This window comes from Metabacillus litoralis, from assembly GCF_003667825.1.
Lineage (GTDB): Bacteria > Bacillota > Bacilli > Bacillales > Bacillaceae > Metabacillus > Metabacillus litoralis_B.
Genome location: NZ_CP033043.1, coordinates 182,672 through 240,342, shown reverse-complemented (window position 1 = coordinate 240,342; position 57,671 = coordinate 182,672). Strand labels below are relative to the sequence as shown.

Below are 57,671 nucleotides of genomic sequence, written 5' to 3'. Positions count from 1 at the left end.
GCAAATAAATCCGGTACTACAGTTGCCCCTAATCCTAATGAAAGGGAGCATGCGATAACAAGCATATTATGCTGATCACTAAAATCAACAGCACCTAGCATTTTGATACCTGATGAAATCACCATCCCAAACATGACAACCGTAGCGCCTCCTAATACAGGAGAAGGAATTATGGTTGCAATGGCAGCAATTTTCGGAACAAGTCCTAACCCTATTAAGATCATCCCGGCAGCCACCACTACATTTTTCGTTTTTACCTTCGATAATTGAACAAGACCTACATTTTGAGCAAATGTATTGTAGGGAAAGGCATTAAAGATTCCACCTAACGTAATCGCCAATCCTTCAGCACGATACCCTCTAACAAAATCCTTTTCCTTTAATTCCTGGTCACAAATTTTACTTAGAGCCAGAAACACACCAGTTGATTCGATAACAATCACTAAACATACGATCATCATTGTTAAAATCGGTCCAACCTCAAATGATGGAGCTCCAAAATAGAACAACTCAGGAAGGTGCAACCACGATGCTTCCGCAACATCTGTAAAATCAACTTTCCCCATCATTGAAGCAACAAGAGTTCCAGCAACGATCCCTATCAGTACAGATAACGCTTGAGCAAAGCCTTTCAGAAAGCGATTTAAAAATAAAATCAATGATAAAACTCCGAAGGATAATAACAAATTAGTCGAGCTACCAAAATCAGGACTCCCATTGCCTCCTGCCATATTTCGAATTCCTGTCGGTACTAATGAAAGACCAATTATTGTAACAACACTCCCTGTTACAACCGGAGGAAATAATTTAATTAACTTCCCAAAAAACGAGGCAAACAGTAAAATAAACAAACCACCCGCTATAATCGAGCCATAAATAGCAGAAACACCATATTGAGAGCCAATCGCTATCATCGGTGTAACAGCAACGAAGGAGCTACCCAGCACAACTGGTAAACCAATTCCAAAATATTTATTTTTCCAAGCTTGTAGTAATGTTGCTATCCCACATGTAAGCAAGTCTATCGCAACCAAATACGCTAATTGTTCAGACGATAAATTCAACGCCCTTCCTACAATTAACGGAACTAAAATAGCTCCAGCATACATAGCCAGTACATGCTGTAGACCTAGCGAAAAAAGTTTCAAACCACCTACACCGCCGCTCTCCACTCAAACTCCTCCCCCTCTAAAACTTAATGTCATTTTGTATAACATTAAGTGTTATATTAATTAACATATTAATCATTTTATGTAAAAATGTCATTGTAGGAAATGTACAAAATGAAATGAACTATTGTATAGATTAAATAAAATTTTCGAAAAATCAGAAATTTTATTTAAAAAAGCTCCCTCCCAACCTTAAAATGTACCCTTTGTAAAGGACAGTTTAAAAAAAGCCTAGGCTGCGTTAAGAAGATGATCTCTGTATTGAACAGGGGTCATCTTTTTTAAATTCCATTGATATCTATAGTAATTGTAGTAATTCATATATTGCTTAATTTCTCTTCTTAATTCATCTAGAGTTGTACACTCTTTAATTGATGCTTCATCTTTAAGATGACCAAAGAAAGATTCTTGAGGGGCGTTATCCCAACAATTTCCTCGTCTTGACATAGATTGGTGTAATCCTAATTTCTTTACTGCCTTCTGAAAGTCAGGATGTGTATAATGGACTCCTTGATCTGAATGGATTAGTGCATCTTTTGCTTTCTTGAAATTTCTATTTGTCTTTAACTTTTTGAGAGTATCTGTAGCTAAATTTAAGGTCATTCGATCTGATACATGGTAGGCTAGGATTTCACCAGTTGAACCATCCTTAATTGCTGATAAATAAGCCCTCATTCCTTTTCCAAAATGAAGATAAGTGATATCAGTTAAGAGTACTTTCCAAGGTATTCCTTGTTTAAAATGTCTATTTAAAAGGTTTGGTACAACCCGATGCTCCTGTGTGGCTTTCATCATTCTTCTATAAGGATTTGCTTTTCGAATGGGGCAAATTATACTGTATTTTTTCATGATTCGTCGGATACGTTTCAAATTGTAGACAACATTAAATTGACCCGCCAATGTCATTTTGATTTGACGTGCCCCTTTCTTGCGATTTTTAAAATTGAAAGCTTTTAAGATAATTTCCTTTACTACTTCATCTTTTTTATCATTTTGTATTCTTCGTTCCTGTGATTTCTCAGTGAAATAATTATAATAACCACTTCTTGAGACGCCAGCTAGCTCACAAAGATAGCTCACCATATTTTTCAATTGATATTTTTCAATTACTGAACGAATTAAAAGATACTTTTGAAAGGGAGGAAGGATTATTTCTTCATCCCCCTTTCCGCGAATCGTATCTTTTTTAAAAGTTCGTTTTCAGCCTTTAGCAAGTTGATTTGTGCTTCTAAGCGAGCATTTTTCTCCTCTAAAGAAAGTTCTTTTTCTCTAGGACGCCCGGAGTTATCAGCTCTGGTATCACGTAAACCGTCTATCCCACTCTCATCAAAAGCATCTTTCCATCTTCTTCTCGCTGACCTGATCCGTTGTTTTCCTAACACATTTATATCAAAACCATATTCTTCAAATATCTCTCTAGCAAACTTTCCTTTTTCTTTCTCCGAAATGAAGATATGTTTAAATTCATCAGTATAAGTGATTCCTTTAGAGCTAACAGATTTAACATATTTATTAGTAGATAACTGCATAATCTCTTTTTCTGTAAAAGTCTTTTTACTCATAAAAATATTTCTCCAGTCCCTGTTGTAATTTTCTCTAGATGTTTTTTTATTATACAAAAAAGTACCCTATAGGTAGACTTTTTTTATGTGTCTACTCTATAGGGTACATTTTACCTTTAGGGACAGAGCTTTTTTAATGTGTGTTTGATTGATTATCCGCTTTTTTTTCTTTTAAATGTTTCTTCACCTTTAATACTACAAAAAAGATAAGTATGACCATTTCTAATATAATCCCTATGGTTGTCCAAGTATAAAAGGAATACTCTAAGTGTTGGATATTTGACTCAAACAAAATAATCGCCAATATCCCCAAAAACAAACTTAAGGGAGGAAGTAACTCTGTAGAGTTTTTACCCTTTAATTGAAATAGCGCTTTGTGAATACAATATAATGTTAGAGCTAATTTACTTAGCAATGTTGGCATCCAGATGATGACAATGATTAAGTCTATGCGATCAAGAAAATCGGTAATATTTATTTCCTGAATCATGATTATGTTAGGGTATGTAGCATCGGATACTATTTGTTCACCTAGTACTGCAATGTCTGTAATGATTAGGACAAAGAAAAGTAAGAAACCTAAGCTAACGCCTAATAAAATTCCTTTATTTAAGTCTTTTTTCTTTCCTATAAATCTTACTAAATAAAAAGCAATAAATGCCTCACCCATCCATGGAAAAAAAATAAAGGAAGCTTTCATCATATTAAACATTCCATCTTTATTAATGATCGGCACTACATTTGTTATATCGATCTCATTTACAGTTAACATGGGCAACGCAAGAATAAGCACGGCTAAAACAACGAACTGAATCACTGTTATTCTAGCAATCACTTCTAGACCAGATGCACTAATATACAGTAAGGTTATTGACAATACGATTGAGATAACTTCAATTGGTGTATTCGGTAGTAAATAAAATGAAATATAGTCAATAAATGCCCTTAAGTCCCTTAAATAAGTAGTTAGTAGAAATATTCCTAGGATAATTGTAAATAGTTTATTCAACCTCGACTTTGGATCTTCATGTATTGAATGTATTTCTCCTTTAAAACAAAGCAATAAAATGAATAATACTAATGGGTACGTTATAAGTGGAACTAGCCATGTATTTTGTTCTGAAAGCTGCGTCATAATTTGTGGCAGAGTGATTAAAGAAGCTGTAATGATCGTGTTTGCAATAATTAACGCAAACTGAAAGACAGAAATATTATGCTTCATTACCCAATTACCACTCTAGTGAAGGTACCAATTACACGATTCATGTAGCTAGTTAATCCACTCAAGGAGTATGGTAAATAAAATAGCATGGATGCCCCCATAGTAAGAAGGGTAAAACCATATATGATCCACTTTTTCACTCTCTTACTCTCTGCTATCTTTTTGTGTTGAATAATTAAAAAACTTCCCAACGTAATAACAACCATTAATGTTGCAATCATAACAACTACTCCCCTATTTTTATTCCTGGATTAATTGTCCGCTTAATCTCAGCGTCTACCTCAACGTTTACATCAAGATCCTCAAGTAAGGATGCCCATTCATCTTTCCAGTCTTCCCATTGCCTATGTTCATGGCGAAATAAATACCAGCCGAAGCCATATATGTCGCTGCCTTCTTTATGTGAATGATCTAAAATAGCCAAGACTTCTTCTTTTATTTGCTTTTCCATCTCTGTTTTGACAAACTCATAAGTATCAGCTTCATTTAGGTTTAGATTAGGCTCATTTTGCTCCATCTTCGCCTTAACGTCTATTTTTAAAGAAAAGGATGGCTTTTGCTCATTTTTGTTATATGATGGATTTATTTTAGATTCTTGAATGTTTACATTTAATTCGTCTTTCTCCCCAACCTTAAATGTATAATTATTTCCAACTGCTTCGTTAATGAGCCAAAGTAAACCTAAGGTTTCTTGAGCTGTTGTAAAAAACTTAAGCTCATCATCCCTCAAAATCCCAAATCCATTTACCTTTATTTCTTCCTTTTTATCATCTGATTCAGCATTTTGCGTTGTAACAGTTTCAACAACAGGTAAATAAGAATCCTTACCTGGTCTCTCAATATCCACTAACAGATCTTTCACTGTAAGCCCTACACCCATTTTTGCCATTTCCCTAAGCCCTTCTGCAGGTAGTTTTTCAAAATGAGGTGTAGCATTTAAAATGTTAATGGCGTCTCCGTGTGTTATTAAGACATATGCCGAAAGTCGTGATTCTGGCTGCTCTAACACAACATCAAGTGTTTTATTAAATCCTCCACGGGCTAATTCTTCGCCTAAGACAAGTACTCTTCGATGAGCAAAATAAAGCCTCCTTGACATTCTTTGTTGTAGATCATCATTACCTTCACGTACATTTCTTCCAATACCTGAATCCACATAAAAAGGACCGCCACTCGTTCCCCCTCCACCACCAGAAGATCCTTCCCCTCCCATAGCCCCTGGTAATGGTACTTGAACAGATACCTTAAATTTATTTTCCTCTAATTTGTCAAAACCAGTTGCTATCACATATGCTAAATCATTTACCTCTACTCTGTCCCAACATCCTGATAACAGAATGGAACATATACATAAAAGAAAAAAAGCTTTATGTTTTAACATTCGGCATTTTCCCCCAGCTTGTCTTAATTGTTCTTCGGTGAAGGCTTTAAATTCTTTTCCTCTCTTACTACATTTTGACCTGTGAATTGTTCTGGGCGCTTGTCCATTTCCCACCAAGGAACACGTATAAATACATCTTTTAGCTCACTCCATTTAAGTGGACCAAGCGGATGAAAATAAGGAATTCCAAATGAACGTAGCTTATTTAAATGAGTTAGCAAAATAATAGAACCTATTACCACGCCAAATAATCCAAACACTCCTGCTAAAATCATCATTGGAAACCGTAAAAGCCTAATGGAAATCGCCATATTAAACCTCGGGATTGTAAAAGAAGCAATGCCAGTTAATGACACGATAATAACCATTGGTGCCGAAACGATACCCGCTTCAACTGCTGCTTGACCTATAACAAGAGCCCCAAGTATACTAACAGCCTGTCCGATTACTTTCGGCAAACGAATACCTGCCTCACGTAATGCCTCAAATGCCATCTCCATAATGAAAGCCTCTACAAGAACTGGAAACGGTATCGCTTCCCTGCTTGCTGCAATACTAAACAACAAATTAGTTGGAATCATATCCTGATGAAAAGTTGTAATAGCTATATAAAAAGCTGGAAGCAATAAAGCAAGAAATAAAAGGGTAACCCTTAATATTCTTAAAAAAATAGAAATATGAAATCGTTGATAGTAATCTTCACTCGACTGAATAAATTGCCAAAAGCTTACCGGCAGGATGAGTGCAAATGGCGTTCCATTTACTAAAATGGAAACTCTTCCTTCTAGTAAGTTGGCTGCAACAGTATCAGGTCGTTCAGTATTTTGAATTTGTGGAAAAAAGCTTGCTGGACTATCCTCAATTAATTCTTCGATATAACCACTTTCTAAGACAGCATCTATTTCAATTCGTTCAATTCTTGCTAACACTTCTTCAATCAATTCTGGTGGTGCAAGGTTTTCCATATACATAATAGCAATAGTTGTATTTGTTTGAGTTCCGACCTCTTTTGAAATTAGCTTCAGTTCTTTTGACCTAATTTTTTGTCTAATCAATGCAGTATTCACACCAAGATTTTCAGTAAAACCTTCACGCGGCCCGCGAATAACAGATTCTGTATCAGGTTCCGACACACTTCTACTTGTACCGCCCTTTGCATCAAGAACTAACGCTTTTTCAACCTTATCTACAAGAAGAATTGAACTCCCATGTAAAACCTGCTTTACTAAATCAGAAAGTTTAGTCGATTCCATTACCTGGTTAACAGAAACAATATTCTTTTCTAAATAGTCAGCTGTTAAATTTTCTTCAGGTAAATCTGCTAATAATTGCTTTAACGCATGAAATTCAATACTTTTGGCATCAATTAAGCCATCAACAAAAACAATAAAAGCATCATTTTTTCCAACCATTAAAGGTCGAAACTTCACATCAGAACATTTATCAAATTGTTGTTTCAAAATATCAATATTCTTTTTTACATCTCTTAGCACTGGTGTTTCTAAGGTTTCAGGTGCGTCTTGGTTTTGGTAGAGTTGTCTATGGTTCATAAATTTCCTCATAATCATGCTCCTGAACGTACATTATAATCATTCTTCTCATTACTATTTACCTTTAGAGGAAAAATTATGATAAAAAGAAAAATCAAAAAGCAGCATACCATTAAGCATGCTGCTTTTCTAACAAATTAATTTAGCTTCCTAATTCAACCGCAATTTTCGGCTTTTTCTCCATTGCTATAAAAGCTAACCCTAACACAATAACAAGACCACCAGCAATTTGGGCAACAAAGATTTGCTCGTTAAAAAATAACGCTCCAGTAACTGTTGCAGAGGCTGGAACAAAATATCTGTAAAAATTTGCTTTTGCCGCTCCAACTTTGTTCATTGACAAGTTCCACAACACAAATGCTGCCACGGTACAAAGAACAACATTGTAAGCAATAGCTCCCCAAACACTTATTGTAAAGTCTGTCATTTGAACTGCATGCCAACCACCAAGTGTTATAGGAAACATCAATATTGTTCCGAACAGCATATACCAAGATGATACCCTTAATGGAGAGTATTTTTTCATAAGTGGCATACAAGCTAAATTAAATAGAGCTCCAATTAAACTTATAGACAACGCCAAAATATTCCCCAACATATACTCCGAGCTAAAATCAAATCCATTCGATCCACCCAATATGATTAAAACTACCCCAATTAATGCAACAAGACCTCCAATAGCAAGCCTTGGAGTCATAACCTCCTTTGTAAAAAAAGGAGCAAAAAGGGCAGCAAAAATCGGCCAAGGTGCGACATTTAACAGTGAAGCGTTTGCAAGAGTTGTATACTTAATCGAATACATAACTAAAATTTCTAGAACGGTAACACCAAAAAATCCGATTAAAGCAAGCTTTAGAAGGTCACGTTTATCCACTTTCATGCTACCTTCCGTCCACTTTAAAACGGCAAATAATATAGGAACTGCCAGACCAAACCTAAAAAACGCAAAAATCTCCGGAGTAAATACTTCCATCCCAAAACGGGAAATCCCAAAATTCACACCCCAAATAACAGATACTAAAATAAGAGCAAGATAATAAACAGAATTAGACTTCACACGAATTCTCCATTTCTTTTACTTTATCTTTTTACTTCCTATAAATAAAAGGTCCTACCCATTTTAACTTATTCTTCTGAATAATTATATATCAATTCTTAGATAAAATTTTAGTTTAGTAGAATTCTCCTGCTGGGGATCATTTGCACCGGGGTCTTGTCCTAATAACTTACTTGAACGGGACATAATTATTGGCTTGAGAAGGGTTTTGTCTCGATTCTGCGCTCAATCGAGACAATAATTTTGATTTGAGGCTAATTCAGTTCTTATTCTCACACAAGAGACAGAGCTTTTACAAAGAATCTCAAAACTTCCTTAATTATCTACTTTTCACAAGCAAATTAACTGCTTCCTTCACTAAATCATCACTGCTTTCGCCCTTTTCCTCCGCCAATCGAACACATTCAATTAAGTTAGAGCTAACGATTACACCAATTGTTCGGTCAATTGCTGTTCTACTTGCTGAAAGCTGTGTAATAATATCTTTACAATCCTTCTGCTCCTCCATCATACGTAAGATTCCTCTGAGCTGACCTTCAATTCGCTTTACACGGTTTTTTATCTGTGCATCATACTCCATCTTTGAATCTCCCTTTCTTTAGCGTTTATTATTATTATACCCTAAAGGGTAACTAGTATTAAATAATCAGCTGCTTTTTCAAACAGTCTATGTATCCAAGCTAGTAAAATATTAACTATTCCCTTTTTATATTTGTCAATTTACCTGTTCTCTCTTACTTGCTATTTTTGCACAGCTTAACGCAAAAAAGGTATACCTCCAAACAAAATTGGTCGGTATACCTTGAGTAAATTTATTAAAATTGAAAATATTCTTTTGCGTTGTTATAGCATATCCCCTGAACAATTGTACTTAAAGCTTCTTCATCATAAGGATATTCTCCGTTTTCAACCCATTGTCCAATAAGGTCACAAACTAGTCTTCTAAAATATTCATGTCTTGTATATGATAAGAAGCTTCTTGAATCGGTTAGCATTCCAATAAAGCGGCTGAATAACCCAAGGTTTGCTAAAGCCTTCATTTGATCAAGCATCCCGTCTTTTTGATCATTAAACCACCATGCCGTACCAAACTGGATTTTACCAGGCGTCCCTCCACCTTGAAAACTCCCAATAACAGATCCGATTACATAATTATCTTTTGGGTTTAAAGAATAAAGAACCGTTTTTGGAAGAGCATCCTTTTGATCTAAAGAATCGAGCAACTGACACAAAGGCTTTGCCACTTCTCCATCATTCATACTGTCAAATCCAGTATCAGGACCAAGCTGTTTAAACATTCTGGTATTGTTGTTTCTCAGGGCATGCATGTGGTATTGCATAACCCAGCCTAAGCGTGCGTATTGTTCACCTAAGAAGGTTAATGTGTACGATTTGAATTTCTTTTCTTCTTCAAGTGAAACCTTTTCTCCCTTAAGTCCTTTTGCAAAAATTTCAGCAACTTCTTCCTCTGATACTGCTTCGTACATCATCGAATCGAGAGCATGATCTGACACACGCCCCCCAAGGGAGTGGAAAAATTCAATTCTTTCCTTTAACGCTTCAAGATAACTACTATAGTTTGTAACCGATTGTCCAGAAGCCTCAGACAGTTTTCCTACCCACTCTAAAAAACCATCACGATTGATTTCCAGTCCTTTGTCAGGTCTAAAACTAGGCAATACATTTACACCAAAATCACTGTTTTCTTGTAACTTCCGGTGATACTCTAAGTTATCAGTCGGATCATCTGTTGTACAAACAACCTCAACCTTTGACTTTTTTATTAATGCTTGAGCTGTGAAGTCATCTTGAGTTAATAATGCGTTTACCTTCTCCCAAATATCCGGGGCACTTTTTTCATTTAGAATTTCATTAATTCCAAAGAATCGTTGAAGCTCTAAGTGTGTCCAGTTATATAACGGATTTCCTATCGTCATAGGAACTGTTTTTGCCCATGCTAAAAATTTATCATAATCACTAGCATTTCCAGTAATATATTCTTCGTCAACTCCATTACTTCTCATCGCTCTCCACTTATAATGATCACCATATAACCAAGCTTCTGTTATATTTTTAAATCTCTTATTCTCATAAATTTCTTTAGGACTAAGATGACAATGGTAATCAATAATCGGCATTTCCTTAGCATATTTATGATATAACTCCACCGCAGTATTAGTTGATAGTAAAAAATCTTCTCCCATAAAGTCTTTCATTTCTCCCACCGTCCTTCTTAATTTTTCAAATAAAATCTCTCGAGACTTTTTTGAACTCCTAAAGTAACCATATCTTCTAAGTGATTAACAACCATTTCTTTAAGAAGAGAAATTTCTACTAAACTACGTCCCCATAGCTTTTCATCAGACAATATGATTGAAACCACTTTATTAAGGGACTCACTTGTTCCATCATATTGATTCCACGCCTCGGCAAACGTCTTGACCGCATCTTTGCTATCGCGAATTTGGTATTCCTGGAGATCTCTATTTCCAACCATATGTTCATCCCCATCAACTCTGATTGGTCGATAATAGGCAATTAACCCACTAAGAGAAAACACCATATGAACTGGTATTTTATTTTGTTTATCTAGATATTCAAAGAAAAGCGGCAACACTCTTGCTTTATATTTAGAGACAGCATTTTGACCTAAGTCCACTAAATAGTGTTTTACAAACGGATTTTTAAAACGGTCAAGTACCGAGTTTGTAAACTCATCCAATACTTTCGTTTCAAACGAAAGCACCGTTTTTATTTCATCCTTTATCGCATTTTCAACAAAAGAAAATAGCTCCGAATTCTCCATTACTTCATAAACTGTATTTAATCCAGATAAATACCCAAGTGAGTACATCATTGTATGAGGAGCATTTAATAAACCAACTTTTAATTGACGGTATGGTGTCACATCTCCCCACTTCACTTGTAAACCAGCTTGATGAAACGGAATACTCTCACTAATCGTTTTATCCCCATCAATGACAAACAAATGGTATGGTTCGCAAACAGCAAGAAGCTGATCTTCGTAACCTAACATTTCCGTAAAAGTATCAATATTTTCCTTCGGATAACCAGGTACAATCCGGTCTACAAGTGTGTTGCAAAATCGATTATTCTGTTCAACCCATTGAATAAATTCTTGTGGAAGCTCCCAATCATTTGCTATTTTCAAAACAATTTCCCTTAAAACATTTGCATTTTCTTCTACTAACTCACAAGGTATTATTGTAAGTCCACTATCCTCTGATCCGTTAAATACTCTGTAACGATGATAAAGAACCGCTGTTAATTTCCCAGGGAAAGAAAGTGGTGAAGCATCGGGTATGAACTCTTCCGCCAGATACGTTAGTCCGGCTTCAGTTGTATTTGAAAAAACAAACTGTATAGAAGGAGATTCTGCAGCTTTTAGCACTTCATCCCAATTTTCATAAGGATTAATTCCCCGACTAATAGAAGTAATCACTTCACATTTATTAACTGTTTTCCCATCTTTAATTCCTTGTTGCACAAGTGTATAAAGACCATCCTGTGCGTTAAGCTTTGGCACAACTTTTCCATGAGGTGTTGGTTGAATAGCTATAACTCTACCATTGAAAATTCCTTGTTTATTCATCTCATTGACCATCCAATCAACGAAGCCTCTTAGGAAATTTCCTTCTCCAAATTGGAGAATACGTTCTGGTAGATCATTTGTTAAATCAACTTCCGCTCTTTCAGTTAAGTGTTGATTTTCAAGTAACGTTTTGCGACATAATTGATCCATGAATTCTCCCTCCTCTTTGCGTCAAACGATTTTATAGAATAACGCCATCTTTAAAAATGGCAATTTCTTTAAATCCGAACTCTTCATTACGTGCCTTCTCATCACCTGAAGCAAGTTTGATGATATACTCAAACAATTCATCTGCTAACGTTTCCTTGTCTTTACCTGTAATGAGTTCACCTGCGTTAAAATCAATCCAATTTCGTTTTTTTTCAAAAAGTTTATTATTCGTCGATATTTTCACTGTAGGAACCGGTCCACCAAATGGAGTACCTCTACCAGTCGTAAATAACACAATATGGGCTCCAGATGCAGCGAGTGAGGTAACAGAAACTAAATCATTACCAGGTCCTTGAAGTAATGTTAGTCCGGGCTTATTAATTCTCCCGCCATATGGCAGTACATCAACAACTTCGGAAAAGCCTCCCTTTTGTACACAACCTAGAGATTTTTCCTCTAATGTTGTAATTCCTCCTTCCTTGTTCCCAGGAGAAGGATTTTCATATACCACTTGATCATGCTTTATAAAGTATTCTTTAAAGTCATTTACCAATGAAACCGTTTTAGAAAATACTTCTTCATTTACAGCACGTTCCATTAAAATTGTCTCTGCACCAAACATTTCCGGTACTTCTGTCAGAACGGTTGAACCTCCATGTGCAATAACTTTGTCAGAGAATGCTCCTACTAACGGATTTGCTGTTATGCCAGAAAGGCCGTCAGAACCTCCACATTTTAATCCCACCTTTAGCTTAGAAACAGAAACCGCTTCTCTCTTAAAGCGATTAGCATACGTGATAAGATCTTCAATAATTGAAATTCCTTCATCTAATTCATCTTCAACTTCTTGAACAGCCAAAAATTTCACACGTTCCTCGTCAAATTCACCCAGTACATCTGTGAATGCTTTAATATGGTTATTTTCACATCCTAAGCCTAAAACAAGTACACCTGCTGCATTAGGGTGTTGCACTAGATTTCTTAAGATCTTCTGAGTATTTTCTAAATCATCACCAAGTTGTGAACAGCCAAATGGATGTGGATAATGGAAAACACCATCCGTACCAGATGTATCTAACGATTTTTCAGCAAGTTTTACCAACTGCTCAGCTACCTTGTTAATACATCCAACTGTGTTAATAACCCAAATCTCATTTCGAATTCCAACATCTCCGTTTGTGCGTACATACCCTTGAAAGGTTCTTGTTTCAGTTGTTCCTGTCGAATTCTTCTGTTTTTTTGGCTTATATGAATACTCCAATGTACCTTCAAGCTTAGTTTGGACATTATGTGTATGAACCCATTGTCCTGAAGTAATATCTAGTTTAGCTTTACCGATAGGAAAGCCATATTTTAATACATCTTCCCCTACCCTTATATTATTAAGCGCAATTTTATGTCCCTCAGAAATGTCATCTTGAAGTACCAATGAATGACCAAGAACTTTTATCTCTTCTCCCTTGCTAAAGTTCTTTAAAGCAACGAGGACATTATCTCTTTCATCTACATGTACAAACATTGTTTGACTCAAAGATTCATCACTCCTCTCAAATTATTTGAGGTGAAAAACTATCAAAATAGCATATATTCAAAGGATAACCAAAATAACAACGTTGTTATTATTAATATTAAAGGAAAAATTCACTTATGACAACGTTTCCAATTAAAAAAATGAAATTTTTATAAGCATCCCACTAGGATTTCAATTGTGATCATGTTAACTTATTACATATATAAGTACTGAAGCTATAAAAACAATAACAACGTTGTAATAAAACTCCCTAACTGAACAGGTGATTACTATGAATGTAACAATTAAAGATATTGCAAATTTAGCAGGTGTAAGTTATTCTACCGTTTCAAAGGCTTTAAATGATAGTGATCTTGTTAAACCCGAAACAAAAGAGAAAATTTTAAAAATTGCTAAAGAATTAGGTTATGAACCTAATTTTGCTGCTCAACGCCTCGTTTCGAAGCAAACGAAAACAATCGGATTAGTTTGGCCTTCCATTGAAAGAGCTACTTTATCAACATTAGTCACAAAGATTAATGAAGAAATTAGCAAACATTCATACTCTATGATTTTATCTATTAATCCAATTAAAACATCATTCGAAATGTTTAAGCGCTTTCAAGTTGATGGAATGATTGTTTTTGAGGAAAATGATGAAACATTAACTGACCAATCTCTAACAAGCTCCATCCCTACCATTGCACATGGAGTGGCAGGAAATAATGTACTTCCTGTTATTGATGTTAATTGGCAGCAAGCAATGTATGATGCAGTTGAATACCTATACAAACTGGGACATAGTAAGATTGCGTTTATAGGTGATTTTACACCTGTTGATCGTAGACAGATGGAAAAATTTAAAGGATTTCAAAAAGCTATGAAGGAATTTAATTTATCAGTAAATGCAGAAAATCTTGTTAATTCAGGAGGTCTTGATTGGTATGACGGGTATGTGGCAACAAAAAAATTATTACACTCAACGTATAAGCCCACAGCTCTAATTGGAAGCAGTTATGACATCTCATCAGGAATTATTCGTAGTCTAAGAGAAGAAAACCTAATTATACCTAAAGATATGTCTGTTATCGGCTATGATAATATTCCACAAATGGGCACACTTGAAACTCCATTAACTAGTGTTGGGGTACCTATTGATCAATTAGCAGTTAAAATTGTTGATTCACTAATGAAGCTAATCAACGACAAATCATCTGTACCACATGTACAAATCATGACACCAGAAATTGTAGAGCGCGCATCTTGTTCGAAGTAACAGAAAGGTACCCACAACATATAAAGGGTACCTTTCTCCTTGTCACTCTGAAATATCTGTTTTAGTTTTCATTACCCTAGATTCCACTTATTCACAGTAAAGCTTACTTCCTTAGAAGCAGAAAATGAAATATGCTGGTCTGCAGGATTAGGGAAAAAACGAGAAGTAAATGTCTCTTTTCCATTATTAATAAAAATTTCAATTGATGATGTATCAATAAATAGTCTAAGTGAATTCAATTCCTCAAGCTTACACTGACGTTTTTCAGTTGTTCCGTCAACATAGCTTTTTCTTTCAAATGTAAATATTTTTTGATCTGAGGAATAGATCAATCTTCCGGCATCACTTATAGATATTTCCATCCAACCCTCATCTACTTCAATTTGATCTAACATTAACTCTATTGTTTTTCCACTAATGCCGTCTAATTCTCTACTTTCCTTATTCAGCTTCACCGAATAGCTTATCATTTCACTGTCTCTTAAATGTTCTAATTCTTTAACAGGTGTTTGATGAATCTTTCCATCAATCAAATTTAGTTCGCGTGGAAGAGTCATATTATGGATCCATTTGTATTCAATAGTCGGGTGTTCCTGCTCGTTCTGGTCTGGTACACTCATCCATGCAAAGAGAAGTCTTCTACCATGAGTATCAATAGTAGTTTGCGGAGCATAAAAATCAAACCCTCGGTCAAGCTCTTCAAAAAGTTGATGATCATACGCACCAGTTTGGCTGTTAAAATGTCCAACCACATAGCCAGCCTGATATACATTTTGGTAGTTCATCCCCTTTGGCTCTAAGCCTTGTGGAGAGAAAATAAGGATATCCTTTCCCTCAAGATTGAATAAATCTGGACATTCAAACATATAGCCAAAGTCACCCAGTTTTCCTTCCCCTCCACCTGCTAGTATTCCGACATAATCCCAGTTGAAGAGATCATTAGATTTAAGTAATACAACTGAGCCTTTTAAGTCTTTGGTTTGAGCTCCTACCACCATAAAAAACAACTCATCTTGTTGCCATACTTTAGGATCACGAAAATGAGCGGTAAAGCCTTCTGGTAAGGTAACGACCGGGCCTTTCTTTTCATAATGAATGCCATCTTTTGAAACAGCCAAGCATTGATAGGTTTCACGTTCTCCCCGTTCATTCTTGACATTCCCAGTATAAAAAACATAAAAATGGCCATCATGCTCGATCGCACTTCCTGAATAACAACCATTTTTTTCAAACCATTCTGATGGAGTAAGTGCAATTTCTTCATGCTTCCAATTCACTAAATCTTTTGAAGAATAATGTCCCCAGAATTTTGCTCCATGCCCTGTTTTAAATGGCATCCATTGATAATAAAGATGATACTCTCCATTCATTTGAATGAAACCATTTGGATCATTTAATAACCCTACAGGTGGCATAAGGTGATAATGCAAGCGATATGGATCCTGCTTAACAAGGTTACGATGGTTTTCGATTTCTTCGGCAACTTCTTGACGTAGTTGTTTGTCTTTATTCAACGTTCCCACCCACTTTTGCTAGTAGCATTTTTATCTGCTCTAACGTTGGTAGAGCTGTCATAGCCCCTTTTGTTGAAGCAGCAAGTGCACCCGATATCGAAGCAAATCTAGCCATCTCTACTGCTTTTTCTAATGAGAGTGTACGAATGTCTCCGTCATACTCATTGATCGAGTATAAAATTCCAGAAACAAAAGCATCACCGGCACCTGTTGTGTCAACAGCGTCCACCTTTAATGCTGGTACATGTTCGTATCCATCGGAAGTACATACATAGCTACCTAAAGCTCCCATTGTCACAATGAGTAATGGAATGTCATAGCTTTTCATGACTTCTATACCTCTGACAATCTCTTTTTCCCCAGTAATGAATGTTAATTCTTCTTCCGAGATTTTAAGAATATCTGCAAAGTTTATCATGCTTTTAATGGTTTCTCTCGCTGTTTTTTCGGAGTCCCAAAGATCCAAACGTAAATTAGGATCGTAAGAAACGATCATATTGTTCTTTTTAGCGAGCTCAACTCCGTACTTGGTCGCTTCCTTTGACGAATCACTGATCATTGATATTGAACCAAAGTGAAAGATTTTATGATTAACAAAATCCTCCTTATCTATTTCTTTTGACTCAAGAAACCGATCTGCACTTGGGTTTATATAAAAATCAAAGCTACGTTCTCCATCTTCAGCATTTGTTACAAACACAACACCTGTTTTATGCTCTGAAGTAAATACCATTTGATTAACTCGTACATGATGATTTTCTAGTGTTTCGTAAAGAAACTTACCTAGAACATCATCTCCTACTTTTCCTAAGAAGGTTGACTTTAAACCTAGCCTCGATATTCCAACAGCTACATTGGCTGGTGCACCTCCTGGACTTTTTTGATAATGATTATTTTGTTTATCTAACGGAATGAAATCAATGAGTGCCTCACCTAAGGAAATAACTCCACTTCTCATACTTTCAACCTCCCATATGAAAAAGTTGACTTTGAAACTTCAAAGCCAACCTCTATTCTCTTATTTTTCTTCCTTCCAACCTAATAATAAGGTTGCGATAAAAGCACCTATTGTTGCAATAAGAAAACCAATTCCATAATTAAGTGGATCCTGGACAATGGCAAACTGTGGGATGCCTGTTAAACCAATTCCGTTAGCCATTACATTCGTGAACACAACGTATGCTCCGCCAAGAGCTCCACCAATAGCTGCAGCAATAAAAGGTCTTCTGTACTTTAGGTTCACACCGAAAATTGCTGGCTCAGTTATGCCTAAAAAGGCAGATAAAGCTGCGGGACCTGCAATTCCCTTGATTTTTTTATTCTTTGTTTTGAATAATACGGCCAATGCTGCTCCCCCATGGGCAACGTTTGCCATCGCCCAAATTGGGAGTAAATAGTTACCTCCTACATTAGCTAATAGCTCTGCTTCAATGGCATGGAAGCTGTGATGAACACCAGTTAAAACAATAGTTGAGTAAAGTCCGCCAAATACTAACCCGGCAATTGGTCCAGCTGTACTATAAACTACATCTAATACTGTTGTGATCCCATTTCCTAGTACTCTTCCAATTGGACCAATGATAAGCAGGGCAACAAAACCTGTAAAAATAACAGTTATAAAAGGTGTTACTAATAAATCAATTGCATTTGGAACAATTTTACGTAAGCCTTTTTCTACTTTAGCCATAATATAAACAGTTAATAGAACAGGAATAACAGTTCCCTGATACCCTAGCATTTCAACTCCAAAACCAAAAAAGTCAAGTGTAGAAGGGACAGCATCTGTTAATCCCCACGGATTTAGAAGGGAAGGATGGATCATAATCCCACCAATAACTGCTCCAAGGTAACCATTAGCTCCAAATTCTTTTGCTGCACTAAAGCCTATTAAGATTGGCAGAATAATGAAAGCTGCAGATGAGAACATATCTAGCATGACGAATAAAGCACTTTCTGGGTCTACCCAGTTATACGTTTTCATTAATCCTAAAAGACCCATTAACATACCCGCTGCAACAATTGCAGGAATAATTGGAACAAATATATTAGATAAAGTTCGAGCAAAACGAGCAAAAGGGTTCATTTTTCTTTTAGCCGCATCGCTATGAGATTCCCCTTTGTTAGTTGATTCATCTTCCATTGAAGCTCCGACTAATGGAGCAAAGTGTTGATACACTTTATTAACCGTTCCTGTACCAAATATAATTTGAAATTGACCAGAACTTGAAAATGCTCCTTTTACTCCTTCTAGTTCCTCAATCCCGTTTTTATCAATTGAATTTTCATCCTCAATTACTAGACGAAGACGTGTTGCACAATGAGCAGCACTTATTACATTATTTTTGCCTCCAAGCTTCGCAACAAGTTGTTCTGCCACTTCACGATGATTCATGTTGTATTCCTCCCTATACGTTTGTAGGGTGTTACAGACAACAAAAAAAGACCTAAAATATATGGATAAAAAGGTAGCTTCAAAGAAGATGATCTACCTATGTCATCCTATATATTCTAGGTCTTGCCTGCGTTATCAGTAACAATCCCACATATAAAATTGTTGTTTCATTTATTCTATAAGAACATATTGAAACCGTCAACATAAAAATTACTATAATATAATTATTTTAATAGCCTTTGAATGTGTATCGCAATATATGCTACCTCTGATTCTGGAAATTCAATCTCATATTCTTTACTCAACTTGTCTAATATTTTTCTTGAATAGGAATATGCTGTTTGATATTTACCTTGTATGAGGTCCATCATATCTTGGTCAATCGGGTCAAATTTTTCTCCTAAAGAAATCCGATTTAAGGCAAAGCGAAGATGTGTAATAAGTCTCTGATAATTGATTGAAGATTCCTCGATCTTTTCTCCAACGAATTCTTCAACTTGTTGAACAAAATCACTTAAAATAGATGCTTGCTTTAAAGATTCACTCATAGAAGGAGCATCCAATTTAGCTGTATGAATATGAAGAGCGATATGCGCAACCTCATCCTCAGGAATTTCAATTCCGAGCTTACTACTAATTTCTTTCTTTGCCCACAAACCTATTTCAAATTCGCTTTTATAAAGCATCTTTATTTCATTTAATAGTTTATTTTTGATAGGTATACCCTGCTTAATTCTTTCTAATGCAAATGAAAGATGATCAGTTAAAGCAATATGAATATGATCACTAAGTGGTGAACTTAGGTATCCTTCTGCATAACTAATAATATTTTCAGCTAGCTCAATATGCTCTTCTGGTAAGGTAGCTAATAATTGCTGGAACTTCTCAGAGGATGCCTCGTGTAATACAAATATTTTTTCAATCTTATTTTTAGGAACAATATCATTTCTACTTTTTTGAAAAGCGATACCATTTCCCATAACAATTTTCTCCTGTGGCCCATCAATTACTACTACGGCATTGTTGTTCAAAATTCTGAAGATCCGCATAAAATCCCCCGTACAAATTTAATAAGCTATATATTATCATTAAAATTTAAATGAGCAAAGATTTAAAATAAACTTTGCTCTATTAGGGATTAATGGTCTGCTACCTTCACCCGGTATTCATTCGGAGTCATCCCAACGACCTTTTTAAACACTTTGCTAAAATACTTTTCATTCTGATAACCAACTTTAAACGATATTTCATAAACTTTTAGATGCGGGTTTTCTAGAAGCTCCTTTGCTTTATCAATTCGTATTGTTGTCATATAGTTTGTAATGGTTTCGTTGTATTGATGCTTAAATTTCCTTGATATATATTCACGACTTAAAAAGAAACGATCAGCAATTTCCTGCAGAGTGAAATCCTTGTCATAGTTTTCCCTCAAGAACGCTTCTATTTCTTGAATACTATTCTTTTCTTTTTGATATTTCACATGATTCAAAAGCTCAATTAATTCGTGGAATTCCTTTGTTTTCTCTTCCTTAAATTTTGTGAATGAAAAGGTTCCGTCTTCATCCCAATAATCTTGCCCATTGTAATAGGTGGTTTCTTCACTAAGCTGATATTCTTTTAACCAATTTTTACGCAGCACTTCGAATTGATTTTCCCAGTCCTGAATTTGCTCAAATGAAAGAAAATGCTGAGATTCTAGCTTGTGGAAAATGTCATTTATCACTTCATCCATTTGGTCAATACTTCCACTTTGTATTGTCCACTTTATTTTTTCAGCATAATCAAAAAGATGCAGTAATGGTCTTGATGTGATATCCTCATACGTCATAATGTGATTTTTCTTATGAACATCTACCATATTGTGTTTTAATAACGTTTTTTGTGCAAAATGATAAGCTTCCTCTAATTTTCCAGATGGCTTCCCAATTGCAATAACTGCTTTCGTATTAGTAAACCTCTCAATTTCCTTTTGAATACTTTCCATAAGTTTTACTTCGTTTTTATGCTTCCATAATAGAATAACAATTTCGTCTTTTTGGTTCCCATTCTTAAAACAAAAGCCGCTTTGGTCATTACGAACTAATTCATTGCAAATATTCAATATTGTAAAAAATGCTAGATTCTTATCTTCTTCAAACCTTTTGACAATTCTACCATTTAACAATAACAAGCAAATTGTACACTGTCCCCCATTAATATTCACACCATATTCTTTTTGAACTTTTTGAATAAGCTCAGGTGATGGAGGTGTGTGTGAAATAAGAGTTGTGAAAATATGATCCCAATAGAACGGCTTTGCTTCATTGATCACTCTTGTTGTTTCCTTAGTTGATTCCCTTTTTTGCGCTTGCTTTTTCCACTCATTCACTGCTCTTTCTAAAGTTTCGTTAAGAGCATCTGGTTCAATAGGCTTTAACAAATAATCAAAGCTTCCGTACGTAATTGCATTTCTCATATAGTGGAAATCATCATAACCGCTAACCACAATTGTTTTACTCGTTATTTCAGTTTCTTTCAGCCATTTTAGAAGCTGAATTCCATCTAATTTTGGCATGTTCATATCGGTAAAAATAATCTCTGGCTGATGTTCTACTATCATACTTTTCGCTTCTTCCCCATCACTTGCTTCAAACACTTCTTGAATTCCTAATCGCTTCCATTCTGCTAACAAAAGAAGACCGTCTCTTACATGTTTTTCATCATCAATTATGATTGCTTTCATTCGTAAGACCTCCTGATTCTACTGGAAGTTTAATTGTCACCAATGTACCATAATTCTCATCGTTTTCAATCTGCAGACTGGCTTGCTCACCGTAGTATAACTTTAGGCGTAAATATATGTTTCTTAGTCCTATGTTTGTACCGTTTCCACTGCTATTAGCTTTATTTTCTAAAAATGACTGATGAATTTCATCTAATCTACTTTCACTAATTCCTTTTCCATTATCTAAAACTGTAATAATTAGTTGGTCTTTCTCCCTCTTACCCACAATTTTTAATAATCCTATTTTTTCAATACTTCGATCAAATCCATGTTTAAAGTAGTTTTCAATAATCGGTTGAAGAATCATTTTAGGAACCATAATAAGCAAATCTTCTTTTGTGAATTCTATCGAATATTCAAACTGATCGCCAAATCTCTCTTTTTGTAATAATAAAAATGCTTTTGTATAATCAATTTCTTTTGTTAATGGAACAATATTTTCATCAATTGTCATTCCATATCTCATGATTTTTGAGAGATGGGTAACAAGCGTGTATACCTGTGGAACGTTATTTTTTAAAGCAAGCGTTCCAATTGATTGCAAGGCATTATATAAAAAATGAGGATTAAGCTGTGATTGAAGTGCCTTCAATTGATTTGTTTTGTTTTCTAGCTCGAGCTTATATTCCCGATTAATTAAGTGATTTAATTTTGACATCATTTCTTTAAACCGTTCACCAAGAGTACCAATTTCATCGTTTCCAAGTGAATCAAACTGAACATTCATATTTCCACTTTCAACTTGCTTAATATTTTGCAAAAGAACTCGTATAGGTGTTGTGATTTTAAATGAAACAAAAAGAGTCGCCAATACAACAAGAATTAATCCGATTACTCCAAATAAAATATTGATTTTTGCCACACTAAGAGCACTTTCAAAAACAGAGGTATAGGGAATTCGTTTAACAAGGAACCATCCTCCTGATGAATCGTCCAGCTTTTCGTAAATCATTAAGCCTTCAAAGGAGTCTTTCTTCCATTCCATCATCCCACTTGTATCTTCATTCTGAATCAGTCTTTTAATCCATTGCTGATCTTCAGATACTTCATAATTAGATCTAAAAATGAGTTCTCCATCAGGACTTATAATATAAAACTCTTCTTTATCTTTTACATATAATTTATGAGTAATATTAAGTAGCTGCTCTGAATTTATGTCTAATGAAATATAGCCAAGTAATTCATCAGATGGTACATTAACAATCGCTCTATGAAGGGAAAAAACATCTTTCTGTTTATTCGATTTATGATTAGATGATTCCTCTTGCATAATTTCCATTGGTTCTATATGGATATGATATTGGCTATCTAAAGCTTTTTCATAGTTATCACGATTGCGGAATTTATTTAAAGGGGAAAACACAACAGCTGACTTTTTAGATACAGAAACATTTTGATTAGGCTCAACCAAAGCAAAGTTTACTCTATTAATATTCTCTTCAGCATAAAGAATCGTTAATATCACATTTTTAACTGTTTCTTTTGCTAAATAATCATCTCCTGCAGGAGGATTTTGCAAATACCTCATAAAATCAATGTTGTTATAAAACGATAAAGTTAAATTTTTTAATTCACCTATGTAGCCTTCTATATTTAACTTTCCTTGATAAAGGAGGTTTACATTTTCTTCTACAAACTCATCTTTTAGCGATTCCTTTGTATATAAATATGTAATCACAATGGAAGTCCCAAATGGAACAATCGTAATGAGTAATAGAAGAACAATAAGTTTATTTCTTATGCTTGTTTTTGACAACTTGGAACCTCCAATCTTTTCATCTATTATTATCATTATAGACTAGAAATTACCTAAGCGAAATGTAAGCCCTACCAAACTCCGTACATATAGCTAAAAAGCATGCCTATTATAGACATGCTTCTTAGTTATTATGATTACTTCAGATTATCCCAAGTTGCTTGGAATTTTTCTAAAGCTTCTTCATAGCTGATTTTACCAGCTGCATATTCTTGGATTGTTGCAGCAAACTCTTTGTTTGCTCCATCTGGCCATCTGAACCAAGTCCAAGGAATTGTTTTCTCTGCTTTAGAGTATTCAAGAATTGATTGACCTAAATCACCTAAACCAGACGCTTCGATATTATCAAATGCAGGAATGAACGCAAATTCTTCCGTGATATAACGTTTACCTGTTTCAGAAGAAACCATCCAGTTCAAGAATGTTTTCGCTTCTTCTAAGTGCTCAGAGTTTTTGTTTAATACCCAGTTATTTGGAACACCAACTGGTAATACATCAGCATCAGCTTCATCATTTAAAGGTATTGGTAAGAAGCCCATGTTCATGTCTGGATTGATTTCAGTAATCATGTTTTCAGTCCAGTTACCTTGTTGTAGCATTGCCGCTTCACCTGAAGCAAATAATGTTACTTGAGTATTATAATCTGTTGTGATTGGGTTACCAACACCATTTTTCACTTCAAGATCAATTACTTCTTTTAATTGTGAGAATTGCTCATTACCAGCAAATTTAGTAGAACCATCATTTAAGCCTTCGATGAATGCAACAGGATCATCTTGTTGAGCAAAAGGAATGTTGAATAAATGTTGACCAATTACCCACCACTCGCCATAACCAGCTGAGAATGCTTTAATTCCAGCTGCTTCAAGTTTCTTAACAGCATCTTGTAATTCAGAAAGAGTTTTTGGTGTTTCTGTAATGCCTGCTTTTTCAAATAAGTCTTTGTTATAAATGAATCCATAACCTTCAAGGTTTACTGGCATACCATATAATTTACCATCTGCATCTGTTGTTGGAACTTTACCGATAGGAAGAACATGCTCTGCCCATGGCTCGTTGGAAAGGTCTGCTAAATGCTCTTTCCAAAGCTCAAGTTCTTTAAAGCCACCATTGTTGAAAATATCTGGCTCTTCGCCTGACGCAAATTTAGCTTTTAAAGCAGCACCATAGTCAGCGCCACCACCAACAGTTTCAAGTTTTACTTTAATATTTGGATGCTCTGCTTCAAATTCTTTAATCATTTCTTGAAGCTGATCAGCAATTTCAACTTTAAATTGGAACAGATTTAATGTTACAACTTCCCCATCACCTGAACCAGAATCTTTGTTACCTTCAGAAGCACCTTCTTGCTTGTTTGAATTACAACCAGCTAAGATACCTAAAACTAATAGCATTGACAAACCTAAAAGCATCAGTTTCTTCATTACAGTAGACCTCCCTAATTTATATCTTTATATTTTTATATAAATGTTCCATTTACTAAAGACCTAGCAATTGAACATTATATACGATTTTGATAGCTGAAACTATTTAATAGACCCAGCTGCAATCCCTTTAATGATGTGTTTTTGTAGGAAGAGGAAGAACACAATTACTGGTGCAATACCTAGTACTAATGCTGCCAATCCCATATCCCATTGTTTTGTATACTGTGCGAAGAAAGAGCTTGTCGCTAAAGGAATTGTTCTTAAGCTTGCATCTTGTAACACAAGTAATGGAAGTAAGTAGTCATTCCAAATCCATAATGTATTAAGAATGATAACGGTTACAGTAATCGGTTTTAATAATGGGAATACAATTCTCCAAAAAACTCCAAACTGTGTACAACCATCAATACTTGCAGATTCTTCAATCTCAAGTGGAATTGTTTTCACAAAACCATGATATAAGAACAGTGAGAGTGAGACTCCAAATCCAAAGTACATGATCACAATACCTGGGATACTGTTCATAATTCCAAGCGTACCACCCAATTTCATTAATGGAATCATAACCGTTTGGAACGGAATAACCATTGCTGAGACAAAGAAGATGAATAAGATTTTACTTAGTTTTCCAGGTGTTCTAACCATCTTCCAAGCTGCCATAGAACTAATGACAACAATACCAGCGATACTAAACACTGTAATAATTAAAGAGTTTAAAAACGCATCTTGGAAGCTGATAACTTCCCATACTTTTGCATAGTTACTAAATAGAACTTCCTTTGGTAACGCTGCTGCGTCAATTAGTATTTCCGAAAAGCCTTTAACTGAGTTGATTGCTACGAAGTAAAACGGTATAAGAAAAACTAGGCCGAGCATAATTCCTAGAACTTCTAAAACGAATGTTCCTTTTGTATAGCCTCTATTCATTATGCTTCAACCTCCTTTTTCTTCGTAAATGTTACTTGTAGTGTTGTAAACACAGCCACAACGATAAAGAATAGAATAGACTTTGCTGTACCTAAGCCATATCGGTTGTTCATGAATGCTTCTTGGTAAATATTAATCGCTACTGATTCTGTAGAGTTAAATGGACCGCCACCTGTTAAGGAAAGGTTTAAGTCGAATATTTTAAATGCCATTGAGATTGTTAAGAAGAAACAAATCGTAAAGGCAGGTAAAATTAAAGGAACAATAACGTTTTTAAGAATAGACCAGTTTGATGCTCCATCCATTCTTGCTGCTTCTAGTAAAGATGTATCTACACCTTGAAGTGCAGCAATGTAGATAACCATCATGTAACCGCTGATTTGCCAAGCGAATACGATAACAATTCCCCAGAACGCTGTTGCCTCATCACCTAACCAAGGTAATTGGAAGAATTTAATTCCTGTCATATTCCCAATAGATGCGAAACCTTTAACGAAGATAAACTGCCAGATAAACCCTAGTAGTAATCCACCGATAACGTTCGGGATGAAGAATACAGTTCTTAGGATATTCTTTGTTTTCAATGCTGCATTTAATAGTAAAGCTAATCCAAACCCTAAAAGGTTACTGATTATAACAGCAGCAAACATAAACTTTGTTGTAAATAGGAATGAATTAAAAAACTTTTTATCATCAGTAAAGATCGTAATATAGTTTTGTAATCCTACCCATTCAACATTCGAACTTACTCCATTCCATGAAGTAAATGAATAGTAAACCCCCATAATAAACGGGATAATTTGAATCAAAATAAAGAATAAAAGTGCAGGTCCTACGAATGCTGCATAGCCTAAAGCTTTTTTCATTCTCGTTTTTCGTTTTGCCTGTAATGCTTGATTCACATGGCTTTCTTTTGCTGCCAATTCATTAGTATTTATTTTGGCACTCACTCCATCATCACCACCTAGTTGCTTTTGTAACCGCTTGCTTAAACCAAGTATAAAGCGTTTTCATTTTTATTACGATAAACTCAATTGACTAAAAAGGTGCACTTTTTTGACCTTTGTGTGACCTTTATACTAAGGTGATGTTTATTTCACACAAAAAAATACCTAGATATCTAAATAGATATCTAGGTAAGTATTATTCTTAACTGTTTTTCTTTTACATATATTATTTTATCGTATGACTTGCCACCATGTCTTGATCATCTGTTGGATCAAATACTTCAAAGATTCTATATCTTGGCTTCTCAGTAGTTAAATTCTTAAGTTCATTTTCTAGCTGAGGAAATAGCACTTCATGAGCTTTTTCAGCAAGTTCCTTTGTATCCCAGTAATTAAGCGCTTTGTATTCACCATTTGGATCATCAAAAAAATAAACATTTCCTCTAAATCCATATAAATTCCTGCTTATTTTATCAAACTTCTTTGTTAATTCTTCTGCAGCCTGTCTTTGATTTGTTCCTAATTTATAGTGAATGAGTCGGGCATAGTACATATTTTTTGCTCCCTTCAGTAAAAAATCAATTATTTTATTAAAATATATGATTTTATTTTAAAAATTATTGGGAATAATAATTAGAAAGTAAATCATAACCCATTAATGATATTTACTTTTAGAAAAGCTTGGCTTATCGCAAAGCCCTAATGGCGGAAGCCTTAGCTTTTCTTATACCATCATCCATAAAAATTTTATCTTTCTGATAGTATAAAAAGAAAAAGACGTTAAAACAGACATTTGTTTTAACGTCTTTTTCCTATATTATGTTTAAGAATCAAACTTGCTCCAACCATTTATATTCTTCCTTAGTTAAAACAATCTTTGCTCCCTCATAGCATGATTGTAATTCTTCTGCATTTTGAGCACCAATAAGAGCACATGTAGGAAAAGGTTGATTAAGCACATAAGCAAGAGCAATTTGTATCGTACTAACTCCCTTTTCCTTAGCCATAATTTCAGCCCGACGCAATCGTTCCCAGTTCTCTTCGTTATAAAAAACGCGAACAAGATCCTCATTACTTCGATCTTCAGGAGTGTATCGACCTGTAAAAAATCCTCTTGCTTGCGATGACCAAGAGAGAAGTGGAATTTGATTCTCTTGATGCCATAGACAATCAGCAGAATCCGCCGAAACACACCCTGTCCAGAACGGTTCATTTGGTTTTGCTAAACTTAAATTAGGACTGCTGAACGTAAAACCAACCAAACCGTTATTGGCTGCATATTCATTTGCTTCCTGTAACCGCTGTGTTGTCCAATTAGATCCACCGATTGCCTTTATTCGCCCTTCCTGTATATGCTCATTCAATGCATCCATAATCACACTTACTGGTACTGCTGGATCGTCACGGTGCAGAGCATATAAATCGATGTAATCTGTTTTTAAACGTTCCAGACTTTCAAAAAGGTCTTTAGAGATTGCTTCTGGATTCACACGTGGACCGTTTTGGTCATGATGTGCACCTTTAGTCAGAATCACCACACCTTCTCGATTATCACGTTCTTCCATCCACATGCCAATCGCTACTTCACTTTCACCACCACAATAAATATGTGCAGTATCAATTGTATTACCTCCGATCGCAACATATTGATCAAGAACGCGACAAACCTTTTCATAAACACTTGGTCTAAAATAATCTGAGCCTTGAATGAGTGTTGTTACCCGCTTATTTAAGCCTGGAATACTAATCGTCTTCATCAAAAGTCCCCCTTTTATAACTCAACACGACGGCGTTCTCTTGCTGAGGTTAAACAAGCATCAATTACTTTCATATTTAATACTGCATCTTGCGAAGGAAATGGTAATGGCTCGCCGTTACGGATGCTTCTTCCCATTGCATCAGCTTGAAGTGCATATTGATTTAAATAAGGCACCTCAAGCTCTCTTTTGCCATCATTTGTGTGAACAATAATATGATCTTGTTCATTTTGATGTGTTATAAACGCTGAAGGAACCTCGATCCGACCATTTGTACCAAGAATTTCGAGTTCATTTCTAAATGCAGCCCACATTCCACAATCAAATGTTAAAGCTACACCTTTATCAAATTCCAAAATACCCGATGCCATCATATCAACATCGTCATGTTTCTCAGAAAAGAATGCATGAACAGTTGCTGCTTTAGGCTCTTCATTCAAAATCATTCTGGCCGCACTAATTGGGTAAACACCAACATCATATAAGGAACCTCCACCCCATTCCTTTTTATAACGAACGTTTCCACTGTCTTTTGCATTATTAAAAGTAAACGTTCCGTGAATACCCCGAATATCCCCAATTTCCCCTGAGTCAATTAATTCGTTTATAAGCTTATAACGTGGATGATAACGATACATAAATGCTTCTGCAAAAACGACACCAGCTTTTTCACAAGCAGCTACCATTTCTTCCGCTTCATCCGCATTTAATGCTAAAGGCTTTTCACATAAAACATGCTTACCTGCTTCTGCTGCACGAATGGTCCACTCTTTATGTAAATGGTTTGGAAGAGGAATGTAAACGGCTTCAATTTCAGGATCTTGGAGTAATTCCTCATAACTCCCATAAGCCTTAGAAATATTTAATTGTTCGGCCGTTTCTTTTGCTTTTTCTAATCCTCTGCTAGCAATAGCAACAACCTCACCTGTTTCTGATTGCTGAATACCTGGTATAACTGAACCTTTTGCTATATTTGCACTTCCGATAATTCCCCAACGAATTTTTTCCATAACCATTCTCTCCTTCTACCCTAAACTTAATATTATATTGTTATTATAAAAGACACATCTTAAAATAAAAATAGAATCATATTGCCTTTATAATAAAAGAATATTGTCCTGAAAGAGTGATGCAAATGCTTAGACAATTTTTATTACCTACATTACAAAACAATGATTTTATGATTCTACCTGAATCAATTGGCTGGTATTGGAATGAACCTGACCATGAAGTAAATCGAAAAGTTGGCACTTTAAATAACTTTAGTATTCACTTTGTTTTATCTGGATCGGGGTACGTGGAAATAGACGGCAGTCCAGTCATGATAAAAAGGGGAGACGCTTTTTTATATTTTCCAATGCAGGAGCAGCGGTATTATAGTAGTAAACAAGATCCCTGGAATATACGTTGGGTTCATTTTTACGGTGATGTGCTTAATCAATTTCTCTCGGAAAAAGGGTTTCATCAACACTCACTCTGGACTCTTCAAAAATTGTCTACTCTTGAAAAAGCACATAATCAGCTATTAATTGAGGCAGAAAAAAACAGCTTTTTGCATCTTTCCAGCTTGTCTACTTTTACCTACACATTTTTAATGGAATTTGTAAGAAATGCTGCACCAAAAACATCTGATCGCCGCCAAGAGCAGGATGATCGTATTCAAACACTCTTACCAAGTATGCAAAGAAGTGCTTGTGAACCATTTGACCTTGAGTACTGGGCTCAGAACGTGGGCGTCAGCACATATTACTTTTGTCGATTATTTAAACGAGCTACTCAAATGACACCAATGCAGTTTATCACCTTATGCCGTTTGCAAGCTAGTAAACAATGGCTGCTTGATCGTAAAGAAATGACCATAAAAGAAATTGCACAAAAGGTAGGTTATCCTAGTATAAGCTACTTTAATAAACGATTTATTGAGCAAGAAGGGATGACTCCTACTGAGTATCGTAAATTGCATGATTATGAGATAAATAGTTAAGAAAAAGCACCGCCCAATGTCCCTTTGTTAGGAACATTCAGGTGGTGCTTTTTTCATGCAGATTGCTTATTTTGATTAAACTTATCCCTAATGTTCTTTGACGGCGCCGGTGATACAATACTAACGAAATAACATGCTAGTAAACTGACAAAAAAGCCTGGAATCATTTCATAAATCGTTGCACTCAGACCTGGAATACTAGTCCAGATAATAACAGTACATGCGCCAGCAACCATTCCAGCAAGAGCTCCCCATTTATTCATCCGTTCCCAATACAAACTCAATAAAATAACTGGACCAAAAGCTGAACCAAACCCTGCCCATGCATAACCTACTAAAGATAGAATTGTTCCACTTTTATTGTAGGCAATTGCTACAGAAATAATGGAAACAATTAATACTGATAATCGTCCAATAACCATTAATTCCTTATCAGTTGCAGAACGTCGGAAAAATGTTTTATACAAATCCTCTGTTAACGAGCTTGATGTTACTAATAGCTGAGAAGAAATGGTACTCATAACAGCTGCTAACAAAGCAGCAAGTAGAAATCCTGTAATAATAGGATGAAATAATATATCACTTAACCCAATAAAAACTGTCTCAGGGTCTGCAAGATTCAGATCATTTTTAGAGTAATAAGAAAGTCCTACGAACCCAGTAAACATAGCACCTACAACAGAAAAAATCATCCAGCCCATTCCTATACGTCTGGCCTTCTTTATCTCTTTTACAGATGAAATCGCCATAAATCGAACGATAACGTGCGGCTGCCCAAAGTATCCAAGCCCCCATGCGAATAAAGAAACAATACCTAGGAAACTAGTACCCTTAAAAATATTAAAAAGAGACTCATCAATTGATTTTATTTCACTAAAAGAAGGACCAATTCCTCCTAACTCAATAATCGTCACAAGAGGAACAAGAATAAGGGCAATGAACATGATCAATCCTTGTACAAAGTCTGTCCAGCTTACTGCCAAGAATCCTCCAAATAATGTGTAGGATACAACCACTCCAGCAATGATCCAAAGTCCAACTGTATAGTCAAGATTGAATGTGGTTTCAAACAGCACCCCTCCAGAAACCATCCCTGATGATACATAAAACGTAAAGAAGATAATAATAACTAATCCTGAAATAAGACGGAGCATTTTAGATGCATCTTCAAACCTATTTTCCAAAAAAGAAGGAATTGTCATCGAGTCGTTAGCAGCCTCTGTGTACATTCTTAACCGTGGTGCCACATACAACCAGTTTGCATACGCACCCAGAGTCAAACCGATCACAATCCAAGAGGCACTTAAACCTTGTACATACATAGCTCCAGGAAGACCCATAAGGAGCCATCCACTCATATCTGAAGCTCCAGCACTTAGAGCGGTAACAGCGGGACCTAAAGACCTTCCTCCTAACATATAATCTGATAAGTTAGTGGTCCGTTTATAGGCGTAATAACCAATAAGTAACATCCCAACCATATAGACAACAATGGAACCGAGTAACTGATAACTCATACTATTCCCTCTTTTCAAATAATTTTATTGGAAAAACTTAGCTTATCGTCAAGTCCTAATGGCGAAAGCCTTAGTTTTTCCTATACTATCATCCATAAAAACTTAAACTTTCTGATAGTATAAAAATAAAACCCTCGCTAGGCGAGGGTTAAATTCTCCTTAGCTTATATTTTCTTTTTAAACACATGACTTTAAGATTTTTATTATTTGATAATACTTTTTTCATAGCTATTACGTCAATAACTTTATAATAAGAAAAGTTTTTTAAAGAAAGCAGACTCAAATATACAGTCTAAACAAATTAAATATCTGTTCTATATCTTTACAAATATTTTACAATTTTACATGAGTTTTCTACAATGTAGCATAGATACAAAGATTTAGGTTCCTGCTTGTGTAAAACACACAACACAAGAGAAAGCGCTTGCATTTTGGTCGGAACTCTAAAAAAACAATCCGATTATATTTGTTATCAAAAATTATAATAAAAACCGGTCAATTTTAGCTACTAAAATAAGCGGGGAAATTCCTCTTAATGAGGAAATATCACGAAAAATGGATTAAATAGACGGAAAGACTCCGTCTATTTAATCGAAAAAGATAAAAATGGACCATTTTACTTTGCTTAACCGGAAAAATTCCGCTTATATCCCCCAAATCGAGTTCCATTCTTCGTATAGCCGGAAAAACTCCGTTTATTTAAACTATAGGTTACTCAATTAAGGATAAGCAAGAAGGTCAGCTTTATTTATTCGCCCCTCAGAAAAAAAAACAGTCTTATTCAGTTGCGAACAGGACTGCTAATTGGTGCTAGTGTAGTTTTGTATTCGGAAACCGACTGTTACAATTATTGCCCGTAACTTCCATTATTATCATTCAACTGTTAAGCTTCTGAGTCCTTTAGTGACTTTTGTAGAACTATCATCTCTTTAGCCAATACGTGAATTCGATTCGAAATATCGTTATTAATTATTTCATTTTCTTTATTAAAATCTGAGTTTTGAAGAAATACATTACTAACAGGAACCACTCCTTTTAAATAGGTCAGGATTGGCTTTAGATGATATTCTGTTACAAGAAAATGTTTGTCTGTACCAGCCGTTGTAATCATTCCTGTCACCTTTGACTTAAATGCATCAATAGGTAAATGGTCAAACAGATTTTTCAAAACACCTGGGATGGAAGCCTGATAAATTGGAGTTCCAAACACAAGAAAGTCGGCTGATTGAATTGTGTTTACAACCTTAATTGTGTCTTGATTGTAGGAAGACAGTGGAGTCCCCTTCACAAATTCAACTTCGTAATCCTTTAAATCAATTAATTCAACTTCAAGATTCTGATCTAAAGCTTTTGCTGCCATTAATACTTCATGAACTGCCTTTGCTGTTTTTGTGCCAATGATTGAACCTGATATACCAACAAGTTTCATGTTTTAGCCTCCTATTTGAAATAGCCTGTGTGTGAAGCGATAAAATGTTCCATAGTTAACAATAACATGCTTAACTTCCATTTTCTTCTTTTTTCATCTTTACTAACAAAAACAACCAAGTTACTTCTGTTTCACATAAGGAAACTTTCAATATAACAGCAAATAAGGTGTCTTTTTAGACACCTTATTCATAAAACTCACTGATTATTTATCTAGTTTTTTCTAATTTTTCTGCTACTACATCCCAATTAATAATGTTAAAAAAGCTTGAAATATAGTCTGGTCTTCTGTTTTGGTAGTTCAAATAGTAAGCGTGCTCCCAAACATCAAGTCCTAGAATGGCTTGTTGACCATCCATAATTGGATTGTCTTGGTTAGCTGTACTTGTTACCTGAAGATTTCCATCTTGATCAACTACTAGCCAAGCCCAACCTGATCCAAAGCGGGTTGTTGCCGCTTTGGTGAATTCCTCTTTAAAGCTCTCAAAGCTTCCAAATGCATGGTTAATTGCAGCGGCTAATTCTCCTGTAGGAGTTTGGTCATTACCAGAAGGTGCAATGACTTCCCAAAATAATGAATGATTTAAATGACCACCACCATTATTTCTTACAGCCGTTCTAATTTGTTCTGGAACAGCATCTAAATTACTTAATAACGCCTCTAGTGATTTTGCTTGCAAATCTGTTTTTCCTTCAAGGGCAGCATTTAAGTTATTAACATATGTTTGATGATGTTTCCCGTGATGAATTTCCATTGTGCGCTGATCAATATGTGGCTCAAGTGCATCAAAGCTATAAGGTAAAGATGGTAAAGAATAAGTTGTCATTATTTACATCCTCCAATAAATTTATATTTTTATACTTAGTAGTATAATAAGTATAAATAAAGAATAAACTAAATTTTTTTATAGATCAATTAATTTGCTTAAACATTATAAAAAAGTCAAAATCAGTTAGATGAACATTTCTTCAAACATTTTATACTATATGGTATAATTATATTTTAACTTTATCTTCTCCACATTTTTAAAATGGAGGTGTTAGTATGAACACGACTCGAAATAGTACAACAAAGGACAAGATTCTTCACTTATTAAAAAAAGAAGAAACAATGACTGTTAATGAGTTAACAGATGAATTAGGGATTACTCACATGGCTGTAAGAAAGCATCTTTTAAGTCTCGAGAAAGAGGGTTTCATCTCTTCCAAGGAAGTAAAACAGCCGATGGGTAGACCTCTCCAAACATATTCTTTGTCAGATAAATCGGAACAATATTTTCCTAAAAACTATGAAGGAATCAGCCTTGAATTTCTTCATGATATTAAAGAAATACACGGTGAAGAATCTATAGAGCTACTATTTAAAAAGAGAGAAACACGTTTAATTAAAGAATATAGTGCCAAAATGATCAATATAACTACACCAGCTGAGAAGGTGAATGAACTTGTAAAGCTTCAAAACGAAAAAGGATATATGGCTGATGTTGCTGAAATAGATGATCGTACATTTGAATTAACAGAATATAACTGTCCCATCCTCTCAGTTGCAAAAGAATTTAAAATGGCATGTCGATGTGAAACAAGCATGTTCATAGACGTTCTTGGTGTTAATCAAATAAATAGAACTTGTTGCCGAACTGAAGGTGACAATCATTGTAAATTCATAATAAAGTTTGGTGAGTAAGCTTTTGCTTGGAGGTATAATGAGATTCCTCCTCACCAACTTTACTTTCTGTAATTAGTTGTTATAGCAACTACCTATTCTGAAAGCTCCTTAATCGTATGAAATATACAATCCGGTTTCGTGTAAACATTAAAATATTTCACATTATATCTTTGAAGAAGTTGACTAATTTCCAAAAAATCCTTTGAATGACTATAAAGTATAATGTGGTGCTTTGTTGAATAAAGATCTAAAATTTGTTTTAAGTTATCTACTTCTATATCTAACAGGACAACTACCTTTTTAAGTCTATCAAGCATTTTAAAGGCCTCATGCTGATCATCATTATTGTAAATCAAGTTAAAAGTTGAATGAGCATGAATGAATAAACTTAAGCTTCTTTGAATATGCGGGTTCTTTGAGATTATCGCCACATCAACCATTGTAACTACCTCCTTGATCTTACTATACAATAAAATCATTTTGAAATATTCCTTTAAAAGAATGATTTTACAGGAGGTTTTTCTACGACTTTTGTCGTAGAAACCTTCAGTAAAGCAGCTTGTTTTTTCACTATTTTCATCTAGCTGCCGGCCCAAATTTTCCATTGTGGTAATCTCGATATGCTTGTTTGATTTCTTCCATTGTATTCATCACAAAAGGACCATATGGAACGATTTCTTCTTTTATTGGTGTTCCTGAATATACAAGTACTTTTGACCGCCTGCTATTTGCTTTTATCACAAACTCACTTATGTTCTCTTCGTTTCCTTCATCGTTATAAGTTAATGTACCTACACCATGCTTTTTTAACTCTACCTTGTTTTCTCCAAATGTCATATCACCTGATAAAACGTAAAAGAAGCTATTATGTGTTTCTGGTAAACAATGAACATATTGAGCTCCTTCTGATAAAGTAATTTCTGTTAATGTTATCGGAACAATGGAATTCATTGGACCCTTAACACCTGCAATATCTCCTGAAAATACTTTTACCGATCCTCCTTCAATAGAAACAACAGGTGCATCCTCACTATAAATATTTTGATAAGATGTATCTGTTTGTTTTAAATGTTTCGGCAGGTTTAACCAAAGCTGTAGGGTATGGGCAATATCATCCTCTACACCTTCCTCAGCATCCCTTGCCGCCCACCCGGCGTTCATATATTGAACATCTCCCGGCTCTAAAATTTCTCTTCCTCCAGCATTATCAATATGCTCCAAACGTCCATCTACTACATATGTGATTGTCTGAAAGCCACGATGAGGATGATCGGAAAATGTCCCTCTCTTAAACCAATCCTCAGCCATTAAAATAAATGGATCAAAATCCTGCCAACGGTCAACGGGCAATATCCATCCCTTTTGAATCGATGGGAAGCCTACCTCTTCATATTTAACATACCAATGGTCTTTTACACTTCTTTGAAGTGCTTGTGAAGTTTCTCTAGTCAATATAATCACTCCTAAAATTGATTTATATCTCATCTTCCTTACCTATAACAATTACTTCTGTTTCTAGGTTAACACCATATTTCTCTTTTACTGTTTTTTGAATCACGTGAATGAGATCTGTATAGTCCTTTGCAGTTGCATGATCAACATTTACGATAAATCCAGCATGCTTCGTTGATACCTCTGCCCCTCCAATTCTCAATCCTTGAAGACCAGAATCCTGTATTAGTTTTCCAGCAAAGTAACCTGGTGGTCTCTTGAAGACACTTCCACACGATGGGTACTCAAGCGGCTGCTTTTGCTGTCGTAGTCTAGTATTTTCATCCATTTTTTCTTTTATTTGAAGATAATGACCATGCTGTAGTTCAAATTCTGCTTGTAACACAACATAGTTATTTTGGGATATAATGCTTTTCCTGTAGCCTAACAAAAGATCTTTTTTTTCTAAAACGAGTAGCTCACCTAATTCTGTTAAGACTGTAGCTTTTTTTAATACATCCGATATTTGGCCACCATATGCTCCAGCATTCATACACAGTGCCCCACCTACTGTCCCTGGAATTCCGCAGGCAAACTCAAGACCAGATAATTTTTCATTCAACGCGATCCTTGACACCTCAATAATGTTAGCACCTGCTTGTGCTTTTATGATATGATCCTTTACTTTTACTTCATTTAGCTTTTTCAAGCTTATAACCAATCCAGCAATTCCACTATCTTTTACAATTAAATTTGTGCCATTTCCGATAATTGTTATTGGAACTTTGTTTTCTTTCGCTTTTCTATAAATCAATTGGATTTCTTCAAATGTTGACGGTGTAATCAATACATCTGCTTCCCCACCAAGTTTTGTAAAGGTATAATTCTTTATTGGTTCATAAAACCTTATATCGTTAATATCCAACACGTCATTTAACATGCTTTTCAAGTTGATTAAATTGCTCATGTTGCTCACCTTTCATCAAGAATTTTCATTTAAGAAAGAGGTATACCAAATTTGACGTTAAGTAGTTGCTGTAGCAACCTTGTTTTTTCTATCTATCTAATAACAATTTAGAACGATATAGTTTTTATATAAATTGGTATAAAAAGTGAACATCTATATTAGATCACATGGTTATTCTAATTGCAAATATTAGATTCCAATTGTTTTATTCTTTAACTGACCACATACCTACTTTTATTATAGTTATTATGACTAGAAATGTGCCCTAATTAAAGATCTTATTTTAATGAAGAAACCCGGACTACACTTGTCCTACAAAAAAGGGTGGTGAAAAATCACCACCCCTTAAAAATTAGTAAGAAGGCCATCCTTGAGAATCCCAATACAAATCATTGATTAATAGGGTTGGCATCCCGTTATTTTCAGCATCATAAGAATGTCTGACAATGACATTGTTGTTATAAATGTCCTGATGGCCTGGACCTTTCCATCTACTATTTCCGGCATCTAAAATTGTACCTCCACCATTCATCATACTTACTCCATTTTTATCAAGATATGGTCCAGTAATATTTTTAGATCTTCCGTAGGCAATTTTGTACGTGCTATCCACTCCTTGACAACATCTGTCAAATGAAACAAACAAATAATAATACCCATCTTTATAACTAATGCTAGGTGCTTCGATTGCATTATTCGGGGAGTTTGGTCGCGTTGCAATTGAATAGACAGTACCAGTAGGTTTCATTGTATTTTTATCTAAGCGTGTAAGCTTAATCCCACTCCAAAAAGATCCGTAAGATAGCCAAGGATTACCGTCTTTATCAATAACAAGATCCCCGTCAATAGCATTAAAGTTACTTGAACTTGTTGAGCGAACAACTAATCCATCGTCTCGCCATTGTCCAGAAGCTATACTTTCCGTTGATAAAAGGCCAATTAATGAATTATTCGATCCAAAACTAGAAACTGAATAATAGAGCCAATATCTTCCATTGTAATATTGAATATCAGGTGCCCATTGATTTGATTCATGGTTCGGTACATATGTTTTCCACCATGAGGGTGCTGTAGGAAAAATAACAGGTGTAGTGTACCAGTTAACACCATTATCAGAACGTAATACACGAATTCCATTTTTTTCTGCTTCACCAGTTCCAAATACATACCATGAATTACCTTCTTTAATAATAGAAGGGTCGTGAATCATTTTTTCCCCTGTTACATTCCAAAATGCGGCACTTGCTGTTACTTGTATATTTAGCACACACAAGATAACCGAAAGAATGAGTAGTTTTTTTATTTGCTTCATTAAATCATCTCCTCCTCACATTTATTCAAGCTATTGTTAACACGAGTAATGACACCCATCACCTCCTTAAAACGCTTTCAAACTAAAGTAAAAAAGATATACATCTTTGCCCAGAAAATAGGGTAACAGATGTATATCTTATGCATTAACAAGATGTATAAAATTCAGAATTGAAGACCTACCACTTAGCCCCTGCAGGATTTGGACAATTTTTACTTGTAAACTTGGCTCTGTACTCCACTAAACATCCACTATATAAACAAGTTGTTCCATAAAGAAACGAAGGGCAATCATAACAAGCTTCTAGACGCTTTTGGTAGATCTCATCAGAAACAATTAAGTTGTCTGGTAATTGTTTAGAAAGGATTCTATCTACTTCTTCTTTTTTGATAATGACATTTCCAGAACAGCCTTTACATACGTTGGTTGCCATAATCAATTACTTCCCTTCTATATTAAATCGTTAACAAGACAACAGACATCGGAGGTAATGTTACATCAAGTTGACCATTGCTTACAGTGAATTGTGTAAATTCAGCTGGAGCTACTACTTCTGGCTGCTCGAACGTATTGTGTGCATCAATCGTGTCAGCTGTTAAAATCGTACCAGTGATACTACTAACCTCTTCTTTCAATCCACGAAGCTGAAGAGATAATGATGCAGATTCTTTATGATCAATATTGTATAAACTGATGTTTACTTTGCCATTTTTATCTTGAGATGCTGAAACAGATACTTGATCAACTTCTTGACCATTGTATTTGTATTTTCCAACAGCAGCGTCAACTGAGAGTACTGTTGCATCTTGGTGTACCTTATACATATCAAATACATGATAAGTAGGAGTAAGAATCATTTTTTCTCCTTCTGTTAGTACCATCGCTTGAAGAACATTTACTGTTTGGGCAATATTTGTCATTTGAACACGATCACTATGCTTATGGAAAATATGGAAGTGGACCGCAGCAACTAATGCATCACGAATAGTGTTTTGCTGATAAAGAAACCCTGGATTTGTTCCTTCCTCTACATCAAACCATGTACCCCATTCATCTATAATCATCCCAACACGTTTTTCAGGGTCGTATTTATCCATGATCGTGCTATGCTTTGTAATTAACTCATCCATATGCAGTGCTTTTTGCATCGTGATGAACCACTCATCCTCTGGAAAACCTGTTGCAGATCCTTTACCTGTCCAGAATTCACCAGGAATTGTATAGTAGTGAAGACTTAGTCCATCCATTAAGCGCCCAGCTTCACGCATTAACACTTCTGTCCAATTATAGTCATCTACGTTTGCTCCACCGGCAATTTTATAGATTTTATTATTTCCATAATTCCTTACATATGTTTGGTAACGACGGTATAGATCTGCATAATATTCAGGACGCATATTTCCGCCACAACCCCAGTTTTCGTTACCTACACCAAAGTATGTAAGCTCCCAAGGTTTTTCTCTACCATTCTCTTGGCGCCAGTTGGCCATTGGAGACTCACCGTCAAATGTCATATATTCAACCCATTCAGACATTTCTTGAACAGTACCGCTGCCAACATTTCCGCAAATATAAGGCTCACAACCTAGTAAATCACATAGCATCATAAATTCATGAGTTCCAAAGTGATTGTTTTCAACCACACCACCCCAGTGGGTGTTTACCATTCTTTTTCTTTCACTCCTTGGTCCGACTCCATCTTTCCAATGATATTCATCAGCAAAACAGCCTCCTGGCCAACGAAGCACAGGAATGTTAATTTGTTTTAATGCTTCAAGCACATCGTTTCGAATTCCGTTCGTGTTTGGAATTGGTGAATCTTCTCCAACCCAAATACCTTCATAAATACAACGGCCTAAATGCTCGGCAAAATGTCCATAAATATTACGGTTAATTTTCCCTTTACTAACATCTGCATTAATAACAATTGAATTTGTCATTCTCTATTCCTCCCATGCTTTTTAGTGATAGTAGAAAGACGAGGAAACTAGAAACATGACATTTCATTTTTGTTTTCCTCGTCTTTAAAATCAATACCTATTACTTATATACAACGTCATTCCAACGTAACTCATTTTTGAAGCTATGCTTATTTGTATCATTATTAATAAGAACACATTCAACTCCGACTAGCTCTGCCCAATCTCTAAGCTGGTCTGTTGTTACTTTATAAGAAAAGACTGTATGGTGTGCTCCACCAGCAATGATCCAGTTTTCTGTTCCTTCACTTAATGAAGGCTGAGGCGTCCAAAGGACTCTTGCAACAGGAAGGTTTGGTAAATCCTTTTCTGGTTGCACAGCATCGACTTCGTTTACAACAAGACGGAAGCGATGTCCTAAATCGATAATTGATGCATTTAAAGCAGCACCGCTCTTTCCATCAAAGATGAATCGTGCAGGATCTTCTTTTCCGCCAATTCCTAAAGGATAAACAGCAATCTTTGGCTTAGTTGCTGAAATAGTAGGACAAATCTCCAGCATGTGTGAACCTAACACTAATTCATTTCCAGGTTCAAAGTGATACGTATAATCTTCCATAAATGAAGTATCTTCGTTATTTGCCATGATCTTTAAGATGCGGAGTAAACCAGCTGTTTTCCAGTCTCCTTCACCAGCAAAGCCATATCCTTGTGCCATTAATCGTTGTACAGCTAGACCAGGAAGTTGTTTCATACCATGAAGATCTTCAAACGTTGTTGTAAACGCCGAATAACCACCTTCTTCTAAGAACGATTTCATTCCTAGTTCAATTCTTGCCTGATAGCGAATAGAATCTCGTACTGGACCTGCTTCTTGGCCTTCAGCTACAATATCGTATTCTCTTTCATACTCTTCCATTAATTGATCAATTTCTTGTTCAGAAATATCATTCATTCGTTGAACTAAATCACCGACGCCGTATCCGTTAATGGTCCAGCCTAGTTTAATTTGTGCCTCTACTTTATCTCCCTCAGTTACAGCAACTCTGCGCATGTTATCTCCAAAGCGCGCAATTTTCAAATGCTGACCTTCCATAAAAGCAACAGACGTATTCATCCAACTACCAATTTTGCTTCGAACTTCGTTATTTTCCCAATGACCAACAACTACTTTTCTTTTTACATTTAGTCTTGTTGCCATAAATCCAAATTCACGATCACCATGTGCAGATTGATTTGTGTTCATAAAATCCATATCAATGCTATCCCATGGAATATCACGGTTAAATTGTGTGTGAAGATGAAGCATTGGTTTTTGTAAGCTTGAAAGTCCGGCAATCCACATTTTTGCTGGAGAGAATGTATGCATCCATGTAATAATACCTGCACAGTTTTCATCAGCATTTGCTTCTAAACATAATTTACGAATGGAATCTGCATCCTTTAAAACTGATTTAAATACTAACTTATATGTTAATGTAGAATCTTGGTCAAGACCTTCTGTAATCACTTTTGAGTTAGCTTCAACTTCTCTTACTGTTTCTTCTCCGTATAAATCTTGACTACCCGTTACAAACCAAAACTCGTATGGTTTCACTGTTAGCATAATGGTTTCCCCCTAATCGATAGTTACTGTTTCACTTCTTTGTTTTTCTGACCATAATAAGCATTTGCTCCATGCTTACGAAGATAATGTTTATCTAACAAAAATTGATCGATTGGACCAGCAATTGGATTTAATTGATACGTGTGTAATGCCATCTTGGCTACCTCTTCTAAAACAACTGCATTATGAACTGCTTGACTAGCATTCTTTCCCCAAACGAACGGTGCATGACCTGAAACGAGTACACCTGGCATCGCTATTGGATCAATATCTTTAGATTGAAATGTTTCTATAATGACATTTCCTGTTTCTAGTTCATAGCCTCTAGTAATCTCATCTTCTGTTAAAGCTCTTGTACAAGGAATTTCTCCATAATAATAATCAGCATGAGTTGTTCCTAATGCAGGAATGGGACGGCTTGCTTGGGCCCAGCTAGTTGCCCATGGTGAATGTGTATGTACAACTCCACCAATCGAAGGAAATGCTTTATAAAGTGCTAAATGTGTTGCAGTATCAGATGATGGGCGCATGTCTCCCTCTACTATTTCACCATTCAAATTGACTACAACTAAATCTTCAGCCTTTAGCTCTTCATAAGGAACTCCACTAGGTTTAATGACTACAAGTCCTTTTTCTCGATCAATTCCACTTACGTTTCCCCATGTAAAAGTAACCATTTTATATTTTGGTAACTGAAGGTTTGCCTCTAAAACTTGTTCTTTTAATTGTTCAAGCATCAGTTGTCTCCCCTTTCTTTTGAAAAGTGGGGGCTAAAGATGGATGCCCCACTTCAGAATAGAGTGATAGATATTTCGATTTATTGTGTAATCTTCTCTTTTGCTTTGTTAGACTGAGCATGTTTGATCTTCTTTAAGTTTTTCATCACGTTATTTTCACCACGACCGAAATAATCATATAATCTTGCATATTCAGAGAATAGTTGGTCGTAAACTTGTGAATTCTCATGATTAGGTTGATAAACATAATCTTTTAATCTAGCCATTTCTTTGGCTGCATCTTTAATATCATCGTATCCGCCACGTTCCTTACCAGCTGCAACTGCTCCAAACATTGCAGAACCAAGAGCTGGGGTTTGAGATGAAGCAGATATTTTGATATCCATTTTTAATACATCTGAATAGATTTGCATCATTAATCCATTTTTCTCAGCAATACCACCACATGCATATACTTCATGAATCGGCACTCCACTATTTCTAAATGCCTCAACAATTGTTCGTGTGCCATATGCTGTTGCTTCAATTAGAGCTCGATAAATTTCCTCAGGCTTCGTTAGTAATGTAGCTCCTAATAAAACACCTGTTAAATCAGCATCTACAAGTGTAGATCGATTTCCATTCCACCAGTCAAGTGAAATTAAACCGCTTTCACCAACCTCCAATTGAGCTGCTTTTTCTGTTAACAATTGGTGGATGTTCATTCCTTTTTGTTGTGCTTCTTCATAGTAGCTAGCAGGTACACAGTTTTCAGTAAACCATTCAAAATGATCTCCTACACATGATTGACCTGCTTCATATCCCATAAATCCTGGAATTACTCCATCTTCAACAACACCACACATACCTGGTACTACTTCTTCTTTTTCTCCCAGTAAGATGTGACATGTAGATGTTCCCATAATCATCAGAAGCTTACCTGGCTCAGTAATTCCAACTGCCGGTACAGCAACATGTGCATCAACATTTGCTATAGCAACTGCGGTTCCTGGATTCAATCCAATCATTTTAGCAGCTTTCTCTGTTAACTCTCCCGCTTTAGAGCCTATTGGATAAATATTAGTAGATAACTTTTCTTCAACAACATTTTCCAAGCGAGGATCTAATGCTTTAAAAAACTCTTTTGATGGATATCCTTCTTGCTTATGCCATATCGCTTTATATCCAGCTGTACAACTGTTTCTTTTCAAGTCACCTGTAAGCTGATAGGTAACCCAGTCTGTTGCTTCCACAAACTGATCTGTAGCATCGAAAATCTCTGGTGCCTCATTAAGGATCTGCCATAATTTAGGAACGAGCCATTCTGATGAAATTTTCCCACCATACCTTTGTAAAAATGCTTCTCCTCTTGTTTCTGCAATTTCATTTAAAGAGTTTGCTTCATCTTGTGCCGCATGGTGTTTCCATAACTTCACATAGCTATGAGGATGGTTCATATGTTGTTCTGTTAAACATAGTGGTGTTCCGTTTGTGTTAATAGGTAATACCGTACAAGCTGTAAAATCAATTCCAATTCCAATAACATCGTCCGCTGAAACGTTAGCTTGTTTTAGGACATCAGGAACTGTTGTTTCCAAAACTTCTATATAATCTGTAGGATGTTGCAAAGCCCAGTCATTTTCTAATTTGGTAACTCCATCTGGTAAGTATTCATCCATTACACCATGAGTATAAGGCTTTACCGAGGTTGCTATTTCTTTTCCTGTTCCGATCTCCACAAGAACGGCTCTACCAGATTGAGTGCCGTAATCAACACCAATTGAATATTTAGTCATTTAAAATCCCCCCGACTCTTCCAGCTACATTTTTTATTAAACTATCAATTTATTAATAATTTATTATTATCATACGTACAAATTTGAGATAATCATTACAATCTCTTATACAACTTAGTTAATAATACTAAAAATTTTAACTTATACGTATAACCTTAATTAAATTTTAGCACTTATTTCATATTTTTCAATACAAATTTCATTATTTTCTAAGAAATTGTTGTATTTTTGTATTAAAAATTTATAAATCAGCAAAAATTCATCCTTACAAGTTTGGTGATTTTTCTACTTTTTTCCCTACAATTACATCCCCATTAGAATTTTTCCCTGCAAATACCATAGTCGGTCTCCATAAAGTCCAATCCCAAGCTGCCAATACTAACACTTGGTAAGTTCCATTGTTAGAATTCAAGAAAAACTCAAAATGATTTTCCCCTTTATGTGACCAATATCCATCCTTCGAGCCCTCAAACCTGCCGTCAAATAACAGATGAAGTGATTCCGATTGTATTTGCTCATGGTATTTGTTATCCATGTGAATAATCTCCCAATTTCCAACCATAAATGTTGAATTAACTGGTTGCTCCTTTTCACCTGCATATCTTTCTGGAGATATTAATGGCCATCCATCATCCGTCCAAAGAATTCTTCTAATATGAAGTGCGTGATGTTTTCCGGTCCTCTCACCTCTTGCATGGTGACAAACATAATAGTCTTCACCATCTTTTAATACCGAATTATGTCCAGGCCCAATCCAACCTTCTTCTTTACCAAATTTATATCCTCCCAGCACTTTCATCCCAACTTCATTTGGAGGCAAATCAATATTGGTCATTTCGTTTCCATTACTATCTAAATAAGGTCCTTCGATTTTATCTGCTCTTGCAACACGTATATGGTAATCTTTAAATAACGAATCATATGATACAAATAAGTAATATTTTTTAAAAGTAGGATGGTAGACAATATAAGGCCCTTCAACAGCTCCCTCAACTGAAAGATGTCTCTTAGAAATTAAGGTTCCATTGCCCTTCTCCTTTAATTTTCCAGTATTCTCATCTATACGAGCAACATAAATCCCACCAAAAAAGGACCCGTATACCATCCATGGATTTCCTTCATCATCAAACGTGATATTCGGATCAATTGCATTTGGCTCACTTTCGCCTTGTTTTGTTTTAATAACCTCACCTTGATCTTCCCACGGACCTTCAATTGATTTACTTGTTGCAACACCTATAAATGATTGGTTTTTTCCAAATTGCGAAGCAGCATAATACAAATAATAGGTATCTCCATATTTTGTTACGTCAGGCGCCCATAATCCCTTTGCACCAGTCCAATCGTAGGCATCTTTAGGAATAGTATCAAATGCATGACCGACCCATTCCCAGTTGACTAGGTCCTTAGATTTCCGAACTTGTATGCCTCCTTTAGGCACGCCTCCTACTTTTGCATCTGTTGAAAAAACATAATAAGTATCTCCATCTTTATATAATGCAGGATCATGGACATTATGGATTGTCCATAATTCTTCTTGATCTGTAATTAATTGATCGTACAAGTCATATTTTACTGGTTCTTGTGGAAACAACATATTTATCCCTCACTTTTTCACTCTTGATTTATACCTTTCCAAAGGATTATTCTTTCCTAGTGTTTTTTCTAGTTCGTCGATAAAAATTCCATCAAAATAAAGTGATAATCTAATTACTTAACCTACTATCTTCTTCATCTACATACAGAAAGGCTGAATATACTTCAGCCTTTCCTATTTCTTAATTATTTACTTTTTTAGCATCAGGAACTGGTACACCAAAGTGGGGTGTTCCATCTTCATTCCAGGAAATTGGCTGAACTCGTGTATGTCTGTTCGGATCATACAGTGGGTCACCTTCAATTTCTTTATAATTTCTTGCGTGATAAACGAGAATATCTTGTGTTCCGTCCTCAGATACTGTGAAACTATTATGACCTGGTCCATATTGTCCTGTTTCTTCTGATGTAACAAAAACAGGTTCAGGCGTTTTGTGCCAAGAAGCAGGATCTAATAGATCACTATTTTCATCGGCTGTTAATATTCCCATACAATAATTAAAATCTGTTGCACTTGCTGAGAAAGTAATAAATATTCTGCCATTGCGCTTTAATACTGCAGCTCCCTCATTTACTAAGAAGCCTATTTTTTCCCAATCATATTCAGGTGTTGTAATACAGACTTGTTCACCTTTAAGTGTCCATGGATTTTCCATTTCAGAAATGTACATGTTTGAGTTTCCAAAAATCTCTGGATCCTTTTGTGCCCACACTAAATATCTAATACCTTTATGTTCAAAAGAAGTCGCATCTAATGCAAAGGATTCCCATTTCGTTTTTATTTGACCTTTTTCAATAAATTCACCTTCTAATGGATTAGCCGATGAATTTTCAAGAACAAACATACGGTGGTCAAATAAACCATCATTCGTTTCAGAGGTTCTCGCAGCCGCATAATAGATGTACCACTTTTCATCGATATAGTGAATTTCCGGTGCCCATATATTTGCGCTCATTAAACCGCTCTCATGTTTTACCCATACAACCTTTGCATCTGCATTTGTTAATCCTTCAATTGTTTGCGATCGACGCAGCTCAATTCTGTCATACTCAGGAACAGAGGCAGTGAAATAATAGTAACCATCTGTATGTTTATAAACCCAAGGATCCGCACGTTGCTCAATAAGTGGATTTTTAATTGTGCATTCTGACATAGTAATCTCTCCTTATAGTTAGTAAAATCTTAGGATTCACATTGTAATCTGATCATGTTCCACGACATTTTTGGCAGCTTAATTTCTAAGTGATCGCCCGTTTTGCTCGTAGAATCAATTTGACTAGGTTTCACATTATCAGGAGTTTCAAAAGTATTAGTCGCATCAAGATTCGTTCCATCCATGACCAAATGTTCGATGACTTTCACCTGACCAAAGGATCGGAATTGTGCATCAAGGACAAAGTCATCATCCTCAGAGCAGTTTAGCGCGAAGATACTTAACGTATTGTCAACTGAATTATAAGTTGTTGATGATTGCACTAACGGAATTTCACCGTGCTTATTCGTTTCAATCTTTGGTGATTCTACTAGGGAATTCAACACTACCCCTCTTCCGAAATTGGATACTTGATAGAAAGGATAGAAGATTGCTTGCTTAATGGCAGGGCCACCTTTTTGAGTGAAAATTGGTGCGATAACATTCACCAATTGAGCAAGGGACGCCATTTTGACTCTGTCAACATGCTGTAATAGGGTACATAATAGTCCACCAAAAACTAGTGAATCTAACAATGAATAATTGTCTTCTAAAATAGGTGGGGCTATCTCCCAATCTTTTAATTCCACCTTCTTTTGATACCATACATTCCATTCATCAAAAGAAATGTACATTTTCTTTTTACTTCGATTTTTTGCTTGTACATAGTCTGCTGTGCTAGCAATTGTTTTAATAAAGTGATCCATATCTGCAAAAGAACCTAGGAAATCATTAATATTACCAAGATTTTCGTAATAACGATGGCAAGAAATATAATCAACATGTTCGTATAAATGCTCTAAAACAACACGGTCCCATTCAGGGAATGTTGGCATTTCTGCAGTCGAGCTACCACATGCAACTAGTTTTATTGTAGGATCAACCCATTTCATGATCTTCGCTGCTTCTCTTGCCTTTTTCCCATAGTCTTCAGCATTTAATTGACCAATTTGCCAAGGTCCGTCCATTTCATTTCCTAAACACCAGACTTTTACGTTATAAGGATCTTTTTGACCATTCTGAATACGAAGATCACTCCAATATGTATTTCCTGGGTGATTGGTATACTCAACAAGGTTACCAGCTTCTTTTGGTGTACCTGTTCCCAAATTAACCGCTAACATTGCTTCAATATTGGACTTGTTCGCCCATTTCATAAACTCATCGATTCCAACTTCATTTGTTTCTGTTGTTCTCCATGCAAGATCAAGCCTTGTTGGTCTATTTTCTTTAGGACCGATACCATCTGTCCAGTCATAACCAGATAAGAAGTTTCCGCCTGGATAACGGACAATCGGTACATTAAGTTCCTTTACAAGATCCATTACATCTTTTCTAAATCCATCTTCATCTGCAAGAGGATGTTCTGGCTCATAAATCCCTGTGTAAACTGCACGACCTAGATGTTCAATGAAAGAACCGAATAACTTAGGGTCAACTTCACCGATTTTATAATTTTTATCTGCAAAATAACTAACACGCTTCATCTTTTTTCCTCCTTTTTTTAAGTAAAGGAAAAGTGGCTACAATTATAGTAAATGAGCCACCTTACATGATGTTTTAATGTTGTATGATTCTTTATCCTTTTACACCTGAAATAGCAACAGACTCAATAATTTGTTTCTGGAAGATAATAAACACGATTAGCATTGGTAATAGTGACACAACAGATGCTGCCATGATTAATGGGTAATCACTTTGGATAGCAAAAGTTGAGTTGAAGTTAGCGATTACAAGTTGTAATGTTTGTTTCTCTGGTGAATTTAAATATAGAATCGGTCCTAGATAATCATTCCAGATTGTCATAAACCATAGAATTAACTGAGCTGCTACTGCAGGTCTAATTAATGGAAAGATAATCTTATAAAAGATTTTAAAATAAGAGCATCCGTCAATCTTAGCTGCTTCTATAATAGAATTCGGAATGCTTGTTAAGAACTGCCTTAAAAAGAAAATCATAATAATGTTACCAAATATCGCCGGAACAATAAGTGGAAGCAATGTATCAACCCAGCCAATATTAGAGAAGAACATAAACTGTGGAATCATGACAACTGGATAGGGAATCATCATTGCTGTTAACAGTAATAAGAAAATCTGATTTTTATACGGGAAATTTAACTTCCCAAATGCAAATGCTGCTAAGCTTGATGTAAACGTTCCTATTATTGTGACTGATAACGCAACAGTTAAGCTATTTATAATCCCACTAAATAATGGGCCTTTTTGCCAAATTTCAATATATTTTATTGGATCAAATGTTTCAGGAATCCAAACCGGTGGTAGAGCGTATACTTCTTGAATATCCTTAAAAGATGTTGATAACATCCATATAAGTGGTGCTACCATAACAATAGCCCCTAATGAGAGAAAAATGAAAATGATAATATTGGTGATTCTTGTACTAGATTTTACTGATCTCATCTTTGTTTTAGTTTCTACTTTTGCATTTACTCCAACTTCCATCCTTTACACTCCCTTCTTTCTTATATTAGTCAAGTTCAAATGAAGACTTTTCATTTAATTTAAATTGAATAAAAGTAACGATAAAAATAAACAAGCCGAGTACAACTGCCATTGCAGAGCCATATCCCATTTCAAAGTTACCAAATGCTTTTTGCCAAATATAAAATACTACTGTTGCTGATGAAAATTCTGGTCCACCAGTCGGTGTCATAACTTGGATTTCTACGAAAATTTGCGCTCCTGCAATAATGTTTGTTACAACAATGAAAAACGTAACTGGTTTCACCATTGGAAGAGTTATGTTCTTAAATACTTGAAAAGCATTAGCTCCATCAAGTGTAGCTGCTTCGTAATATGTTTTTGGCACACTTTGTAAAGCAGCAAGATATAATAACATGCTATAACCGAGGCCTTTCCAAATAGTCATAATAATCAGGGCTGGCTTTACAGTATCTTTATCCATTAACCAGCTAGGACCATCAATTCCTAATTTTTCTAAAAATTGGTTTACCAATCCATAATCACCGTTATAAGCCCATTGCCATAAAATTGCTACGGCTGCAATGGATGAGATTACAGGGATATAATAGACAACTCTAAAAAATTGCGTCCCAAATATTGCTCTATTTAATCCTAGTGCTAGTAATAAAGCTAAAATAATACCAATTGGAATACCTAACATTAGAAATAATGTGTTGTACATCGATTTATGGAAGGACTCATCACTAATTAAATCAATATAATTCTGAAGTCCAATAAAATTCATTTGACCTAATCCATTCCAGTTTGTGAATGAACCATAAATGGAATATAACGCAGGTACTAGAATAAAAACTAAAAACCCTATAACTGGTGCCGCAATAAATAGATAGGCATTTCTTCGCTCTTCCCGATAAAGCTTAGACGTAGTTTTCATCTTTCCTCCCCATTTCTCTTAAAGGGTACTGACACGAATAAAGTAGCTTAATACTTTAAAATAAGGTGCTAGCTAAATCTAGCACCTTATTTATTTTTATTATTTCTGAGATTGTTTCTCCTGCTCAATTGCTTTATCTAATAATTTTTGCATTTTAGGTTGCGCTTCTTTTACGTATTCTTCAGCTGTTTTGTCACCATCAATTACAGGTTGGATATTTTTGAAGAACTCATCATACCATTCACCTGTGTAAGTGAAGTTCGTTGGAAGATCACGTCCATGCTCACCTATAATCTGTAAGAATTCTTCTTTATTAGCTGGTTTAATTGATGTATCAGCAGCCCATGCTTCAGCTACATCAGTGTTGTTAGGTAATTGTACCTGCTGATCCACTAGAGCCTGTTGACCTTCTTCATCAGCTGATAAATATAATGCAAGCTCTGCAGCTAGCTCTGGATTCTTCGTTTTTTCAGAAACACCAATTCCTAAAGAACCGATCCATGCTTTTGTTTCACCAGTTTCACCAACCGGCCATGGCGCTAAATCATATTCGAATTTTAAATCATTGTATGCTGGCATATCCCAAGGACCAACTGGGAAGAAACCGATTTGTCCTTGCATCCATCTTTGGTACGTATCAAGTGTTTGAGCTTCAGCAATAGATGGTGTTACACCATGAACGTTTTGTAAATCTGCAAAATATTGTAATGCTTCAATAAATTTAGGATCATCAACTGTTACTTTTGTATTTGTTTCGTCTAACCAATCTGCTCCATTACTCCATACAAATGGTTGTAATGACCAGTTTACATTAAGTCCTGTACCCCATTGATCAAGCTTCCCATCACCATCTGTATCTTTTGTTAATTGCTTTGTAACTTCTACAAATTCTTCCATAGTGTATGGTTTGTCTGGATCAGGAAGTGGAATACCTGCTTCTTCAAACATTGTTTTGTTGTATCCAAACGCGAATGGCCCTAAATCTTTTGGAACCCCGTATAGAGCACCTTGTCCCATATTAACTCCATCATAACGGTATTTGTTTATACCAGATTCCCAAATTTTAGTTAAATCTACACCTTCAGCATTTTCAACTAAATCAGTAATATCTTTTAAAACGCCTGAGTTAACATATGCTTTTAAGTTACCAGGATTATAGAAGAAAACATCCGGAAGACTGTTACCAGCAATTGCTGCCTGTAATTTAGTATCATATTGGTCCGGTGCTGTTACAACAACTTTAACCTTTACTCCAGGATTTGCTTCTTCGAATTTTTTCACAACTGCTTTATAAGCTGTTTGTTCTTGTGGTTGACCACTAAACATAAATGTTAAGCTTTTCCCATCTTCTGCTCCGCCGCCTGAACTACTGCTGCTACAAGCACCTAAGACTCCTCCTACAACAACAATTAACATACTGACTAATAAGAATCTACTTAATCTCTTTTTGGATTTCTTGAACACTTTTATTCCCCCCAGATGCTATTTGATAGAAAAGGAGACTTACTTAACAAAGGAGTACGATCAATATTTTGCAAGCTTTTCTTTTTGTTATGTAAGCGCTTCTTTAATCTTATATTATTACACCTGTTCGTACATGTCAACAACTTTTTTAACAGTTTTTTTGCACATATTTGCACAAAGCGATTTATATGTACGTACGTGTGTGATTTTCCGGCAATGATACGACGTTTTTCTACGTTTTTCTGCCTTTTTCTCTAATATACCATTTATGAACTTGTGGTGATTAAAAATTCAGAAAAAAAGACCAAAATCCATAAATTCATAGATTTTGGTCTTTTTTACATATTCTTTGTCGTTTACACATATTCGTGTAAACCTACATGCTCATTCCAAAACTTTAACATCGTGTAACGATCCCTTAATTTATGTGCTTTCCTTAAACTGTCTGAAACAAGTTCCGATGATATACCAAGATCCGAAGGAGTAACTGCCCCTTGCAATGATTTAAGCATAGCCGCGATATCACTAGAATGTGGTAACGCCTTTAATATTTGAACTAACTCATCTTGCTGTTTAAGTACTGCGACTGCTTTATTCGTTGATAATTCTTGCAGCCTATCGTCCGAGGAAACAAGTTCTAACATCTGATTCTTGTATAAATCTAGTACTAACTGGGTAGAAACCCCTACTTTTGCTCCATGAAGAACCTGCGGTTTATCATTCGCTATAAAATCCATTTCCCAGAAATGTGAAAGATGATGTTCTCCACCTGAAGCCGGTGATGAATGACCAACTAACAGCATGGCTAAACCTGATTGAATGAGCGATTCCATTAGAATTTTTATTCCATCTTTCTCCGCTTGTATGATTTGTTCTATAGAATTTGCGCATCCCTCTAGTGCTTCTTGTGTTAGTCGTGCAGACAAGGAACAGTATGGTTCATCTGCAACAAGATGGGAAAACTTCCAGTCGGCTAACGAGGTATACTTTCCAATCATATCAGCAAAACCAGCTGCAATCATTTCTTTTGGTGCACGTTTAAGGATAGAAAGATCAGCAAAAACAGCAAGAGGCGATTGCATTTGATACGTTATTTTTACACCCTTAATAATGACAGGGGCGCCCATAGAGTTAAAGCCATCAACAGAGGGGGCTGTTGGAATAGAAATGAAAGGTTTCCCCATTTTAAAGCTAGCAAATCTGACAATATCATGAATTGTGCCGGATCCAACAGCGATTACAACATCAACATCCTGAGGAATACCTAACATACTTTCAATTAATGCTACTTCATCAGCAACAACGTCTCCCTGAGCATTTGGCTGAAGAATCGTTTTAGAGTATAAAATGTTGGCTTCTTTAAGATGAGTAGAAAGTATTTTTGCTGCTACAATATCGGTATGTTCATCTGCAATGATAGCAACCTTTCGAAATTGTTTATTTTCTAAATATGGAACAACTTCCTTTAATGCTTGATCACTAATAACAATGTTATCAATTAAAATATCATAATGGTTATTTCCACATGTGCATGCTTTCGATTGGTGCTTCAGCTCATTTAACGTAATCACTTTTATTCCCCCTAACAGTTTAATACATCTTGATAGAAACCACGCTTTATATGATCACTTGTTTTCTTTCAACTGCTGGTTTAGATACTGTAGAAGTAGATTTTCTTATCACTAATTTAGGATCATATACTTTTTGCTTATTTTTGAACTCTTCATTTTCACGTTTTTCTACTGCATCAACAATCCATTTCGCGGCTTCAATTCCCATATCTGTCTTAGGATGTGTGACAGATGTTAACTTTGTCTCAGAGGCTTCTGCTAAGTATGAATCATCATATCCTACAATAGACATTTGTTCAGGAACTTTAATTTTAAGATCTCTTAAAAGGTTTAATACCTGTAAGGAAACTTCATCATTGTAGCAGACAATTGCTGTCGGTCGAGTAGAGGAATCTTGAAGAAGAGTCATCAATTTAAAGATAAAATCTTTTTCTTCTGTTGTGTATGTTACAAACATATCTGGAAAAAAGGGGATGTTGTTTTCTCTAAATGCGCGAATAAACCCTTGCATCCGATTTAATCCTTGTAAATCATCGCTCTTGAACAAGCCTATGATTTTCTTATGCCCCTGTTTAATCAAATGATCAGTCGCAATATAACCACCCTTTTCATCATCTAAAATAATGCTTACAGGGTTTAACTGAGGATAGAATTGGTTAATCATAAGATATGGGATGTTTTTTTGTTCCATTTCCAAATAATAATGAAGATTTGGATTGTAGCTGCTACTTCTTGTCGGTTCCACAATTAGCCCATCTATATTATGGTTAATCATCGTTTCAATGCATTGCTTTTCCTTTTCAGGGTCATTGTCAGTACAAGCGAATGTTAACGAATATCCCCGTGTTGTTAAGTATGATTCAATTCCTTTGATAATAGATGGGAAGATATAGTCAGAAATATAAGTGGTGATGACACCGATCGTTTTACCGGCTGCATCTCTTCTCGATTGTGGATGTCCCTGAATTAATTGCGTCGAACAAAAAGTTCCTGCTCCTTGTTCTCTATACAACCAACCGTCATGCACGAGATCACCTACTGCTTGACGAACTGTATGTCTACTAACCTCGAACATTTTCACCAATTCATTTTCTGAATAAATTTTCTCTCCTGGTAAAACCTTACCATCAACAATCCATTCTTTAATTTTTTCCTTGACCATGCCTACCTTTGTTTGCTGTGCCATTATGTCACCACTTTCAGCTTGTATGTCTCTTGTTAGACTCATTCGTACAACTAAAGATATTATACAACATAAACGTACAAATTTGAAATAAAACAATAACTTATTCAGTTTTTGTATGGTTAAATTGTATAATAGGTTTTGAAAAAGACTGATTTTGACTACCAGTAGTCAAAATCAGTCCTTCTTCATCTACTTATAACGGATGATTAATCATTCTTAAACCGTATATACCACCTGCAATTTTCCCTTCAGTTGAAACAAACTTCACTTCAATCTTTTCTTTACCTTCTGTTAATGAAAATGGTATAGGATATACAACAGCAAAAAGCTTATCAGACTTTTCACCTTTAAGTGTTTGCCGTACAAGTTCTGTACCATCTATTAAGATATAAAAATCTCTTTCATACACTTTTCCATCTAGATGTAAAACTCGATCTCCGCCAAAGTAAGTAATATGCAAGTACATCTCCTGTTTTGGATCAACAGCTAACTCGTAGCTAAAATACCCTTCATCACGACTATCTCGCCAGCCTCTATGAACAAGGTTTAAATATCCTGAATGAGAATTTACTGTTTTGATCGCATGATCCACTTCAGGCTGTTGCTCATTCGGTTGGACAGCATCTATTGTGATACTTTCTAGTTTCTCCGTTTCGCTTTGTTCTTTGTTTAAAAACTCAACATATTTTTCGTTGTCCATTACATCCCAGTACAACGTATACCTTTGATGATGAAGAGCATAAAAAGGGATAAGTGTCATCTTAAGATTCCCTGGTTGCCCAATTGCCTCTGTTTCAAAACATAACGAGGAACCTTCGAGTGGCTTGATCACTTTTGTTAAATCTTTTTCGCCTGTTACAAGAGTTGGAACATCGATTAATGGATGATTATTAAGCTTTAAATGATCATCTAGAATATCGCTCTCAGGGAATTTTTCTGTTCCTAACGCTCCTGCAAGGACGATAGGACCATACATAAACGCCAATTTTGTTTCTTCATCTTTCGATTTGTATGAATGAAGGTTCATTGGAATAAGCAGTTCAATTACATCTCCATCATTCCAACGTCCGCTTATTTCTAGATATCCAGTATCTGCTCTAGAGATTGTTTGTTGGCCATTAATAGTCGCCGTTAGTTCACCAGATATCCAATATGGTACGCGAATCTGAAAAGTCAATAACTCATCTTTTGCACCTACAATCGTTAGCTTTGATGTAGGGGCTTCAGGAAACTTAGTTTCTTGCTTAATTAAAATGTTTTTATCTACTAGATTTATTTCAGAAGCAATAAATAAATTTACAAATAATTTGTTTTCTACCTGATGATAAATACTTCTTGTATATCTAGCCGGGTTTTCCATTCCAGTCCCCGTACAACACCAGAAAGAATCATCATGGGAGCAATAAACCTTAAAATGCCCCGGCTGAGTTGATACAAAGTATGTTTTCATTCCTGTCTCTGGATCCTGCGATGCTAGAATATGGTTATATAATGCTCTTTCATAATAATCCATATATTTAGATTGCTTTGTCCATTTAAACAAATGCTCAGTCAGCTTCATCATATTATAGGTGTTACAAGTTTCGGTTGTTGTTATCCCAAGCTCCTCAGAGTTCTCAATACCAAAATGTTCATTTTTTGAATTTCCGCCTATTACATATGAGCGATTTTCTGTGACTTGCTCCCAAAAGAATAACGAAGCATCTCGATAATATGTTTCTCCTGTGATTTCATATAGTTTTGCAGCACCGATAACTTTTGGAATTTGTGTATTTGCATGTTTTCCCTCAAGTTCATCAATTCCTTTTGATAAGGGATCTAAAATAGCGTTATGGCAGAATCTAATGGCAAGGTCAAGGTAGTCCTTGTTACCAGTAATTAAGTAAAGATCTGCCATTGCTTCATTCATACCGCCATGTTCACAAATTAACATTCTTTGAAATTCTTCATCTGTTAAGTTATCTGTTCCCTTTTTGGCCCAATTCGCTAGTTTCATTACAACTTCTAATGCCTTCTCATGATGACAAATGTTGTACACATCTATAAGGCCAGCATATATTTTATGAATGCTGTACCACGGCACCCAAGAATCTCCTAAACTAAAGTGTGATACTTCAAAATCCCCACCTGCAAAAACTCGATCATAGCAATCTCTTGGAAAACCACTAACATATCCAAAGGGATCCTGTGATTGAACATAGGCTAGTTCATCTACAGCGTAATCCAATTTTTCTTTTAATTTTTCATCTCTAGTAACTGAATACATCGTTGCGGTAGCTGATAGCCAGTGTCCAATCGAATGACCGCTAATCCCCATTGTTTCCCATCCACCGTAGCGAGGTTTTTTCGGAGTTAATGAAGCAGCAACATAACAAGACGCAACAAGTCGATCTACATCTAAAGTAAGAAGAAACTCTTTTCCAATTCTTTCTGAATCTTTAAAAATACCGTCTAAAAGTTTAACATTACTCATTAAACGTCACCTCTTATCATTTTTTTGAAGATATTTTCGACAACTTTAAGTGATACTACTACTCTATTTGTCTATTTTTAAAAGTATTGATGCATGGGGTGCCAAATCATAACAAATCTCACTGTTAACAGAGGCTAACTGCCTTTTATTCCATAAATCTCTTGGCTGAACTTCCTCGGAAACGTGTAGCTCGTCAAGTGAAATAGAAACCGTTTGTTTTCTATCAGATATATTAAAGAGTGCGACATAGATTTCGTGATCACCTTCTGCAGCCCATACAACTTTGTCATGTTTGCGATATACCTGTCGGGCACTATGACTTGTTCTATGCATGTTTAGTACTTCTTCATTTGTTAGTAGAGACAGTGTCCAATCATCGTTATCTCTTAATTCTCCACCAAACATTAGAGGAGAACGAAAAATTGACCATAGCGTCATCATTGTGATTTGCTCATCTTTTGTAAATCTTGTAAATCGGTCGCTCGCTCCA

48 protein-coding genes (2 of these 48 running past the window's edge) are annotated in these 57,671 nt (G+C 35.5%); 3 read left to right on the top strand and 45 right to left on the bottom strand.

What is annotated here, in order from left to right:
- The 11 genes from D9842_RS00955 to D9842_RS00905 form a co-directional block, all read right to left on the bottom strand.
- Window positions 1-1,172, bottom strand: the 5' portion of a protein-coding gene (locus D9842_RS00955; RefSeq protein WP_121660869.1) for a nucleobase:cation symporter-2 family protein. The gene continues 142 nt to the left of window position 1, outside the view; the window shows 1,172 of its 1,314 coding nt (coding positions 1-1,172); the start codon lies at window positions 1,170-1,172; its stop codon lies beyond the left edge, outside the window.
- 228 nt (window positions 1,173-1,400) lie between these two features.
- A protein-coding gene (locus D9842_RS00950; RefSeq protein WP_373995084.1) for an IS3 family transposase occupies window positions 1,401-2,731 on the bottom strand; the annotation gives its coding sequence in 2 pieces (ribosomal slippage) (window positions 1,401-2,350 and window positions 2,350-2,731; 1,332 coding nt in all).
- 133 nt (window positions 2,732-2,864) lie between these two features.
- Complete coding sequence (locus D9842_RS00945; RefSeq protein WP_121660868.1) at window positions 2,865-3,953, bottom strand: GerAB/ArcD/ProY family transporter; 1,089 nt, start codon at window positions 3,951-3,953, stop codon at window positions 2,865-2,867.
- The gene (locus D9842_RS00940; RefSeq protein WP_121660867.1) at window positions 3,953-4,174 is read right to left on the bottom strand and encodes a hypothetical protein; all 222 of its coding nucleotides are present in this window, start codon (window positions 4,172-4,174) and stop codon (window positions 3,953-3,955) included. The genes D9842_RS00945 and D9842_RS00940 overlap by 1 nt, the downstream gene beginning before the upstream one ends.
- 5 nt (window positions 4,175-4,179) lie before the next feature.
- Window positions 4,180-5,334: a Ger(x)C family spore germination protein gene (locus D9842_RS00935; protein WP_121660866.1), complete on the bottom strand. Its 1,155-nt coding sequence runs from the start codon at window positions 5,332-5,334 to the stop codon at window positions 4,180-4,182.
- Window positions 5,335-5,357: 23 nt separating this feature from the next.
- Window positions 5,358-6,884: a spore germination protein gene (locus D9842_RS00930; protein ID WP_232273574.1), complete on the bottom strand. Its 1,527-nt coding sequence runs from the start codon at window positions 6,882-6,884 to the stop codon at window positions 5,358-5,360.
- 142 nt (window positions 6,885-7,026) lie between these two features.
- Window positions 7,027-7,941 carry a DMT family transporter gene (locus D9842_RS00925; protein WP_121660864.1) on the bottom strand — a complete coding sequence of 305 codons (915 nt, stop codon included), beginning with the start codon at window positions 7,939-7,941 and terminating at the stop codon, window positions 7,027-7,029.
- Window positions 7,942-8,260: 319 nt separating this feature from the next.
- Window positions 8,261-8,521: a metal-sensitive transcriptional regulator gene (locus tag D9842_RS00920; RefSeq protein WP_121660863.1), complete on the bottom strand. Its 261-nt coding sequence runs from the start codon at window positions 8,519-8,521 to the stop codon at window positions 8,261-8,263.
- Window positions 8,522-8,756: 235 nt separating this feature from the next.
- Complete coding sequence (gene uxaC, locus D9842_RS00915) at window positions 8,757-10,157, bottom strand: glucuronate isomerase (protein WP_121660862.1); 1,401 nt, start codon at window positions 10,155-10,157, stop codon at window positions 8,757-8,759.
- Between the two features lie 17 nt (window positions 10,158-10,174).
- A complete protein-coding gene (locus D9842_RS00910) occupies window positions 10,175-11,704 on the bottom strand; it encodes a tagaturonate reductase (protein ID WP_121660861.1) in 1,530 nt (509 codons plus the stop codon).
- A gap of 31 nt (window positions 11,705-11,735) precedes the next feature.
- The gene (locus D9842_RS00905) at window positions 11,736-13,223 is read right to left on the bottom strand and encodes a UxaA family hydrolase (RefSeq protein ID WP_121664898.1); all 1,488 of its coding nucleotides are present in this window, start codon (window positions 13,221-13,223) and stop codon (window positions 11,736-11,738) included.
- A gap of 283 nt (window positions 13,224-13,506) precedes the next feature.
- Between D9842_RS00905 and D9842_RS00900 the strand changes: the two genes are divergently transcribed.
- Window positions 13,507-14,490: a LacI family DNA-binding transcriptional regulator gene (locus D9842_RS00900; protein WP_121660860.1), complete on the top strand. Its 984-nt coding sequence runs from the start codon at window positions 13,507-13,509 to the stop codon at window positions 14,488-14,490.
- 71 nt (window positions 14,491-14,561) lie between these two features.
- Here the strand turns inward: D9842_RS00900 and D9842_RS00895 are convergent, their stop codons facing one another.
- The 12 genes from D9842_RS00895 to D9842_RS00840 form a co-directional block, all read right to left on the bottom strand.
- The gene (locus tag D9842_RS00895) at window positions 14,562-16,004 is read right to left on the bottom strand and encodes a glycoside hydrolase family 32 protein (protein WP_121660859.1); all 1,443 of its coding nucleotides are present in this window, start codon (window positions 16,002-16,004) and stop codon (window positions 14,562-14,564) included.
- Window positions 15,997-16,962, bottom strand: coding sequence for an aminoimidazole riboside kinase (locus D9842_RS00890; protein WP_121660858.1), 966 nt, complete (start codon window positions 16,960-16,962; stop codon window positions 15,997-15,999). The genes D9842_RS00895 and D9842_RS00890 overlap by 8 nt, the downstream gene beginning before the upstream one ends.
- 60 nt (window positions 16,963-17,022) lie before the next feature.
- Window positions 17,023-18,396 (bottom strand): sucrose-specific PTS transporter subunit IIBC, encoded by a 1,374-nt coding sequence (locus D9842_RS00885; RefSeq protein ID WP_121660857.1) that lies wholly within the window; start codon window positions 18,394-18,396, stop codon window positions 17,023-17,025.
- 224 nt (window positions 18,397-18,620) lie between these two features.
- Complete coding sequence (locus D9842_RS00880; protein ID WP_121660856.1) at window positions 18,621-19,445, bottom strand: PRD domain-containing protein; 825 nt, start codon at window positions 19,443-19,445, stop codon at window positions 18,621-18,623.
- Between the two features lie 89 nt (window positions 19,446-19,534).
- A complete protein-coding gene (locus D9842_RS00875; RefSeq protein WP_121660855.1) occupies window positions 19,535-21,118 on the bottom strand; it encodes a response regulator transcription factor in 1,584 nt (527 codons plus the stop codon).
- Entirely contained in the window at window positions 21,099-22,916 is a 1,818-nt protein-coding gene (locus D9842_RS00870; RefSeq protein ID WP_121660854.1) for a sensor histidine kinase, read from the bottom strand. Before D9842_RS00870 ends, D9842_RS00875 begins: the two co-directional genes overlap by 20 nt.
- Before the next feature lie 137 nt (window positions 22,917-23,053).
- Complete coding sequence (locus D9842_RS00865) at window positions 23,054-24,340, bottom strand: ABC transporter substrate-binding protein (protein ID WP_121660853.1); 1,287 nt, start codon at window positions 24,338-24,340, stop codon at window positions 23,054-23,056.
- 102 nt (window positions 24,341-24,442) lie between these two features.
- Entirely contained in the window at window positions 24,443-25,270 is an 828-nt protein-coding gene (locus D9842_RS00860; RefSeq protein ID WP_121660852.1) for a carbohydrate ABC transporter permease, read from the bottom strand.
- Window positions 25,270-26,136: a carbohydrate ABC transporter permease gene (locus tag D9842_RS00855; protein ID WP_121664897.1), complete on the bottom strand. Its 867-nt coding sequence runs from the start codon at window positions 26,134-26,136 to the stop codon at window positions 25,270-25,272. The genes D9842_RS00860 and D9842_RS00855 overlap by 1 nt, the downstream gene beginning before the upstream one ends.
- A 307-nt stretch (window positions 26,137-26,443) precedes the next feature.
- Window positions 26,444-26,770, bottom strand: a complete 327-nt coding sequence (locus D9842_RS00850) for a hypothetical protein (protein WP_121660851.1) — start codon at window positions 26,768-26,770, stop codon at window positions 26,444-26,446.
- Window positions 26,771-27,047: 277 nt separating this feature from the next.
- Window positions 27,048-27,974, bottom strand: a complete 927-nt coding sequence (locus D9842_RS00845) for an aldo/keto reductase (protein ID WP_121660850.1) — start codon at window positions 27,972-27,974, stop codon at window positions 27,048-27,050.
- A gap of 14 nt (window positions 27,975-27,988) precedes the next feature.
- Window positions 27,989-28,990, bottom strand: a complete 1,002-nt coding sequence (locus tag D9842_RS00840) for a Gfo/Idh/MocA family protein (protein ID WP_121660849.1) — start codon at window positions 28,988-28,990, stop codon at window positions 27,989-27,991.
- Between the two features lie 119 nt (window positions 28,991-29,109).
- Here D9842_RS00840 and D9842_RS00835 point away from each other — a divergent pair, with 119 nt between their 5' ends.
- Window positions 29,110-29,958 carry an AraC family transcriptional regulator gene (locus D9842_RS00835; RefSeq protein WP_121660848.1) on the top strand — a complete coding sequence of 283 codons (849 nt, stop codon included), beginning with the start codon at window positions 29,110-29,112 and terminating at the stop codon, window positions 29,956-29,958.
- A 53-nt stretch (window positions 29,959-30,011) separates the two neighbouring features.
- Here the strand turns inward: D9842_RS00835 and putP are convergent, their stop codons facing one another.
- From putP to D9842_RS00820, 3 genes are all read right to left on the bottom strand, one after another.
- Window positions 30,012-31,475, bottom strand: a complete 1,464-nt coding sequence (gene putP, locus D9842_RS00830) for a sodium/proline symporter PutP (protein WP_121660847.1) — start codon at window positions 31,473-31,475, stop codon at window positions 30,012-30,014.
- Between the two features lie 883 nt (window positions 31,476-32,358).
- Complete coding sequence (locus tag D9842_RS00825; RefSeq protein WP_121660846.1) at window positions 32,359-32,904, bottom strand: NADPH-dependent FMN reductase; 546 nt, start codon at window positions 32,902-32,904, stop codon at window positions 32,359-32,361.
- A gap of 208 nt (window positions 32,905-33,112) precedes the next feature.
- Window positions 33,113-33,730, bottom strand: coding sequence for a superoxide dismutase (locus D9842_RS00820; protein WP_121660845.1), 618 nt, complete (start codon window positions 33,728-33,730; stop codon window positions 33,113-33,115).
- Window positions 33,731-33,948: 218 nt separating this feature from the next.
- Between D9842_RS00820 and D9842_RS00815 the strand changes: the two genes are divergently transcribed.
- The gene (locus tag D9842_RS00815) at window positions 33,949-34,587 is read left to right on the top strand and encodes a helix-turn-helix transcriptional regulator (RefSeq protein WP_121660844.1); all 639 of its coding nucleotides are present in this window, start codon (window positions 33,949-33,951) and stop codon (window positions 34,585-34,587) included.
- Window positions 34,588-34,661: 74 nt separating this feature from the next.
- Here the strand turns inward: D9842_RS00815 and D9842_RS00810 are convergent, their stop codons facing one another.
- The 19 genes from D9842_RS00810 to D9842_RS00720 all read right to left on the bottom strand — a co-directional run.
- Window positions 34,662-35,009 (bottom strand): hypothetical protein, encoded by a 348-nt coding sequence (locus D9842_RS00810; RefSeq protein ID WP_121660843.1) that lies wholly within the window; start codon window positions 35,007-35,009, stop codon window positions 34,662-34,664.
- A gap of 136 nt (window positions 35,010-35,145) precedes the next feature.
- Window positions 35,146-36,021, bottom strand: a complete 876-nt coding sequence (locus D9842_RS00805) for a pirin family protein (protein ID WP_257535965.1) — start codon at window positions 36,019-36,021, stop codon at window positions 35,146-35,148.
- Window positions 36,022-36,043: 22 nt separating this feature from the next.
- A complete protein-coding gene (murB, locus tag D9842_RS00800; RefSeq protein WP_121660841.1) occupies window positions 36,044-36,967 on the bottom strand; it encodes a UDP-N-acetylmuramate dehydrogenase in 924 nt (307 codons plus the stop codon).
- Window positions 36,968-37,319: 352 nt separating this feature from the next.
- Window positions 37,320-38,279 (bottom strand): arabinan endo-1,5-alpha-L-arabinosidase AbnA, encoded by a 960-nt coding sequence (locus D9842_RS00795; RefSeq protein ID WP_121660840.1) that lies wholly within the window; start codon window positions 38,277-38,279, stop codon window positions 37,320-37,322.
- A 178-nt stretch (window positions 38,280-38,457) separates the two neighbouring features.
- On the bottom strand, window positions 38,458-38,712 hold the full coding sequence (locus D9842_RS00790; RefSeq protein ID WP_121660839.1) for a DUF6171 family protein: 255 nt from the start codon (window positions 38,710-38,712) through the stop codon (window positions 38,458-38,460).
- Window positions 38,713-38,734: 22 nt separating this feature from the next.
- On the bottom strand, window positions 38,735-40,219 hold the full coding sequence (locus tag D9842_RS00785) for an alpha-N-arabinofuranosidase (RefSeq protein ID WP_121660838.1): 1,485 nt from the start codon (window positions 40,217-40,219) through the stop codon (window positions 38,735-38,737).
- A 100-nt stretch (window positions 40,220-40,319) separates the two neighbouring features.
- A complete protein-coding gene (gene araA, locus D9842_RS00780) occupies window positions 40,320-41,804 on the bottom strand; it encodes an L-arabinose isomerase (RefSeq protein ID WP_121660837.1) in 1,485 nt (494 codons plus the stop codon).
- A 23-nt stretch (window positions 41,805-41,827) separates the two neighbouring features.
- Window positions 41,828-42,541 carry an L-ribulose-5-phosphate 4-epimerase gene (araD, locus tag D9842_RS00775; RefSeq protein ID WP_121660836.1) on the bottom strand — a complete coding sequence of 238 codons (714 nt, stop codon included), beginning with the start codon at window positions 42,539-42,541 and terminating at the stop codon, window positions 41,828-41,830.
- Between the two features lie 80 nt (window positions 42,542-42,621).
- Complete coding sequence (gene araB / locus D9842_RS00770) at window positions 42,622-44,316, bottom strand: ribulokinase (RefSeq protein ID WP_121660835.1); 1,695 nt, start codon at window positions 44,314-44,316, stop codon at window positions 42,622-42,624.
- Window positions 44,317-44,581: 265 nt separating this feature from the next.
- Window positions 44,582-45,913 (bottom strand): arabinan endo-1,5-alpha-L-arabinosidase, encoded by a 1,332-nt coding sequence (locus D9842_RS00765; protein WP_121660834.1) that lies wholly within the window; start codon window positions 45,911-45,913, stop codon window positions 44,582-44,584.
- A gap of 181 nt (window positions 45,914-46,094) precedes the next feature.
- Entirely contained in the window at window positions 46,095-47,066 is a 972-nt protein-coding gene (locus tag D9842_RS00760) for a glycoside hydrolase family 43 protein (RefSeq protein WP_121660833.1), read from the bottom strand.
- Window positions 47,067-47,095: 29 nt separating this feature from the next.
- The gene (gene arfA / locus D9842_RS00755; protein WP_121660832.1) at window positions 47,096-48,592 is read right to left on the bottom strand and encodes an arabinosylfuranosidase ArfA; all 1,497 of its coding nucleotides are present in this window, start codon (window positions 48,590-48,592) and stop codon (window positions 47,096-47,098) included.
- A gap of 91 nt (window positions 48,593-48,683) precedes the next feature.
- Complete coding sequence (locus D9842_RS00750; RefSeq protein ID WP_232273959.1) at window positions 48,684-49,529, bottom strand: carbohydrate ABC transporter permease; 846 nt, start codon at window positions 49,527-49,529, stop codon at window positions 48,684-48,686.
- A gap of 67 nt (window positions 49,530-49,596) precedes the next feature.
- The gene (locus D9842_RS00745; RefSeq protein ID WP_121660830.1) at window positions 49,597-50,487 is read right to left on the bottom strand and encodes a carbohydrate ABC transporter permease; all 891 of its coding nucleotides are present in this window, start codon (window positions 50,485-50,487) and stop codon (window positions 49,597-49,599) included.
- Between the two features lie 99 nt (window positions 50,488-50,586).
- Window positions 50,587-51,903, bottom strand: coding sequence for an ABC transporter substrate-binding protein (locus tag D9842_RS00740; RefSeq protein ID WP_121664896.1), 1,317 nt, complete (start codon window positions 51,901-51,903; stop codon window positions 50,587-50,589).
- A 404-nt stretch (window positions 51,904-52,307) separates the two neighbouring features.
- Window positions 52,308-53,522 (bottom strand): sn-glycerol-1-phosphate dehydrogenase, encoded by a 1,215-nt coding sequence (locus D9842_RS00735; protein ID WP_121660829.1) that lies wholly within the window; start codon window positions 53,520-53,522, stop codon window positions 52,308-52,310.
- Window positions 53,523-53,568: 46 nt separating this feature from the next.
- Window positions 53,569-54,708, bottom strand: coding sequence for a GntR family transcriptional regulator (locus tag D9842_RS00730; protein WP_121660828.1), 1,140 nt, complete (start codon window positions 54,706-54,708; stop codon window positions 53,569-53,571).
- A gap of 193 nt (window positions 54,709-54,901) precedes the next feature.
- On the bottom strand, window positions 54,902-57,181 hold the full coding sequence (locus D9842_RS00725) for a glycoside hydrolase family 127 protein (protein WP_121660827.1): 2,280 nt from the start codon (window positions 57,179-57,181) through the stop codon (window positions 54,902-54,904).
- A gap of 63 nt (window positions 57,182-57,244) precedes the next feature.
- Window positions 57,245-57,671 carry the final stretch of a glycoside hydrolase family 27 protein gene (locus D9842_RS00720; protein ID WP_121660826.1) on the bottom strand. It continues 854 nt past the right edge of the window, so the window shows 427 of its 1,281 coding nt (coding positions 855-1,281); the start codon falls outside the window, past its right edge; its stop codon occupies window positions 57,245-57,247.

Bases quoted from the DNA above. Each gene is read 5' to 3' on its own strand.
- D9842_RS00945 (WP_121660868.1), bottom strand. From the start codon at position 3,953: ATGAAGCATAATATTTCTGTCTTTCAGTTTGCGTTAATTATTGCAAAC.
- D9842_RS00940 (WP_121660867.1), bottom strand. From the start codon at position 4,174: ATGATTGCAACATTAATGGTTGTTATTACGTTGGGAAGTTTTTTAATT.
- D9842_RS00935 (WP_121660866.1), bottom strand. From the start codon at position 5,334: ATGTTAAAACATAAAGCTTTTTTTCTTTTATGTATATGTTCCATTCTG.
- D9842_RS00930 (WP_232273574.1), bottom strand. From the start codon at position 6,884: ATGAACCATAGACAACTCTACCAAAACCAAGACGCACCTGAAACCTTA.
- D9842_RS00920 (WP_121660863.1), bottom strand. From the start codon at position 8,521: ATGGAGTATGATGCACAGATAAAAAACCGTGTAAAGCGAATTGAAGGT.
- uxaC (WP_121660862.1), bottom strand. From the start codon at position 10,157: ATGAAAGACTTTATGGGAGAAGATTTTTTACTATCAACTAATACTGCG.
- D9842_RS00910 (WP_121660861.1), bottom strand. From the start codon at position 11,704: ATGGATCAATTATGTCGCAAAACGTTACTTGAAAATCAACACTTAACT.
- D9842_RS00905 (WP_121664898.1), bottom strand. From the start codon at position 13,223: ATGTTTGTACATGTAGATGAAAGAGATAATGTCCTCGTTGCTTTAAAG.
- D9842_RS00900 (WP_121660860.1), top strand. From the start codon at position 13,507: ATGAATGTAACAATTAAAGATATTGCAAATTTAGCAGGTGTAAGTTAT.
- D9842_RS00890 (WP_121660858.1), bottom strand. From the start codon at position 16,962: ATGAGAAGTGGAGTTATTTCCTTAGGTGAGGCACTCATTGATTTCATT.
- D9842_RS00885 (WP_121660857.1), bottom strand. From the start codon at position 18,396: ATGAATCATCGTGAAGTGGCAGAACAACTTGTTGCGAAGCTTGGAGGC.
- D9842_RS00880 (WP_121660856.1), bottom strand. From the start codon at position 19,445: ATGCGGATCTTCAGAATTTTGAACAACAATGCCGTAGTAGTAATTGAT.
- D9842_RS00875 (WP_121660855.1), bottom strand. From the start codon at position 21,118: ATGAAAGCAATCATAATTGATGATGAAAAACATGTAAGAGACGGTCTT.
- D9842_RS00865 (WP_121660853.1), bottom strand. From the start codon at position 24,340: ATGAAGAAACTGATGCTTTTAGGTTTGTCAATGCTATTAGTTTTAGGT.
- D9842_RS00860 (WP_121660852.1), bottom strand. From the start codon at position 25,270: ATGAATAGAGGCTATACAAAAGGAACATTCGTTTTAGAAGTTCTAGGA.
- D9842_RS00855 (WP_121664897.1), bottom strand. From the start codon at position 26,136: ATGAAAAAAGCTTTAGGCTATGCAGCATTCGTAGGACCTGCACTTTTA.
- D9842_RS00850 (WP_121660851.1), bottom strand. From the start codon at position 26,770: ATGTACTATGCCCGACTCATTCACTATAAATTAGGAACAAATCAAAGA.
- D9842_RS00845 (WP_121660850.1), bottom strand. From the start codon at position 27,974: ATGAAGACGATTAGTATTCCAGGCTTAAATAAGCGGGTAACAACACTC.
- D9842_RS00840 (WP_121660849.1), bottom strand. From the start codon at position 28,990: ATGGTTATGGAAAAAATTCGTTGGGGAATTATCGGAAGTGCAAATATA.
- D9842_RS00835 (WP_121660848.1), top strand. From the start codon at position 29,110: ATGCTTAGACAATTTTTATTACCTACATTACAAAACAATGATTTTATG.
- putP (WP_121660847.1), bottom strand. From the start codon at position 31,475: ATGAGTTATCAGTTACTCGGTTCCATTGTTGTCTATATGGTTGGGATG.
- D9842_RS00825 (WP_121660846.1), bottom strand. From the start codon at position 32,904: ATGAAACTTGTTGGTATATCAGGTTCAATCATTGGCACAAAAACAGCA.
- D9842_RS00820 (WP_121660845.1), bottom strand. From the start codon at position 33,730: ATGACAACTTATTCTTTACCATCTTTACCTTATAGCTTTGATGCACTT.
- D9842_RS00815 (WP_121660844.1), top strand. From the start codon at position 33,949: ATGAACACGACTCGAAATAGTACAACAAAGGACAAGATTCTTCACTTA.
- D9842_RS00810 (WP_121660843.1), bottom strand. From the start codon at position 35,009: ATGGTTGATGTGGCGATAATCTCAAAGAACCCGCATATTCAAAGAAGC.
- murB (WP_121660841.1), bottom strand. From the start codon at position 36,967: ATGAGCAATTTAATCAACTTGAAAAGCATGTTAAATGACGTGTTGGAT.
- D9842_RS00795 (WP_121660840.1), bottom strand. From the start codon at position 38,279: ATGAAGCAAATAAAAAAACTACTCATTCTTTCGGTTATCTTGTGTGTG.
- D9842_RS00790 (WP_121660839.1), bottom strand. From the start codon at position 38,712: ATGGCAACCAACGTATGTAAAGGCTGTTCTGGAAATGTCATTATCAAA.
- D9842_RS00785 (WP_121660838.1), bottom strand. From the start codon at position 40,219: ATGACAAATTCAATTGTTATTAATGCAGATGTTAGTAAAGGGAAAATT.
- araA (WP_121660837.1), bottom strand. From the start codon at position 41,804: ATGCTAACAGTGAAACCATACGAGTTTTGGTTTGTAACGGGTAGTCAA.
- araD (WP_121660836.1), bottom strand. From the start codon at position 42,541: ATGCTTGAACAATTAAAAGAACAAGTTTTAGAGGCAAACCTTCAGTTA.
- araB (WP_121660835.1), bottom strand. From the start codon at position 44,316: ATGACTAAATATTCAATTGGTGTTGATTACGGCACTCAATCTGGTAGA.
- D9842_RS00765 (WP_121660834.1), bottom strand. From the start codon at position 45,913: ATGTTGTTTCCACAAGAACCAGTAAAATATGACTTGTACGATCAATTA.
- D9842_RS00760 (WP_121660833.1), bottom strand. From the start codon at position 47,066: ATGTCAGAATGCACAATTAAAAATCCACTTATTGAGCAACGTGCGGAT.
- arfA (WP_121660832.1), bottom strand. From the start codon at position 48,592: ATGAAGCGTGTTAGTTATTTTGCAGATAAAAATTATAAAATCGGTGAA.
- D9842_RS00750 (WP_232273959.1), bottom strand. From the start codon at position 49,529: ATGAGATCAGTAAAATCTAGTACAAGAATCACCAATATTATCATTTTC.
- D9842_RS00745 (WP_121660830.1), bottom strand. From the start codon at position 50,487: ATGAAAACTACGTCTAAGCTTTATCGGGAAGAGCGAAGAAATGCCTAT.
- D9842_RS00740 (WP_121664896.1), bottom strand. From the start codon at position 51,903: ATGTTAATTGTTGTTGTAGGAGGAGTCTTAGGTGCTTGTAGCAGCAGT.
- D9842_RS00730 (WP_121660828.1), bottom strand. From the start codon at position 54,708: ATGGCACAGCAAACAAAGGTAGGCATGGTCAAGGAAAAAATTAAAGAA.
- D9842_RS00725 (WP_121660827.1), bottom strand. From the start codon at position 57,181: ATGAGTAATGTTAAACTTTTAGACGGTATTTTTAAAGATTCAGAAAGA.